52 protein-coding genes and 3 pseudogenes (2 of these 55 running past the window's edge) are annotated in these 55,418 nt (G+C 72.4%); 24 read left to right on the top strand and 31 right to left on the bottom strand.

Going from position 1 to position 55,418, the window contains the following annotated elements; genetic code table 11:
• On the bottom strand, positions 1-1,139 hold the 5' portion of the coding sequence (locus ACZ3ZD_RS27370; protein WP_467402529.1) for a BACON domain-containing protein. Its footprint begins 586 nt before the window's first position; 1,139 of the gene's 1,725 nt are visible here — the first part of the coding sequence; its start codon is at positions 1,137-1,139; its stop codon lies beyond the left edge, outside the window.
• Positions 1,140-1,357: 218 nt separating this feature from the next.
• Between ACZ3ZD_RS27370 and radA the strand changes: the two genes are divergently transcribed.
• Together radA and disA are read left to right on the top strand one after the other, a co-directional pair.
• Positions 1,358-2,767, top strand: a complete 1,410-nt coding sequence (radA, locus tag ACZ3ZD_RS27365; protein ID WP_467402524.1) for a DNA repair protein RadA — start codon at positions 1,358-1,360, stop codon at positions 2,765-2,767.
• An 80-nt stretch (positions 2,768-2,847) separates the two neighbouring features.
• Positions 2,848-3,972 carry a DNA integrity scanning diadenylate cyclase DisA gene (gene disA, locus ACZ3ZD_RS27360; RefSeq protein ID WP_467402522.1) on the top strand — a complete coding sequence of 375 codons (1,125 nt, stop codon included), beginning with the start codon at positions 2,848-2,850 and terminating at the stop codon, positions 3,970-3,972.
• 55 nt (positions 3,973-4,027) lie between these two features.
• On the opposite strand, the gene ACZ3ZD_RS27355 is transcribed toward disA, so the two are convergent.
• A complete protein-coding gene (locus ACZ3ZD_RS27355; protein ID WP_467402518.1) occupies positions 4,028-4,846 on the bottom strand; it encodes a hypothetical protein in 819 nt (272 codons plus the stop codon).
• Between the two features lie 180 nt (positions 4,847-5,026).
• On the opposite strand from ACZ3ZD_RS27355, the gene ACZ3ZD_RS27350 reads away from it, so the two are divergent.
• From ACZ3ZD_RS27350 to cseC, 5 genes are all read left to right on the top strand, one after another.
• Positions 5,027-5,902: an HhH-GPD family protein gene (locus ACZ3ZD_RS27350; protein ID WP_467402515.1), complete on the top strand. Its 876-nt coding sequence runs from the start codon at positions 5,027-5,029 to the stop codon at positions 5,900-5,902.
• 273 nt (positions 5,903-6,175) lie between these two features.
• Complete coding sequence (locus tag ACZ3ZD_RS27345; RefSeq protein ID WP_055703482.1) at positions 6,176-6,715, top strand: SigE family RNA polymerase sigma factor; 540 nt, start codon at positions 6,176-6,178, stop codon at positions 6,713-6,715.
• Positions 6,703-7,356, top strand: coding sequence for a hypothetical protein (locus tag ACZ3ZD_RS27340; RefSeq protein ID WP_467402510.1), 654 nt, complete (start codon positions 6,703-6,705; stop codon positions 7,354-7,356). The genes ACZ3ZD_RS27345 and ACZ3ZD_RS27340 overlap by 13 nt, the downstream gene beginning before the upstream one ends.
• A 53-nt stretch (positions 7,357-7,409) precedes the next feature.
• On the top strand, positions 7,410-8,111 hold the full coding sequence (gene cseB, locus ACZ3ZD_RS27335; RefSeq protein ID WP_467402508.1) for a two-component system response regulator CseB: 702 nt from the start codon (positions 7,410-7,412) through the stop codon (positions 8,109-8,111).
• Positions 8,112-8,124: 13 nt separating this feature from the next.
• Positions 8,125-9,465 (top strand): two-component system sensor histidine kinase CseC, encoded by a 1,341-nt coding sequence (cseC, locus tag ACZ3ZD_RS27330; protein ID WP_467402505.1) that lies wholly within the window; start codon positions 8,125-8,127, stop codon positions 9,463-9,465.
• Positions 9,466-9,580: 115 nt separating this feature from the next.
• Here the strand turns inward: cseC and ACZ3ZD_RS27325 are convergent.
• The 4 genes and pseudogenes from ACZ3ZD_RS27325 to ACZ3ZD_RS27310 form a co-directional block, all read right to left on the bottom strand.
• Positions 9,581-9,756 (bottom strand): annotated as a pseudogene (locus ACZ3ZD_RS27325) (SAM-dependent methyltransferase); the annotation flags it as partial.
• A 47-nt stretch (positions 9,757-9,803) separates the two neighbouring features.
• Positions 9,804-10,187: a VOC family protein gene (locus tag ACZ3ZD_RS27320; protein WP_467402503.1), complete on the bottom strand. Its 384-nt coding sequence runs from the start codon at positions 10,185-10,187 to the stop codon at positions 9,804-9,806.
• Positions 10,184-10,660, bottom strand: coding sequence for a helix-turn-helix transcriptional regulator (locus tag ACZ3ZD_RS27315; protein WP_467402499.1), 477 nt, complete (start codon positions 10,658-10,660; stop codon positions 10,184-10,186). Before ACZ3ZD_RS27315 ends, ACZ3ZD_RS27320 begins: the two co-directional genes overlap by 4 nt.
• A 148-nt stretch (positions 10,661-10,808) precedes the next feature.
• Positions 10,809-12,377: an MDR family MFS transporter gene (locus ACZ3ZD_RS27310; RefSeq protein ID WP_467402573.1), complete on the bottom strand. Its 1,569-nt coding sequence runs from the start codon at positions 12,375-12,377 to the stop codon at positions 10,809-10,811.
• A gap of 128 nt (positions 12,378-12,505) precedes the next feature.
• Here ACZ3ZD_RS27310 and ACZ3ZD_RS27305 point away from each other — a divergent pair, with 128 nt between their 5' ends.
• Complete coding sequence (locus tag ACZ3ZD_RS27305) at positions 12,506-13,105, top strand: TetR/AcrR family transcriptional regulator (RefSeq protein ID WP_467402494.1); 600 nt, start codon at positions 12,506-12,508, stop codon at positions 13,103-13,105.
• Position 13,106: 1 nt separating this feature from the next.
• Here the strand turns inward: ACZ3ZD_RS27305 and ACZ3ZD_RS27300 are convergent, their stop codons facing one another.
• Positions 13,107-13,655 (bottom strand): M23 family metallopeptidase, encoded by a 549-nt coding sequence (locus tag ACZ3ZD_RS27300; RefSeq protein ID WP_467402490.1) that lies wholly within the window; start codon positions 13,653-13,655, stop codon positions 13,107-13,109.
• A 454-nt stretch (positions 13,656-14,109) separates the two neighbouring features.
• On the opposite strand from ACZ3ZD_RS27300, the gene ACZ3ZD_RS27295 reads away from it, so the two are divergent.
• Positions 14,110-14,712, top strand: coding sequence for an HAD family acid phosphatase (locus ACZ3ZD_RS27295; RefSeq protein WP_467402485.1), 603 nt, complete (start codon positions 14,110-14,112; stop codon positions 14,710-14,712).
• Positions 14,713-14,805: 93 nt separating this feature from the next.
• Here the strand turns inward: ACZ3ZD_RS27295 and ACZ3ZD_RS27290 are convergent, their stop codons facing one another.
• On the bottom strand, positions 14,806-17,331 hold the full coding sequence (locus ACZ3ZD_RS27290; RefSeq protein WP_467402481.1) for an ATP-dependent Clp protease ATP-binding subunit: 2,526 nt from the start codon (positions 17,329-17,331) through the stop codon (positions 14,806-14,808).
• Positions 17,332-17,778: 447 nt separating this feature from the next.
• Here ACZ3ZD_RS27290 and ACZ3ZD_RS27285 point away from each other — a divergent pair, with 447 nt between their 5' ends.
• Positions 17,779-18,435, top strand: coding sequence for an SCO3374 family protein (locus ACZ3ZD_RS27285; protein ID WP_467402477.1), 657 nt, complete (start codon positions 17,779-17,781; stop codon positions 18,433-18,435).
• Here the strand turns inward: ACZ3ZD_RS27285 and ACZ3ZD_RS27280 are convergent.
• The 10 genes from ACZ3ZD_RS27280 to ACZ3ZD_RS27235 all read right to left on the bottom strand — a co-directional run bounded on the left by ACZ3ZD_RS27280 (position 18,414) and on the right by ACZ3ZD_RS27235 (position 26,658).
• Positions 18,414-18,749 carry a histone-like nucleoid-structuring protein Lsr2 gene (locus ACZ3ZD_RS27280; protein WP_467402475.1) on the bottom strand — a complete coding sequence of 112 codons (336 nt, stop codon included), beginning with the start codon at positions 18,747-18,749 and terminating at the stop codon, positions 18,414-18,416. The genes ACZ3ZD_RS27285 and ACZ3ZD_RS27280 overlap by 22 nt on opposite strands.
• Positions 18,750-18,954: 205 nt before the next feature.
• Complete coding sequence (locus ACZ3ZD_RS27275; protein ID WP_467402472.1) at positions 18,955-19,488, bottom strand: amino-acid N-acetyltransferase; 534 nt, start codon at positions 19,486-19,488, stop codon at positions 18,955-18,957.
• A gap of 9 nt (positions 19,489-19,497) precedes the next feature.
• The gene (locus ACZ3ZD_RS27270; RefSeq protein ID WP_467402571.1) at positions 19,498-19,920 is read right to left on the bottom strand and encodes a BlaI/MecI/CopY family transcriptional regulator; all 423 of its coding nucleotides are present in this window, start codon (positions 19,918-19,920) and stop codon (positions 19,498-19,500) included.
• Between the two features lie 151 nt (positions 19,921-20,071).
• Positions 20,072-20,251: a hypothetical protein gene (locus tag ACZ3ZD_RS27265; protein ID WP_467402470.1), complete on the bottom strand. Its 180-nt coding sequence runs from the start codon at positions 20,249-20,251 to the stop codon at positions 20,072-20,074.
• A gap of 60 nt (positions 20,252-20,311) precedes the next feature.
• Complete coding sequence (locus ACZ3ZD_RS27260; RefSeq protein ID WP_467402568.1) at positions 20,312-20,932, bottom strand: hypothetical protein; 621 nt, start codon at positions 20,930-20,932, stop codon at positions 20,312-20,314.
• Positions 20,933-21,086: 154 nt separating this feature from the next.
• Positions 21,087-21,884 carry a type III pantothenate kinase gene (locus ACZ3ZD_RS27255; protein ID WP_030342725.1) on the bottom strand — a complete coding sequence of 266 codons (798 nt, stop codon included), beginning with the start codon at positions 21,882-21,884 and terminating at the stop codon, positions 21,087-21,089.
• A gap of 5 nt (positions 21,885-21,889) precedes the next feature.
• A complete protein-coding gene (nadC, locus tag ACZ3ZD_RS27250) occupies positions 21,890-22,867 on the bottom strand; it encodes a carboxylating nicotinate-nucleotide diphosphorylase (RefSeq protein WP_467402466.1) in 978 nt (325 codons plus the stop codon).
• Between the two features lie 25 nt (positions 22,868-22,892).
• On the bottom strand, positions 22,893-24,590 hold the full coding sequence (locus ACZ3ZD_RS27245; RefSeq protein ID WP_467402462.1) for an L-aspartate oxidase: 1,698 nt from the start codon (positions 24,588-24,590) through the stop codon (positions 22,893-22,895).
• The gene (panC, locus tag ACZ3ZD_RS27240; RefSeq protein ID WP_467402460.1) at positions 24,587-25,579 is read right to left on the bottom strand and encodes a pantoate--beta-alanine ligase; all 993 of its coding nucleotides are present in this window, start codon (positions 25,577-25,579) and stop codon (positions 24,587-24,589) included. Before panC ends, ACZ3ZD_RS27245 begins: the two co-directional genes overlap by 4 nt.
• Positions 25,576-26,658, bottom strand: a complete 1,083-nt coding sequence (locus ACZ3ZD_RS27235; RefSeq protein WP_467402457.1) for a Rossmann-like and DUF2520 domain-containing protein — start codon at positions 26,656-26,658, stop codon at positions 25,576-25,578. Before ACZ3ZD_RS27235 ends, panC begins: the two co-directional genes overlap by 4 nt.
• A 233-nt stretch (positions 26,659-26,891) precedes the next feature.
• Here ACZ3ZD_RS27235 and ACZ3ZD_RS27230 point away from each other — a divergent pair, with 233 nt between their 5' ends.
• A complete protein-coding gene (locus ACZ3ZD_RS27230; RefSeq protein WP_467402455.1) occupies positions 26,892-28,112 on the top strand; it encodes a threonine aldolase family protein in 1,221 nt (406 codons plus the stop codon).
• Between the two features lie 32 nt (positions 28,113-28,144).
• Here ACZ3ZD_RS27230 and ACZ3ZD_RS27225 read toward each other — a convergent pair whose 3' ends face one another.
• Positions 28,145-28,354 (bottom strand): hypothetical protein, encoded by a 210-nt coding sequence (locus tag ACZ3ZD_RS27225; RefSeq protein ID WP_467402453.1) that lies wholly within the window; start codon positions 28,352-28,354, stop codon positions 28,145-28,147.
• A gap of 183 nt (positions 28,355-28,537) precedes the next feature.
• On the opposite strand from ACZ3ZD_RS27225, the gene ACZ3ZD_RS27220 reads away from it, so the two are divergent.
• Entirely contained in the window at positions 28,538-29,641 is a 1,104-nt protein-coding gene (locus ACZ3ZD_RS27220; protein ID WP_467402449.1) for a DUF5937 family protein, read from the top strand.
• A 53-nt stretch (positions 29,642-29,694) separates the two neighbouring features.
• Here ACZ3ZD_RS27220 and ACZ3ZD_RS27215 read toward each other — a convergent pair whose 3' ends face one another.
• Together ACZ3ZD_RS27215 and ACZ3ZD_RS27210 are read right to left on the bottom strand one after the other, a co-directional pair.
• A complete protein-coding gene (locus ACZ3ZD_RS27215) occupies positions 29,695-30,366 on the bottom strand; it encodes a response regulator (RefSeq protein WP_467402446.1) in 672 nt (223 codons plus the stop codon).
• 74 nt (positions 30,367-30,440) lie between these two features.
• Positions 30,441-31,646: a sensor histidine kinase gene (locus ACZ3ZD_RS27210; protein WP_467402444.1), complete on the bottom strand. Its 1,206-nt coding sequence runs from the start codon at positions 31,644-31,646 to the stop codon at positions 30,441-30,443.
• Positions 31,647-31,764: 118 nt separating this feature from the next.
• Here ACZ3ZD_RS27210 and ACZ3ZD_RS27205 point away from each other — a divergent pair.
• Both ACZ3ZD_RS27205 and ACZ3ZD_RS27200 read left to right on the top strand, forming a co-directional pair.
• A pseudogene (locus tag ACZ3ZD_RS27205) lies at positions 31,765-32,571 on the top strand (SAM-dependent methyltransferase); the annotation flags it as partial.
• A 435-nt stretch (positions 32,572-33,006) separates the two neighbouring features.
• A pseudogene (locus ACZ3ZD_RS27200) lies at positions 33,007-33,240 on the top strand (SAM-dependent methyltransferase); the annotation flags it as partial.
• A gap of 22 nt (positions 33,241-33,262) precedes the next feature.
• Here ACZ3ZD_RS27200 and ACZ3ZD_RS27195 read toward each other — a convergent pair.
• Positions 33,263-34,414, bottom strand: a complete 1,152-nt coding sequence (locus tag ACZ3ZD_RS27195) for an NADH-quinone oxidoreductase subunit D (RefSeq protein WP_467402440.1) — start codon at positions 34,412-34,414, stop codon at positions 33,263-33,265.
• Positions 34,415-34,445: 31 nt separating this feature from the next.
• Between ACZ3ZD_RS27195 and ACZ3ZD_RS27190 the strand changes: the two genes are divergently transcribed.
• Together ACZ3ZD_RS27190 and ACZ3ZD_RS27185 are read left to right on the top strand one after the other, a co-directional pair.
• Positions 34,446-34,949, top strand: a complete 504-nt coding sequence (locus ACZ3ZD_RS27190) for a PH domain-containing protein (RefSeq protein ID WP_467402437.1) — start codon at positions 34,446-34,448, stop codon at positions 34,947-34,949.
• A complete protein-coding gene (locus ACZ3ZD_RS27185; protein ID WP_467402434.1) occupies positions 34,946-36,295 on the top strand; it encodes a PH domain-containing protein in 1,350 nt (449 codons plus the stop codon). Before ACZ3ZD_RS27190 ends, ACZ3ZD_RS27185 begins: the two co-directional genes overlap by 4 nt.
• Before the next feature lie 7 nt (positions 36,296-36,302).
• Here ACZ3ZD_RS27185 and ACZ3ZD_RS27180 read toward each other — a convergent pair whose 3' ends face one another.
• Together ACZ3ZD_RS27180 and ACZ3ZD_RS27175 are read right to left on the bottom strand one after the other, a co-directional pair.
• Positions 36,303-37,547: a hypothetical protein gene (locus ACZ3ZD_RS27180; protein WP_467402431.1), complete on the bottom strand. Its 1,245-nt coding sequence runs from the start codon at positions 37,545-37,547 to the stop codon at positions 36,303-36,305.
• A gap of 96 nt (positions 37,548-37,643) precedes the next feature.
• Complete coding sequence (locus tag ACZ3ZD_RS27175) at positions 37,644-38,771, bottom strand: alpha/beta hydrolase (protein ID WP_467402428.1); 1,128 nt, start codon at positions 38,769-38,771, stop codon at positions 37,644-37,646.
• A 225-nt stretch (positions 38,772-38,996) separates the two neighbouring features.
• On the opposite strand from ACZ3ZD_RS27175, the gene ACZ3ZD_RS27170 reads away from it, so the two are divergent.
• The 6 genes from ACZ3ZD_RS27170 (at position 38,997) to ACZ3ZD_RS27145 (ending at position 44,201) form a co-directional block, all read left to right on the top strand.
• Positions 38,997-40,811: a phosphatidylglycerol lysyltransferase domain-containing protein gene (locus tag ACZ3ZD_RS27170; RefSeq protein WP_467402425.1), complete on the top strand. Its 1,815-nt coding sequence runs from the start codon at positions 38,997-38,999 to the stop codon at positions 40,809-40,811.
• Positions 40,812-40,938: 127 nt separating this feature from the next.
• Entirely contained in the window at positions 40,939-41,889 is a 951-nt protein-coding gene (gene folP / locus ACZ3ZD_RS27165; RefSeq protein ID WP_467402422.1) for a dihydropteroate synthase, read from the top strand.
• A complete protein-coding gene (locus ACZ3ZD_RS27160) occupies positions 41,886-42,416 on the top strand; it encodes a nuclear transport factor 2 family protein (protein ID WP_467402419.1) in 531 nt (176 codons plus the stop codon). The genes folP and ACZ3ZD_RS27160 overlap by 4 nt, the downstream gene beginning before the upstream one ends.
• A gap of 227 nt (positions 42,417-42,643) precedes the next feature.
• Entirely contained in the window at positions 42,644-43,003 is a 360-nt protein-coding gene (gene folB, locus ACZ3ZD_RS27155; protein WP_467402417.1) for a dihydroneopterin aldolase, read from the top strand.
• The gene (gene folK / locus ACZ3ZD_RS27150) at positions 43,000-43,611 is read left to right on the top strand and encodes a 2-amino-4-hydroxy-6-hydroxymethyldihydropteridine diphosphokinase (protein WP_467402412.1); all 612 of its coding nucleotides are present in this window, start codon (positions 43,000-43,002) and stop codon (positions 43,609-43,611) included. The genes folB and folK overlap by 4 nt, the downstream gene beginning before the upstream one ends.
• Before the next feature lie 101 nt (positions 43,612-43,712).
• Entirely contained in the window at positions 43,713-44,201 is a 489-nt protein-coding gene (locus ACZ3ZD_RS27145) for a DUF3180 domain-containing protein (protein WP_467402408.1), read from the top strand.
• 25 nt (positions 44,202-44,226) lie between these two features.
• On the opposite strand, the gene folE is transcribed toward ACZ3ZD_RS27145, so the two are convergent.
• The 6 genes from folE to dacB form a co-directional block, all read right to left on the bottom strand.
• Positions 44,227-44,832: a GTP cyclohydrolase I FolE gene (folE, locus tag ACZ3ZD_RS27140; RefSeq protein WP_467402406.1), complete on the bottom strand. Its 606-nt coding sequence runs from the start codon at positions 44,830-44,832 to the stop codon at positions 44,227-44,229.
• A gap of 143 nt (positions 44,833-44,975) precedes the next feature.
• The gene (ftsH, locus tag ACZ3ZD_RS27135) at positions 44,976-47,015 is read right to left on the bottom strand and encodes an ATP-dependent zinc metalloprotease FtsH (RefSeq protein ID WP_467402403.1); all 2,040 of its coding nucleotides are present in this window, start codon (positions 47,013-47,015) and stop codon (positions 44,976-44,978) included.
• A gap of 216 nt (positions 47,016-47,231) precedes the next feature.
• Positions 47,232-47,792, bottom strand: coding sequence for a hypoxanthine phosphoribosyltransferase (gene hpt / locus ACZ3ZD_RS27130; RefSeq protein WP_030342680.1), 561 nt, complete (start codon positions 47,790-47,792; stop codon positions 47,232-47,234).
• Positions 47,793-47,902: 110 nt separating this feature from the next.
• Positions 47,903-48,979, bottom strand: a complete 1,077-nt coding sequence (tilS, locus tag ACZ3ZD_RS27125; protein WP_467402399.1) for a tRNA lysidine(34) synthetase TilS — start codon at positions 48,977-48,979, stop codon at positions 47,903-47,905.
• A gap of 192 nt (positions 48,980-49,171) precedes the next feature.
• Positions 49,172-50,305 (bottom strand): zinc-dependent metalloprotease, encoded by a 1,134-nt coding sequence (locus tag ACZ3ZD_RS27120; RefSeq protein WP_467402397.1) that lies wholly within the window; start codon positions 50,303-50,305, stop codon positions 49,172-49,174.
• 147 nt (positions 50,306-50,452) lie between these two features.
• On the bottom strand, positions 50,453-52,051 hold the full coding sequence (gene dacB, locus ACZ3ZD_RS27115) for a D-alanyl-D-alanine carboxypeptidase/D-alanyl-D-alanine endopeptidase (protein ID WP_467402395.1): 1,599 nt from the start codon (positions 52,049-52,051) through the stop codon (positions 50,453-50,455).
• Between the two features lie 79 nt (positions 52,052-52,130).
• Here dacB and ACZ3ZD_RS27110 point away from each other — a divergent pair, with 79 nt between their 5' ends.
• A complete protein-coding gene (locus ACZ3ZD_RS27110) occupies positions 52,131-52,622 on the top strand; it encodes an inorganic diphosphatase (protein ID WP_029394330.1) in 492 nt (163 codons plus the stop codon).
• Positions 52,623-52,737: 115 nt separating this feature from the next.
• Positions 52,738-54,390 carry a threonine/serine exporter family protein gene (locus ACZ3ZD_RS27105; RefSeq protein ID WP_467402392.1) on the top strand — a complete coding sequence of 551 codons (1,653 nt, stop codon included), beginning with the start codon at positions 52,738-52,740 and terminating at the stop codon, positions 54,388-54,390.
• 26 nt (positions 54,391-54,416) lie between these two features.
• Here ACZ3ZD_RS27105 and ACZ3ZD_RS27100 read toward each other — a convergent pair whose 3' ends face one another.
• Positions 54,417-55,418: the 3' portion of a DedA family protein gene (locus tag ACZ3ZD_RS27100; protein WP_467402388.1), read on the bottom strand. It continues 24 nt past the right edge of the window; 1,002 of the gene's 1,026 nt are visible here — the last part of the coding sequence; the start codon falls outside the window, past its right edge; it ends in the stop codon at positions 54,417-54,419.

The raw sequence follows: 55,418 nt of genomic DNA, 5'->3' as shown, positions 1-55,418 counted from the left end.
GACGTGTCGCCGCCCAGCGCGTCGGGGCCCCGCGCCTCGCGCGCGGTCGCGGGGTGGCCGTCGTCGTCCCCGGCCGGGCCGCCCCGGTAGGCGGCCCACAGGGCGAGCACCGGCGCGGCGACCACCGTGGCGACGACCGTCGTGGTGACGGCCCGCGCGCGGAGCCGGTCGCGGCGGGCCGCGCGGTCCTTGGGGTCCATCGGGAAGCCGCGCCGGTCGAAGCGGGGTACGGCCGCGCCCCGCGCGCGCGTGTGGTGCGCGAGGGCCATGTGCAGGGCCGCGCGCGGGGCCTCCAGGACGGGCAGCTCGGCGGGGGTGACCGTGGCGCCGGGCCAGCGGCCGGAGACGGCGCGCTCGGCGGTGCGCCGGCAGCGCGGGCAGTCGTCGACGTGCCGGACCAGCTCGCGCCGCAGGGCCGTGCTGAGGACCAGCCGGCTGTCGCCGGTGAGGTGGGCCACGCTCGGACAGCCGCCCATGTGGATCACGGCGAGGGCCGCGCGGGTGCGTTCGACCTCGCAGGCGGCGGTGGCGAGCAGCTCGCGCGCGGCGGGGGGCTCCATGCCGAGGACGGCGGCGACCTCGTGGGCGCCGAGGTGGTGGCGTACGGCCAGCTCCAGGGCCTCGCGCTGCTCGGGGGTCGTACCGGCGGCCTCGGGCCAGGCCAGCAGGGCCAGTTCGCGGCGCCGCTCCTCCTGGACGTCCGGGGCGACGGGCGGGTCCGGGACGGCCTTCCCGGCCACGCCGCGGCCCGCCGCGTGCGTGGCCTGACGTTTCTGCTTGGCCTCGGCCAGCTTCCGCAGGCAGGCCCAGCGGGCCAGCGCGTACAGCCAGGCCCTGCGGTCGCCGGCGGACACCGGGACCCGGTGGCCGCGCCGCTCGGCCAGGGCGAGGACGTCACCGAGGGCGGCGGTGGCGGTGTCGTGGTCGCACAGGACCGACAGGCAGTAGGTGAACAGGCCGTCCAGGTAGGGCTCGTAACGCGCCGGCGTGCGCTGGGCGACGGTGCGCGCGGCGGCACGGTCGCGCGCCTCACGCTCCGCGCGCCGCGCTTCCCGCGCCTCACGTGTCTCACGGGCCTCGCGCTGCGCCCGGTGCGCGCCGGCCGTGCGGGTCGTGGTCTCCGGACTGCTGCTCATCACCCGTGCGACCGTAGGCGGCGGCGGAGTGCCCGATCTCCAACCTTGAGCACTTTTAATCCGTACGGGTGAAACGATCCCTCATAAGGGGACAGGAACCCTTCGTTCCGCGGCCGGATCCCGCCGGGCGGTGGCCGGTACGGGTTCCCTCGTCCGTGTTACCCGGCCCCGCGCCCCCGGCTCCCGGCCGCGTTGTCGGTGCCGCGGGCTACGGTTTGCGCATGGCTGCCCGTACCAAGACCACCAAGGACCGCCCGTCCTACCGCTGCACCGAGTGCGGCTGGCAGACGGCGAAGTGGCTCGGCCGCTGCCCGGAGTGCCAGGCCTGGGGCACGGTCGAGGAGTACGGCGCGCCCGCGGTCCGCACGACGGCTCCGGGCCGCGTCTCCGCCTCCGCGCTGCCCATCGGCCAGGTCGACGGCCGGCAGGCCACCGCCCGCCCGACCGGCGTGCCCGAGCTGGACCGGGTGCTCGGCGGCGGCCTCGTGCCGGGCGCGGTGGTCCTGCTCGCGGGCGAGCCGGGCGTCGGCAAGTCCACCCTGCTGCTGGACGTGGCCGCGAAGTCGGCGAGCGCCGAGCACCGCACCCTCTATGTGACCGGTGAGGAGTCGGCGAGCCAGGTGCGGCTGCGCGCCGACCGCATCGGCGCCCTCGACGACGACCTGTACCTGGCCGCGGAGACCGACCTGGCCGCGGTCCTGGGCCACCTGGACGAGGTGAAGCCGTCCCTGCTCATCCTGGACTCGGTGCAGACGGTCGCCTCCCCGGAGATCGAGGGCGCGCCCGGCGGCATGGCCCAGGTGCGGGAGGTGGCGGGCGCCTTGATCCGGGCCTCGAAGGAGCGTGGCATGTCCACCCTCCTGGTGGGCCACGTCACCAAGGACGGCGCGATCGCCGGCCCCCGCCTGCTGGAGCACCTGGTGGACGTCGTCCTGCACTTCGAGGGCGACCGGCACGCGCGCCTGCGCCTGGTGCGGGGCGTGAAGAACCGCTACGGGGCGACGGACGAGGTCGGCTGCTTCGAGCTGCACGACGAGGGCATCACGGGCCTCGCCGACCCCAGCGGCCTGTTCCTGACCCGCCGCGCCGAGCCGGTGCCGGGCACCTGCCTGACGGTCACCCTGGAGGGCCGCCGCCCGCTGGTGGCCGAGGTGCAGGCGCTGACGGTCGACTCCCAGATCCCCTCCCCGCGCCGCACGACGTCCGGCCTGGAGACCTCCCGCGTCTCGATGATGCTGGCCGTGCTGGAGCAGCGCGGCCGGATCAGCGCGCTCGGCAAGCGGGACATCTACTCGGCGACGGTCGGCGGTGTGAAGCTGTCGGAGCCGGCCGCCGACCTGGCCATCGCGCTCGCGCTCGCCTCCGCCGCGAGCGACACCCCGCTGCCGAAGAACCTGGTGGCGATCGGCGAGGTGGGGCTCGCGGGCGAGGTCAGACGGGTCACGGGCGTGCAGCGCAGGCTCGCCGAGGCGCACCGGCTGGGCTTCACGCACGCGCTCGTGCCGACCGATCCGGGGAAGGTGCCGTCCGGCATGAAGGTCCTGGAAGTCGCCGACATGGGGGACGCGCTCCGGGTTCTGCCGCGCGCCCGTCGCCGAGAGGCCCCACGGGAGGCGGAGGAGCGCCGGTAGACTTTGCCCTGGTCTCGCCCGTCCGTACGAACAGAGTGCGGGCAGGGAGGCGCGTCAGAACCTGCGACCGGAGGAGTGCAGTGGCAGCCAACGACCGGGCAGGAGCTCCCGGAAAGTCCGGTGGGAGTGCCGGTTCCGATGGCCTGATGCGCGCCTCGCTGAGCGCCGTGGCACCTGGTACGGCCCTGCGGGACGGCCTGGAGCGGGTGCTGCGCGGCAACACCGGCGGGCTGATCGTGCTCGGCTCCGACAAGACGGTCGAGGCGATGTGCACGGGCGGTTTCGTGCTGGACGTGGAGTTCACCGCCACCCGGCTGCGGGAGCTGTGCAAGCTGGACGGCGGCATCGTGCTGTCATCGGACCTGTCGAAGATCCTCCGGGCGGGCGTGCAGTTCGTGCCGGACGCGACCATTCCCACGGAGGAGACGGGCACCCGGCACCGCACGGCGGACCGTGTCTCGAAGCAGGTCGGCTTCCCGGTGGTCTCCGTCTCGCAGTCGATGCGGCTGATCGCCCTCTACGTCGACGGTCAGCGCCGGGTCCTGGAGGACTCGGCGGCGATCCTCTCCCGCGCGAACCAGGCGCTGGCCACCCTGGAGCGGTACAAGCTCCGGCTGGACGAGGTCGCGGGCACGCTGTCGGCGCTGGAGATCGAGGACCTGGTGACGGTGCGGGACGTCTCCGCCGTCGCGCAGCGCCTGGAGATGGTCCGGCGCATCGCCACCGAAATCGCCGAGTACGTGGTGGAACTGGGCACGGACGGACGTCTCCTCGCGCTCCAGCTGGAGGAGTTGATCGCCGGCGTCGAGCCCGACCGCGAGCTGGTCGTCCGGGACTACGTGCCGGAGCCGACGGCGAAGCGTTCCCGCACGGTCGAGGAGGCGCTGGCCGAGCTGGACGCGCTCAGCCACGCGGAGCTGCTCGAAATGGGCACGGTGGCGCGGGCGCTGGGTTACACGGGGTCTCCCGAGACGCTGGACTCGGCGGTGTCCCCGCGCGGGTTCCGGCTGCTGGCCAAGGTGCCCCGGCTGCCGGGGGCCATCATCGACCGGCTGGTGGAGCACTTCGGGGGCCTGCAGAAGCTGCTGGCCGCGAGCGTCGACGACCTGCAGACCGTGGACGGCGTCGGCGAGGCCCGCGCGCGGAGCGTGCGGGAGGGGCTGTCGCGCCTGGCGGAGTCGTCGATCCTGGAGCGGTACGTCTGATCCCCGGACCGGGACCGGGCACGGCCGGGCCGCGGCCCGGCCGCCCGGGGGGCCTTCAGTCGGCCGACAGCACGAACGAGGCCTGTGCCTTCGTGAAGCCCGGGGCCTTGGCCTCCAACAGGTACGTGCCCGGCTTCGCCGACCCCCCGGAGGGGGTCGCGCAGTGGGCCGCGCTCGGCGCGCGGTCCCACTTCACGGTGTACGTGATGCTCTGGCCGGCCGGCACCCGGAACATCAGGCTTCCCGCGCCCTCGGGGCAGTCGGAAGAGGTCCAGAACGGGTCGTCGCCGTCCGCCGGGGTGATGGTCAACACCGCGCTCTTCGGACCGAGATCGACCTTGCAGTCGGCCGACGAGCGGTTCTTCGCGGTGAGTTCGAAGGTCGGCGTCTGGTCCGGCGAGTAGGAGTTGTGCAGGCTCCGCAGGTCCAACGCGACTGCGGCGGACGTGCAGTTGGGCAGCGAGGAGGACGCCGGGAGCGCGTCGCCCGTACCGACGTCGCCGCCACCGGCCGCCGTACCCGAGCCGCCCGAGGAGCCGGCGGATCCGCCGGTCGAGCCGTCCGAGCCGCCGTCGCCGCCCGAGGCGGAGCCGGAACCGGAGCCGCCTCCGCCGTTGTCGCCGCCGCCCGACTCCTCGCGGCCGCCGGGGTGTTGGCTGATGGCGGAGCCGGACGGGGTCGGTCCGGGCGTGATGGTGTGGGTGGGGTTCTTGCCGTCGGACCCGTCGGCGTTCTTCCGGCCGCCCCCGCCGCCGGAGGCGACGATCCAGGTGACCACCAGCGCCAACAGGGCGACCACGGACAGCAGTACGACCCTCCGACGCCAGTAGATGGAGGAGGGAAGCGGCCCGACCGGATTGCGCAGAGATCCCACGGCGCAAACTGTACGAGAGATCGTCGTGCCGGCTTGCGCCACCCGCCGCGCCGCCGCGAACTTTTCCGGATCATCATCCCGGTAACTTCCGTGGGGGCCATGGTTCTTCCCATTTCGCCACGCTCGGTGATCACGTGGTCACCGCTTCCGCCCGCCGACCCGTGGCAGGATCGGAAGGCCATGACTGAGATGCTGCACGCCCCCGTGATCGCCTGGTTCGACGCCCATGCCCGCGACCTCCCCTGGCGCCGCCCGGAGGCGGGCCCGTGGGGTGTGATGGTCAGCGAGTTCATGCTCCAGCAGACCCCGGTGAACCGGGTGCTGCCTGTCTACGAGGAGTGGCTGGCCCGCTGGCCGCGCCCGGCCGACCTCGCGAAGGAGGCGCCGGGCGAGGCGGTGCGCGCCTGGGGCCGGCTCGGTTACCCGCGCCGCGCGCTGCGCCTGCACGGTGCCGCGGTCGCCATAGCGGAACGGCACGGCGGAGACGTACCGACGGATCACGCGCAGCTGCTGGCACTGCCCGGCATCGGCGAGTACACGGCGGCCGCGGTGGCCTCGTTCGCGTACGGCCAGCGGCACGCGGTGCTGGACACCAATGTCCGCCGGGTCCTGGCGCGGGCGGTGACGGGGGTGCGGTACCCGCCGAACGCGACCACGGCGGCCGAGCGGCGCCTGGCGCGGGAGCTGCTGCCCGAGGACGAGCGGACCGCCGCGCGGTGGGCCGCCGCCTCCATGGAGCTGGGCGCGCTGGTGTGCACGGCGAAGAACGAGGGGTGCGGGCGCTGCCCGATCGCCGCGCAGTGCGCCTGGCGGCTCGCGGGCAAGCCGGAGCACACGGGTCCGCCGCGCCGCGGGCAGACGTACGCCGGTACGGACCGGCAGGTGCGCGGCAAGCTGCTGGCCGTGCTGCGGGAGGCGCACGTGCCGGTGCCGCAGGCGGTGCTGGACCGGGTGTGGCACGAGCCGGTGCAGCGGGCCCGGGCGCTCGACGGGCTGGTCGCGGACGGTCTGGTGGAGCCGCTGCCGGGTGGTCTGTATCGGCTGCCGCTGGGCTGACGCACAGCCAGGTCACAACGCATGGGCCGCTGTTACCGAACCCGAAGGCCGACATAACCCCCATAAAGGGACATTACGGCTGCTCGCTTTACCCCGTTCGTACTTCCGTTACACAACCGACGGATAGCCGATTGCCAGCCGCAGGCTGGTCCGCACAGCCCCGTGACAACCACTCCGTAGTTTTCTCTGCGTGCCCGGCGGACCACCGGGCGCGGGGACAGCGGGACTTCGGGCACGAGCCGGAAGCACAGCGGGGAACGGAGGCGGTTGAACATGGCCCAGGGCGAGGTGCTCGAATTCGAGGAGTACGTCCGCACCCGGCAGGACGCGCTGCTGCGCAGCGCGCGCCGGCTGGTCCCGGACCCGGTCGACGCCCAGGACCTGCTGCAGACCGCGCTGGTACGGACGTACGGCCGCTGGGAGGGCATCGCCGACAAGCGGCTCGCCGACGCCTATCTGCGCCGGGTCATGATCAACACGCGGACCGAGTGGTGGCGGGCCCGCAAGCTGGAAGAGGTGCCCACCGAGCAGCTGCCGGACGCGTCCGTGGAGGACTCGACCGAGCAGCACGCCGACCGGGCCCTGCTGATGGATGTCATGAAGGTGCTCGCACCGAAGCAGCGCAGTGTCGTGGTGCTGCGACACTGGGAGCAGATGTCCACAGAGGAGACGGCCGCTGCCCTCGGCATGTCGGCCGGTACGGTCAAGAGCACGCTGCACCGGGCGCTCGCCCGGCTCCGTGAGGAGCTGGAGGCCCGCGATCTGGACGCACGCGCGCTGGAGCGTGAGGAGCGGGAGCGTTGCGCGGCCTGACCGGGGCCGGGCCCGACCGGGCCCTAGGCAGTACACAGGCGGTGATCGCGGTGGGGGCCGCGCTCGCCGCCCTCGCCCTTTTCGTCGCCGCGTGCGGCAGTGGGGGCACGGGCGCCCGGGACGAGGGCCCGGCACACGCCTCGGCGGTGGCCGGGGCCGTCGACTCCCCCTCCCCCAGCCCGGCGGAGCGATACCACCGGGTGGATCCCGTGGCGCTGATCAAGAGCGATCCGGAGGTGTCGAGCGCGGTCAAGCGGGAGCTGAAGCCGTGCAACGGCGACGAGTACCCGGTCGACGTGTCCTACGGCAATCTGACCGACGGACCCGTGGACGACGTCGTCGTCAACGTGCTGACCTGCGCCGACGCGGTCGGAATCGGCTCGTATGTGTACCGGGACCGCGACGGCTCGTTCCGGAACGTGTTCAAGAGCGAGGAGTCCCCGGTCTACGCCGAGATCGACCAGGGTGTCCTGTCGGTGACCCGGCAGTACTACGAGAGAGGGGACCCGATCTCCAGCCCGTCCGGTGAGATCGTGACCCCGTACCGGTGGACCGAGGGACGGTTCGCGCCGGGGAAGTCCACCCGCAACGAGTACAGCAAGTCGGCCGGCGGGGGCCCGACGCCCACGCCGGACAGCTGACGCCCCCGCCGGGCACCACCCCCCACGACACCACGAGGACTGAGAGCACCGGGATGGCAGACCAGACCCACGTCCTGTTCGTCGAGGACGACGACGTCATCCGCGAGGCCACCCAGCTCGCCCTGGAGCGGGACGGCTTCGCGGTCACCGCCATTCCCGACGGCCTGTCGGGACTGGAGGCGTTCCGGGCGAACCGACCCGACATCGCGCTGCTGGACGTCATGGTGCCGGGCCTGGACGGGGTCAGCCTGTGCCGCCGGATCCGGGACGAGTCGACCGTGCCGGTGATCATGCTGTCGGCGCGCGCCGACTCCATCGACGTCGTGCTGGGTCTGGAGGCGGGCGCCGACGACTATGTGACCAAGCCCTTCGACGGGGCCGTGCTGGTCGCCCGGATCCGCGCGGTGCTGCGGCGCTTCGGGCACGCCGGCGGGTCCGCGCAGGACGGGTCCGCCGCCGAGGTCGGCGGTGGCACGCTGGTCTTCGGCGACCTGGAGATCGACACCGATGGCATGGAGGTGCGCCGGGCCGGACGGCCGGTGGCCCTGACGCCGACCGAGATGCGGCTGCTGCTGGAGTTCTCCTCCGCGCCGGGGACCGTGCTCTCCCGCGACAAGCTGCTGGAACGCGTGTGGGACTACGGCTGGGGCGGTGACACCCGGGTCGTGGACGTGCATGTGCAGCGGCTGCGGCAGAAGATCGGCCAGGACCGGATCGAGACGGTCCGCGGCTTCGGTTACAAGCTGAAGGCCTGAGCGGAGCGGCGGCATGCGGGGGAATTGGCGGCACCCGGTCCGGCGCATGGAGCGCGTGGGCCTGCGGACCGGGCTCAGATGGAAGGTCAGCGCGGCGATCGCGCTGGTGGCCGGGCTGGTGGCGATCGTGCTGAGCCTGGTCGTGCACAACGCGGCCCGTGTCTCGATGCTCGACAACGCGCGCGAGCTGGCCAACGACCGGGTCCTGATGGCCCAGCGCAACTACGAGCTGAACCGGGGTCGGGTCTTTCCCTACATCAAGATCGACGACCCGGAGCTGCCGGCCGCGCTGCGCGAGAAGGTCGAGCGGGGGCGCCGGGCCAGCGACGTCTCCGAGCACGACGGGGCGGCGGACATCTGGGCGGCCGTACCGGTGAAGGACGGGCACGTACTGTCCCTGCACAGCCATCTGCCGGACCGCAGCACCGACATGCTCGCGGACCTGGACCAGGCCCTGGTCATCGGCTCGGTCGCGGTGGTGCTCGGCGGCAGCGCGCTGGGGGTGCTGATCGGCGGGCAGCTGTCCCGCCGGCTGCGCAAGGCGGCGGACGCGGCGACCCAGGCCGCCAACGGCGAGACCGACATCCGGGTGCAGGAGGCCATCGGCGGGGTCGTCCGGGACGAGACCGACGAGCTCGCGCGCGCCGTGGACGCCATGGCGGACGCGTTGCGCCAGCGCCTGGAGGCCGAGCGGCGGGTCACCGCCGACATCGCGCACGAGCTGCGCACCCCGGTGACGGGCCTGCTCACGGCCGCCGAGCTGCTGCCGCCGGGCCGGCCCACGGAACTGGTCCTGGACCGGGCCAAGGCCCTGCGCACCCTGGTCGAGGACGTCCTGGAGGTGGCCCGGCTGGACGGCGCCTCGGAGCGGGCGGAGCTGCAGGACATCATGCTCGGCGAGTTCGTCGCGCGCCGGGTCGCGGCCAAGGGTCCCGACGTGACCGTGCGGGTGGTGCACGAGTCGGAGGTCACCACCGATCCGCGACGGCTGGAGCGGGTGCTGTTCAACCTGCTCGCCAACGCCGCCCGGCACGGCCGGCCTCCCGTGGAGGTGACCGTGGAGGGCCGGGTCATCCGGGTACGCGACCACGGCCCCGGCTTCCCGGAGGAGCTGCTCGCCGAGGGTCCGAGCCGGTTCCGCACCGGCAGCGTGCACCGCGCCGGGCAGGGCCACGGGCTCGGGCTGACCATCGCGGCGGGGCAGGCCCGGGTGATGGGCGCCCGCCTGACGTTCCGCAACGTACGCCCCGCGGGCGCGCCCCCCGGCATCCCCGCGGAGGGCGCGGTAGCCGTCCTGTGGCTGCCGGAACACGCCCCCACCAACACGGGCAGCTACCCGATGCTGCCGGCGTAGGGCACGGGCTGCACCGACCAGTCCCCGGCCAGCAGCACCGACCAGTCCCCGGCAGCAGCACCGACCATGCCCGGGCGGGCCGCGCAGGCCAGCCCCGCGGGCCGCGCCGGGGCCGGGTCGCCCGCTCGTCCATGTCCGGCCGGGAAGGCCAGTCGTCGCCGGGGTCCGCCAGTCGCAGCCCGACCTCGTCCTCGATCACTGCGGCGGCGGATCGGCCCGCAGGTGCAGCGCCCGCCACAGCGCGGTCCGTACCGCCGTGTGGTCCGGCTCCGCGGCCGGCCGCGCGGTCACCCGAAGTCCTTGGAGAAGTCCAGCTCCTCGCTGCGCTGGGTCAGCGACTACCAGTTGCCGCTGTCGTCGCGGAAGATCGCCTCGATGCCGTACGGCCGCTCCTTCGGCTCCTGGACGAACTCCACCCCGCGTGCCGCGAACGTCGCGTAGTCCCCCCGGCAGTCGTCGGTGTGGAACGCCCCCGCGCCCAGGACCCCCTTGGCGACCAGCTTCTTCAGCGCCTCGGCGGACTCGGGGTCCAGGCCCGGCCCGTCCAGGCTCATCAGCGCCAGCTCCAGGCCGGGCTGGTCCTCGGCACCGACGGTGATCCAGCGCATGTCGCCCAGGGCGAGGTCGTTGCGCACCTCGAAGCCCAGCTTCTCGGTGAAGAAGGCCTTCGTCCGCTGCTGGTCGGTGGTCCACACGGTGCTGATGGCCAGGCCTTTGATCATGGCTGCGCTCTCCTGTCGCGGGGCTGCTGTTCCTGCTCGTCACCGTAGGCAGGACCGGGCGGAGTGCGCTTCTTCGATGTTGCGGAGTGGAAACCGCCGGCCCAGAGCATGGCGTAACAGCCCGGTATGAGGGCGGCGCCGCGGCCGGTGTGCCGCGTCCGGTACGCGCTCGGGCTGAGGCCGGTGCGGGCCTTGAAGCGGGCGGAGAACGTGCCGAGGCTGCTGAAGCCGACCAGGGTGCAGATCTCGGTCACCGTGAGATCGGCGCCGCGCAGCAGTTCCTCGGCGCGCTCGATCCGCCGGTGCGTCAGGTACTGGCCGGGTGTCTCGCCGTACGCCTCCTTGAAGGCGCGCAGGAAGTGGTACCGCGAGTACCCGGCGTGGGCCGCCGCCACCTCCAGGTCGAGGCTCGGGTCGGCCCAGTCCCGGTCCATGGCGTCCTTGGCCAGACGCAGACGGCGGATCCTGTCCATGTGCCGATGGTGACACGGGGGTCTGACAACGGGCCCGCACCGGCGCCGACCAGCGCGGACGCCGGGCACGCCGCAGTCGACGGGGCGGCGGGGAACGGCCGGGGGCCCCGGTGGCGGACACCCGCCGGGGCCCTCGGGTCCGGGTGGCTCAGAGGGCCTCGACCATGGCCTGCGGGGCCGGGTCGGCACCCTCGGCGGCGGCCTTCGGACCGCCCCGGAGCGGGACCTCCTTGACGAACAGGGCCGCGATCAGCACGATCACCGCGATCACGGCACCGAGCAGGAACGCCGAGTGCGTGCCCGAGGACACCGCGTGCTGGTAGGCCTCGCGGGCCGCGGCCGGCAGCTTCTGCAGGCTCTTGGCGTCCAGCTGCGCCGACTGCTCGGTGATGTTCCGGCCCAGCGCGCCGGCCCGCTCGGCCATGACGTCCTGCACCCGGTGGTTGAACAGGGCGCCCATGATGGCCACGCCGAAGGAGGAGCCGAGGGTACGGAACAGGGTGGCCGAGGAGGACGCCACGCCCATGTCCTTCATCTCCACGCTGTTCTGCGCGACCAGCATGGTGATCTGCATCAGACAGCCCATGCCCGCGCCGACGATCGCCATGTAGACGCCGGAGGTCAGCCGGGTCGTGCCGGTGTCCATGAGGGACAGCAGGTACAGGCCGACGATCATCAGGACACCGCCGACGATCGGGAAGATCTTGTACCGGCCGCTGCCGGTCGTGACCCGCCCGGCGACCATCGAGGTCACGAGCATCGCGCCGAGCATCGGCAGGAGCAGCAGACCGGAGTTGGTCGCGGAGGCGCCCTGCACGGCCTGCTGGTACAGCGGCAGGAACAGGGTGGCGCCGAACATCACGAAGCCGGTGATGAAGCCGATGACCGACATCAGGGTGAAGTTGCGGCTCCTGAAGATGTGCAGCGGCAGGACCGGCTCGGCGGCCCTGGTCTGCCAGAACACGAACCCGACCAGCGCGGCCACGCCGATGCCGATCAGCTCCATGATCCGCGCGGAGGTCCAGGCGTACTCGGTGCCGCCCCAGGTGGTGACCAGCACGATGGAGGTGATGCCGACGGTCAGCAGGACGACGCCCAGGTAGTCGATGCCGGCCTTGGACCGCTTGCGCGGCAGGTGCAGTACGGCGGTGACCAGCGCGAGGGCGACCGCGCCCAGCGGCAGGTTGATGTAGAAGGCCCAGCGCCAGCCCCAGTTGTCGGTGATGGTGCCGCCGACCAGCGGGCCGCCGATCATCGCCAGCGCCATGACGCCGGCCATCATGCCCTGGTACTTGCCCCGCTCCCGCGGCGGTATCAGGTCGCCGATGATCGCCATGACGCCCACCATCAGACCGCCGGCGCCGAGGCCCTGCACGGCCCGGAACCCGATGAGCTGGCCCATGTCCTGGGCCATGCCGCTCAGCGCCGAGCCGATGAGGAAGATCACGATCGAGCTGAGGAAGGCGCCCTTGCGGCCGTACATGTCGCCGATCTTGCCCCAGACCGGGGTGGAGGCCGCGGTGGCCAGGGTGTACCCGGTGACGACCCAGGAGAGGTGTTCCAGGCCGCCCAGTTCGCCCACGATCGTGGGCATCGCCGTCCCCACGATCATGTTGTCGAGCATCGCGAGCATCATCGCGATCATGAGCGCGAGCAGCACCACTCGCACGCTGCGGGGCGGTTTGCCCTCGGTGGTGGTTTCGACCGTGTCCGCCATCATCTTCCCGTTTCCCCCTGCGCCAAGCACTTACTTGCCGCCCGGCTAGTCCTCACTACACTGGGACGGTAGACGCGCTACTAGCCGGGCGTCAAGTAAGTTTCCGCGGGAGCGCGAGGAGTACGAGGATGGGCCTCACCATGGACGGCACCAAACAGCAGCGCCGCGGCAACACCCGCCAGCGCATCCAGGACGTGGCGCTCGAACTCTTCGCCGAGCAGGGCTACGAGAAGACCTCCCTGCGCGAGATCGCCGAGCGTCTGGACGTCACGAAAGCGGCCCTGTACTACCACTTCAAGACGAAGGAAGAGATCACCGTCAGCCTCTTCGAGGACCTGACGAAGCCGATCCTGGAACTGATCGACTGGGGCCGGGGCCAGCCGCACACGCTGGAGACGAAGCAGGAGATCATCCGCCGCTACAGCGAGGCGCTCCAGGGTGCGGAGCCGCTGTTCCGCTTCATGCAGGAGAACCAGGCGACGGTACGGGAACTGCGCATCGGCGACACGTTCAAGGACCGGATGCGCGGCCTGCGGGACATCCTCATCGACCCGGAGACGGACCTGGTCGACCAGGTCCGCTCCGTCAGCGCGATGTTCACGCTGCACGCCGGGATGTTCGTGATGCAGGACATCGAAGGCGACCCCGGGAAGAAGCGCGAAGCCGTTCTCGAGGTCGCCCTGGACCTGATCGCACAGGCGCACGAGCACGCCCGCGGGACGGTGTAGGTCAGACCGTCACGCCGTGGGCGCGCAGGAACGCGACCGGGTCGACGGCGGAGCCGTAGTTCGGGGTCGTACGTATCTCGAAGTGCAGGTGCGGACCGGTGGAGTTGCCGGTGGAGCCCGACAGGGCGATGTGCTGGCCGGTCTTCACGATCTGGCCGGGACGGACGTCGATCCGGGACAGGTGCGCGTACTGCGAGTAGGTGCCGTTGCCGTGCTTGATGACGATGGCGTTGCCGTACGCCGGGCCGTCGCCGGCGCCGTTGGGGCCGGCCTTGACGACGGTGCCGCCATGCGCGGCGACGACGTCGGTGCCGGTCGGCACGGCGAAGTCCTGACCGCTGTGCTTGGCGACCCAGTGGCTGCCGGCCTGCGCGAAGCCGGCCGAGAGCGAGTAGTTCTTCACCGGGTCGATCCAGGCGGCGGGCGCGGCGGCGGCGCTCGCGACCCCGGTACCCAGCACGGCCGCGGCGCCGATTCCGGCAGCCAGGGCGGTCACGCGGGCACGGAGCGAGGACGGGCGGGAAGAGCGGGACGTGAAGCGCTGGAACATCGGTACCTCGTGGACTCGGGAGCAGGTCGTCCACCCGGCGCACAGACGTCCGGGGGAGACGTCCGGCCTGGCGACCAATCCTTGGTAACCGACCACCCGATCCCGCCCAAAACGGCCCATCTACGGCGAGAGGCCGTAGATGACCGTGAAACCAATCGTTTTCTTGACAGCCTCCACCCTCCGGCCAACTGGCCCGCACGCTGGCCTTCTTGTGTGCGAGGCTCCGGGGTAAACATCCCTCTTTGTCCCGTTTTACCCGCCTATCACATCCCACTATCCCGTCTAGTACCGGACATTTCGCCTGTGCCCCTTATCACCGGTGACCCGGACCGACGATCACAGAAATGTGATGCGCACCTCTAGGCACCTACCGTCCAGTAACCCTACGGTTCCCCTCGCGCCATCCTCGCCTCAGATCATGCCCCTGACATTCAGAGCCGCGAGAGGACCACCGATGACCAGACGCCCCTGGGCGCGCCGCATGTCCGTGACCGCCGTCTGCGTGGCCGCCCTGACCGCGACGGCCGCCCCGGCCGAGGCGGCGACCGCGAGCACCTCCTCCGCGAAGGTCGACTACGCCACCTGGCAGAAGGACTGCCAGGCCGTCATGGACCAGGCCCTGCCGTACCTGAAGGACCGCATCGCCGCCGCCCGCCCCGGCGAGAGGCAGGCGATCGTCCTCGACATCGACAACACCACGCTGGAGACCGACTACGGCTTCAGCTACCCCCAGCCGGCCAACAGGCCCGTCCTGGACGTCGCCCGGTACGCCCAGGAGCACGGCGTCTCCCTCTTCTTCGTCACCGCCCGGCCCGGCGTCCTGTACTGGCCCACCGAGTACAACCTCGAACACGACGGCTACGACGTCTCCGGCCTCCACGTCCGCGGCCTGCTCGACCTCTTCAAGGACGTCGCCGCCTACAAGACCGCCCAGCGCGTCGACATCGAGAACGACTACACGATCATCGCCAACATCGGCAACAGCGCCACCGACCTGTCCGGCGGGCACGCCGAGAAGACCTTCAAACTGCCCGACTACGACGGACAGTTGTCGTAGGACCGGACCCCGGCGCGGAACCGCCCCGGGAACGCCGAAGGGGCCGGTGCCCGAAGGCACCGGCCCCTCACGCTCGGCCGCCGAGCAGGAGGCTTACGCGTCCTTGCTCAGGTTGGGCCCTGCCCCACCCGCGGCCTGCTCGATCGGCGGGACGTCCGGCAGCGCCGACTTCTCCTCACCCCGGAAGGTGAAGGTGGCGGTGTCGCCCTCGCCCTCGGTGTCCACGACCACGATGTGACCGGGACGCAGCTCGCCGAAGAGGATCTTCTCCGACAGCGAGTCCTCGACCTCGCGCTGGATCGTGCGGCGCAGCGGACGCGCGCCCAGCACCGGGTCGTAACCCTTCTTCGCCAGCAGCTCCTTGGCGGACTGGGACAGCTCGATGCCCATGTCCCGGTCCTTCAGGCGCTCGTCCACCTTGCCGATCATCAGATCGACGATCCGGAGGATGTCGGCCTGCGTCAGCTGCGGGAAGACGACCACGTCGTCGACGCGGTTGAGGAACTCGGGGCGGAAGTGCTGCTTCAGCTCGTCCGACACCTTGTTCTTCATGCGCTCGTAGTTGGTCTTCGTGTCACCCGAGGCCGCGAAGCCCAGGTTGAAGCCCTTGGAGATGTCCCGGGTGCCGAGGTTGGTCGTCATGATGATGACCGTGTTCTTGAAGTCCACGACCCGGCCCTGGGAGTCGGTCAGCCGACCGTCCTCCAGGATCTGCAGCAGCGAGTTGAAGATGTCCGGGTGGGCCTTCTCCACCTCGTCGAAGAGGACGACGGAGAACGGCTTGCGGCGCACCTTCTCGGTCAGCTGGCCGCCCTCCTCGTAGCCCACGTATCCGGGGGGCGAACCGAAGAGACGCGACACCGTGTGCTTCTCGCTGAACTCCGACATGTCGAGGGAGATCAGCGCGTCCTCGTCACCGAAGAGGAACTCGGCGAGCGCCTTGGACAGCTCGGTCTTACCGACACCGGACGGGCCGGCGAAGATGAACGAACCACCCGGACGCTTGGGGTCCTTCAGACCCGCGCGCGTACGGCGGATCGCCTTCGACAGCGCCTTGACGGCGTCGTTCTGGCCGATGACCCGCTTGTGCAGCTCCTCCTCCATGCGGAGCAGGCGGCTGGACTCCTCCTCGGTCAGCTTGAAGACCGGGATGCCGGTGGCCGTGGCGAGGACCTCGGCGATCAGCTCGCCGTCGACCTCGGCGACGACGTCCATGTCGCCGGCCTTCCACTCCTTCTCCCGCTTGGCCTTGGCGGCCAGGAGCTGCTTCTCCTTGTCGCGCAGGGAGGCGGCCTTCTCGAAGTCCTGCGAGTCGATCGCGGACTCCTTGTCCCGGCGGACGGCGGCGATCTTCTCGTCGAACTCGCGCAGGTCCGGCGGAGCGGTCATCCGGCGGATGCGCATCCGGGAACCGGCCTCGTCGATCAGGTCGATCGCCTTGTCCGGCAGGAAGCGGTCCGAGATGTACCGGTCGGCCAGGGTGGCCGCCTGGACCAGAGCCTCGTCCGTGATGGAGACGCGGTGGTGCGCCTCGTACCGGTCGCGCAGGCCCTTGAGGATCTCGATCGTGTGCGGCAGGGACGGCTCGGCGACCTGGATCGGCTGGAAGCGGCGCTCCAGGGCCGCGTCCTTCTCCAGGTGCTTGCGGTACTCGTCCAGCGTGGTCGCGCCGATGGTCTGCAGCTCACCACGGGCCAGCATCGGCTTCAGGATGGAGGCCGCGTCGATGGCGCCCTCGGCGGCACCCGCACCGACCAGCGTGTGCAGCTCGTCGATGAACAGGATGATGTCGCCGCGGGTGCGGATCTCCTTGAGGACCTTCTTCAGGCGCTCCTCGAAGTCACCCCGGTAGCGGGAGCCGGCGACCAGGGCGCCGAGGTCCAGCGTGTAGAGGTGCTTGTCCTTGAGGGTCTCGGGCACCTCGCCCTTGACGATGGCCTGGGCGAGGCCCTCGACGACGGCGGTCTTGCCGACGCCGGGCTCACCGATCAGCACCGGGTTGTTCTTCGTACGGCGGGACAGCACCTGCATGACCCGCTCGATCTCCTTCTCGCGCCCGATCACCGGGTCGAGCTTGGACTCGCGAGCGGCCTGGGTGAGGTTCCGGCCGAACTGGTCCAGGACGAGGGAGGTCGAAGGCGTGCCCTCGGCCGGCCCGCCCGCGGCGGCGGTCTCCTTGCCCTGGTAACCGGAGAGCAGCTGGATGACCTGCTGCCGCACCCGGTTGAGGTCTGCACCCAGCTTGACCAGGACCTGGGCGGCGACGCCCTCGCCCTCGCGGATCAGGCCGAGCAGGATGTGCTCCGTGCCGATGTAGTTGTGGCCCAGCTGAAGGGCCTCGCGGAGCGACAGCTCCAGGACCTTCTTGGCACGGGGGGTGAAGGGGATGTGGCCGGACGGGGCCTGCTGGCCCTGGCCGATGATCTCCTCCACCTGCTGGCGGACCGCCTCAAGCGAAATGCCGAGGCTCTCCAGGGCCTTAGCGGCGACACCTTCGCCCTCGTGGATGAGACCCAGGAGGATGTGCTCGGTGCCGATGTAGTTGTGGTTGAGCATCCGGGCTTCTTCCTGAGCCAGGACGACAACCCGCCGCGCGCGGTCGGTGAACCTCTCGAACATCGTTAATCGCTCCTCAGAGCGGTCAGGCAGTGGGGGGAACTTCCCCTCCCTGTCCTTCCGCAGCTTAGTCCCGCAAGCGGGGACCGCTCATTCCAACTGCCGACACCGTCGATGGCCTCCTGACCGTGTGCGCCGACATCTGCTCCAACCCGATGGTGCGAGACGATGTTCCCGCAGGCCAGACAGTTACCCCAGTCGCCAGTACGCCGATGGCGAACGTGAGACGGCCCGTCCTGCGTGTCGCCCCCTCCCACTAGGCATGTCTTACCCGCTGGGACGGACACTCCATGCGGCGCGCCCCGGATCCCTCCGCTATGGGCGAACAACCTTGCGTCTCCCCGAGCCCCCTCGCGCCCCGGATTCCGGCACGCAGCGCAGCCGACGGGCCACCCAGCGTAACCCGGTGGGTGATCCCGCGTTGCACTGGGCATGGTTGGCTCGGTCTCCATGACCTCCACGGTCCCCCTTCCTCGCCGGCCCCTCGACCCGGACGCACCGGTCGCCGGTGATCCCCACGCCGGCCCGGACGCCCGGACCCGGCACTGGTACGAGAACGAACTGGGCTGGCCGACCGTGCCCGGACGGCCGTTGCGGCTGCTCACGGGGGTGCTCTTCGACGTGCTGGACGTGCCGGCCGAGGCGGGCGCGCGGGCGCTGCGGCATCTCGCGCCGGGGTCCCCGGTGGCCCTGCGGGGCGACCGGATGGAGCTGCTGGTGGCCGCGGGCGGCGCGGAGGAGCTGCCCGGGCTGCTGGACTGGCTGGAATGGGGCGCCGTACGCCTGGACCTGCGGGTCCTCGGGGCGGGCGACACCCTGGAGGCACCGCTCGTCTTACGGCCCGTACGGGCCCGTTCCGTCCCGTGTGACGCCGTGCAGGGGGCCGCCGTGTGGCTGCGACCCCCTGAGCCTGGACGCGAGGTCGAGGCCTCGCTGCCGGTCATGCCGGCCATGCCGGCCGTATCCCCCGTGGGGCGCGAGGGGAGCGCCCCCGATCTCGTGCGACTGGTGGACACGGTGGCAGCGCACTGTCACCGGGTCCGGCTGCGGCGCGCGTGCGCCGGACACCCCGCCGACCGGCGGGATCAGCCGTTGGCCTTCTCGTAGGCCTCGCGGATGGACGCGGGAACCCGGCCGCGGTCGTTGACCTCGTAACCGTTCTCCTTGGCCCACGCGCGGATCGCCGCGGTGTCCTGATTGCCGCCGGAAGCGGCACGCGCCTTTCCGCGCCCGCCGGAGGAGCGGCCACCGGTACGGCGCCCACCCTTCACATAGGGATCAAGAACGCTGCGCAGCTTGTCCGCATTGGCAGTCGTGAGGTCGATCTCGTACGTCTTGCCGTCCAGCGCGAACGTCACGGTCTCGTCCGCCTCGCCGCCGTCGAGGTCGTCGACAAGAAGGACCTGAACCTTCTGTGCCACCGCATTTCCTTTCATCGAAAACGTTGAGGACCCAGGGGGTGTGCGGCGTCCGCCGTTTCGCCGCCCCTGTTATATGCAGTACTGCAGTACGTCGGAAAGCAAACCGCTTTTGCCGGAAAAACACAAACCCTCGGGAGTGACCCGGCGGACCGCGCGCGCCCGGAAACATACGCGTTTCGGACATAGGGCACCGGGGCAATGACGATCACAGATGCAGAAGCATCCGACTGTTGCCCAAGGTGTTCGGCTTCACTCGTTCGAGACCCAGGAACTCCGCGACGCCCTCGTCATAGGAACGCAACAGCTCGGCGTACACATCGGTGTCGACCGGTGTCTCGCCGATCTCCACGAAGCCGTGCTTCCCGAAGAAGTCGACTTCGAAGGTCAGGCAGAAAACCCGGCGAACGCCGAGCCAGCGCGCGGTCTCCAGCAACTTCTCCAGCAACCGGTGGCCGACGCCGGCGCCCTTGAGGCCGGGCTTCACCGCCAGAGTGCGGACTTCCGCGAGGTCCTCCCACATGACGTGCAGCGCGCCGCAGCCGACCACCTCGGCGTTGTCGTCGCGTTCCGCGACCCAGAACTCCTGGATGTCCTCGTAAAGGGTGACCATGGCTTTGTCGAGCAGGATGCGGTCACGGACGTAGGCGTCGAGGAGACGGCGCACGACCGGGACATCGCCGGTCCGGGCCCGCCGGACGGTGATGGCTTTTGCGGAGACTTCGGGACGCTCTGCTGACATGAGCGGACGCTATCGCCCGGCCGCGTCCTCTGCCGAGCCGGGGTTCTCCTCTTGCCGGGCCGCGGGGGCTTCGCGGGTTTCTTCCGGGCCCTGGACGATGCGTACGGCGTCCCTGAGGGCCTGGCGCTGTTCCTCGCTCATCATGCCGAAGAAGGCGACGAGAGCGGCGGCGGGGTTGTCGCTCTGCGACCAGGCGTCGTTCATCAGGGCGGCGGCGTACGCGGCGCGTGTCGACACGGCCTCATATCGATAGGCCCGGCCTTCCGCCTCACGACGGACCCAGCCCTTCTGATGGAGATTGTCCAAAACCGTCATCACGGTGGTGTACGCGATGGAGCGTTCCTGCTGCAGGTCTTCCAGGACTTCCCGAACGGTCACCGGGCGGTTCCACTTCCACACCCGCGTCATGACCGCGTCTTCGAGTTCTCCCAATGGGCGAGGCACACCTCAGAACAATAGTGGGAGATCCCGGCAATGGCGTGCCGGACGTGCGCTAGAGCTACAAACACGAACAAAAAGGGCGCACGACGGGCACAGCCGGCCGGGATGCCGGCCGGGGTGTGCGGGAGCCCCGCGGGCCGCGTCAGGCGTCGCCGGTGGCGGAGGCCTTGGGCGCACCCTCCACGCGCGCGAGAGCGGCGTCGACGGCGGCGTCCTCCTTGGCCTTGGCCGCCCCGCCCTGGGTCTTCACGATCACCCTGACCACACCGATGAAGAACACGGCCATGACGACCGGGGGCACGAGCGCGGAGACGTAGTCCATGCCCCCAGAGTAGCCACGGCACCCCGGGCGAACGCCCCGGGGGCACACGAATCACCCGTGTCAGCCCGCGGCCAGCCGGCGGGGCGGCGGGGGCGTGGGCCTGCGGCGCGGGAAGACCTCGCCCGGCGTCGGGATGGGCCGCTCCGGCGCCGTCGGCTCCGCGGGGGCCGGTGCCGGCTTCTCCGCGGGCTCCTGCGGGGCCTCCGACGGCTCCTCGGGCTCTCCGTCGCCGGGGGCGCCCGCGCCGCCCGCGAGGGCCAGCAGGCGCGTCCGCGCGGGCGGCACCGCGGGCGCCGGCACCTTCCGCGCGCCCTGCGCGAAGCGGGCCCGCACGTCCTGTTCGGCCAGCACCCGGCAGCGGTCCAGCAGCGCCGCCGCCCCGGGGTTCCCGCGCAGCGCCCGCAGCGCGGCGAGGTCGTCCGGTGCCGGCCGGTACCCGGCCCCGAGCGCCTCCTCCAGGAGGGTCAGGTACCCGACGACGGTGCCCGGCAGGGCGGCCCGGTAGCGGTCCAGGTCGGCCACCAGGAAGGCGCGCAGCCTGGCCCCCTCGCACATCGCCTCGTCGAGCGACTCGGCGAGCCGGAAACAGTCCTGCACGTCCTCGGCGGAGACGTGGCCGGGGTGGAGGGCGAGGGCGAGGGCACGGCGGAGCACACGCAGCTCCTCCGCGCCGAACGCCATGCCGCCGCGGGATCCGTATGGCGTGGGCATGCGGCGACGCTACCGACTAATCGGACAAAAGCGAGTAATCCGGATGTTGATTCGCCGCGTGTCGTTCCGGGTTTCCCTCGTCCGGTGCCACCGGCACGGGCCCGCGCCCGCGCCGGTGCGGCCCTCACAGCCGCGAGACGTTCCGCTCGTACACCAGGCGCAGCCCGATCAGCGTCAGCCAGGGCTGGTGCTCGTCGATCACCGAGGACTCCCCCAGCACCATCGGCGCGAGCCCGCCGGTGGCGATCACCGTGACGTCGTCGGGGTCGTCGGCCAGCTCCCGCGCCATCCGGCCGACCACGCCGTCGACCTGCCCGGCGAAGCCGTACACGATGCCCGACTGCATGGCCTCGACGGTGTTCTTGCCGATCACGTTCCTGGGCCTGGCCACCTCGATCTTCCGCAGCTGGGCGGCCTTGACCCCCAGCGCCTCCACCGAGATCTCGATGCCCGGGGCGATGACCCCGCCGACGTACTCCCCGCGCGCGGAGACCGCGTCGAACGTGGTCGCCGTGCCGAAGTCGACGACGATCGCCGGGCCGCCGTACAGCTCGTTCGCCGCGACCGCGTTGATGATGCGGTCGGCGCCGACCTCCTTGGGGTTGTCGAACTGGATCGGCACGCCGGTCTTCACCCCCGGCTCGACCAGCACCGCGGGCACGTCGCCGTAGTACCGCCGGGTGACCTCGCGCAGTTCGTGCAGCACCGACGGCACGGTCGCGCAGATCGCGATGCCGTCGATGCCGTCGCCCAGTTCCTCGCCGAGCAGCGGGTGCATGCCCATCAGGCCCTTGAGCAGCACCGCCAGCTCGTCCGCCGTGCGGCGCGCGTCCGTGGAGATGCGCCAGTGCTCGACGATGTCCTCGCCGTCGAACAGGCCGAGGACGGTGTGCGTGTTGCCGACGTCGATCGTGAGCAGCATGGCCGTTACTCCGCCTCGCGCAGGTCCAGGCCGATGTCCAGGATCGGCGAGGAGTGCGTGAGCGCGCCGACGGCCAGGAAGTCCACGCCGGTCTCGGCGTACGCGCGCGCGTTCGCGAGCGTCAGCCGGCCGGAGGCCTCCAGCAGCGCCCGTCCGCCGACGATGCCGACGGCCTCCTCGCACTCGCCGGGCGTGAAGTTGTCCAGCAGGATCAGGTCGGCGCCCGCGTCCACGACCTCGCGCAGCTGGTGGAGGGTGTCGACCTCGACCTCGATCGGCACCTCGGGGAAGGCCTCCCGTACGGCCTTGAAGGCCTGCGCGACGCCGCCGGCGGCGACCACGTGGTTGTCCTTCACCAGGGCCGCGTCCGAGAGCGACATACGGTGGTTGACGCCCCCGCCGCAGCGGACGGCGAACTTCTCCAGCGACCGCAGGCCCGGGGTGGTCTTGCGGGTGTCCCGCACGCGCGCCCCGGTGCCCTCCAGCGCGACCGCCCACGCGCGCGTGGCGGTCGCGATGCCGGACAGCCGGCACAGGATGTTCAGGGCGCTGCGTTCGGCGGTGAGCAGGTCACGCGTGCGCGTGGTGACCGACAGCAGCTTCTGCCCGGCCTCGATCCGGTCGCCGTCCTCCACGTGCCGCTCGACCTCGAACTCGTCGGTGCAGACCACGGAGAGCACGGCCTCGGCGACCCGCAGGCCGGCCACGACGCCCGCCTCGCGCGCGGTGAAGTCGGCGGTGGCCACCGCGTCCTCGGGGATGGTCGACACGGTCGTCACGTCGACGCCGCCGTCCAGGTCCTCCTGGATGGCGACGTTGGCGATGTCCTCGACCTCGACCGGGTCGAGGCCGGCAGCGGCCAGCAGCTCGGCGAGCGCGGGGTCGAGCCCGCACTCCAGGTACTCCTCGTCACTCTCCGCGCCGCAGGCGCAGCCGTCGCCGCAGCCGGCGGTCGGGACGAGGGGAAGGTCGTCGGTGCTCACGTCTGTCACTGCTCCTGGGGCGCTGTTACCGGATAGGGGGGAAGTCTGCGGTGTCGGTGGTGCGTACGGCCAGCGACCGGTCCGCGTTGAGCCGTACGACGATGTGGCGCCGCCAGTCGGTGTCGTCGCGGTCGGCGTGGTCCTCGCGCCAGTGGCAGCCGCGGGTCTCCTCGCGCAGCCGGGCGGCGGTGACCAGGACGCGGGCCACGCACAGGAGGTTCGTCGCCTCCCAGGTGTCCACGCCGGGCTCGGCGGTCTTGCCGTTCTCCTCCAGCGCGTCCCGGGCCTCCGCGTGCAGCTTGTGCAGCTGGTCCGCGGCCCTGGCGAGGGAGTCCTCGGAGCGCAGCACGCCGGCGCCCTCGGTCATGATCCGCTGGATGGCGAACCGGGTCTCCGGGGCGAGCAGCGGGTGCGCGGGCCTGTCGGGCTCCGGGACCGGCGCGGGCACGCGCGCGCGGAGGTCGCTCGCGGCGTGGGCGGCGGCGATGTCGGCGGCGATCCGCTCGGCGTAGACGAGCCCCTCCAGGAGGGAGTTGGAGGCGAGCCGGTTGGCGCCGTGCACACCGGTGCACGCGACCTCGCCGCACGCGTACAGGCCGGGCACGGTGGTCCGGCCGTGGGCGTCGGTGCGGACGCCCCCTGAGGCGTAGTGGGCGGCCGGGGCGATCGGGACGGGCTCGGTGACCGGGTCGATGCCGTGGGCCCGGCAGGCGGCCAGGATGGTGGGGAAACGGTGCTCCCACATGGCGGCGCCGAAGTGCCGGGCGTCCAGGAACATGTGCTCGGCGTCGTGCTCCTGCATCCGCCGCGTGATGCCCTTGGCGACGATGTCCCGCGGTGCCAGCTCGGCCAGCTCGTGCTGCCCGACCATGAAGCGCACGCCGTCCGCATCGACCAGGTGGGCACCCTCGCCGCGCACCGCCTCCGAGACCAGCGGCTGCTGCCCTTCCGCGTCCGCGCCGAGGAACAGCACGGTCGGGTGGAACTGCACGAACTCCAGGTCGCTGACCTCCGCGCCCGCGCGCAGCGCCAGCGCCACGCCGTCGCCGGTCGACACGGACGGGTTGGTGGTCGCGGAGAACACCTGGCCCATGCCGCCGGTGGCGAGGACCACTGCGGGCGCGTGCACGGCGCCCACGCCGTCGTGCTGGCCCTCGCCCATCACGTGCAGGGTGACGCCGGCCGTCCGGCCCTCGGCGTCCGTCAGCAGGTCCAGCACCAGCGCGTTCTCGATGGTGCGCAGCCCACGCGCGCGGACGGCCTCGACGAGGGCCCGGGAGATCTCGGCGCCGGTGGCGTCGCCGCCGGCGTGCGCGATCCGGCGGCGGTGGTGGCCGCCCTCGCGGGTGAGTTCCAGTTCCCCTTCGGCGGACTCGTCGAAGTGCGCGCCGGTGTCGATGAGCCGCCGTACCGCGTCGGGGCCCTCCGTGACCAGGATCCGTACGGCCTCCTCGTCGCACAGGCCCGCGCCCGCCACCAGGGTGTCGGTCAGGTGCTCCTCGGGGGTGTCGCCCTCGCCGAGGGCGGCGGCGATGCCGCCCTGCGCCCAGCGCGTGGAGCCGTCGTCCAGGCGGGCCTTGGTGACGACGACCGTGGTCAGCCCGGCGGCCTCGCAGCGCAGGGCCGCCGTCAGGCCGGCCACTCCGGAGCCGACGACGACCACGTCCGCGGAGATGGCCCAGCCGGGTGCGGGCGCGTGCAGTCGTATGCCTGTGCTGGTCACGAGGCGGCTCCGAAGGTCAGGGGGATGTTGTCGATCAGCCGGGTCGAGCCGACCCGGGCGGCGACGGCGAGGACGGCCTCGCCGGTGAAGTCGTCGCCGATCTCCGTGAAGTCGGCGGGGTCGACCAGTGCGAGGTAGTCCAGGCTCAGCGGCGGTTCGAGGCGGGCGGCCTCGTCCAGGACCTGGCGGGCGGCGGCGCGGACGGCCGCGGGGCCGCCGGGCGCGGCGGTGGCCACAGCATGCGCGTCGGCCGCCGCGCGGGACTCGCCTATGGCGCTCAGCGCCTCGGCGCGCGCGTGCGTGGAGGGCACTTCCCGGGCCCGCGCGCGCAGCGCCTCCTGCGCCGCGTGCCGGTCCCGGCCGGCGAACAGCGCGCGGGACAGCGCGAGCGCGGTACGCCGCTCGTCCGGTCCGAGGTAGCGGTTGCGGCTGGACAGGGCGAGCCCGTCCTCCTCGCGCACCGTCGGTACGGCGACGATCTCGACGCCGAAGTTCAGGTCCCGCACCATGCGCCGGATCAGGGCCAGCTGCTGGGCGTCCTTCTGCCCGAACAGGGCGACATCGGGGCGGGTGAGGTGAAGCAGCTTGGCGACGACGGTGAGCATGCCGTCGAAGTGCCCGGGCCGCGAGGAGCCCTCCAAGCGCTCGCCCATGGGGCCCGCGGTGATGCGCACCTGGGGTTCGCCGCCCGGGTAGACCTCGTCCACGGAGGGCGCGAACACGGCGTCGGCGCCGGCCTGCTCGGCCAGCTTCAGGTCGGCGTCCAGGGTGCGCGGGTAGCGGTCGAGGTCCTCCCCGGCGCCGAACTGCAGCGGGTTCACGAAGACGGTGACGACGACCTCGCCGTCCGGGCCGGCGATCTCCCGCGCGGTGCGCACCAGGGTCGCGTGACCCTCGTGCAGGGCGCCCATGGTCATCACGACGGCACGGCGGCCGCTGCGCACGCGCGCGTGCAGTTCTCCGGCGGTGCTCAGCAGGGCGGTGGTCATCGGTCGCTCCCCTCGGGGCCGGGCGTGCCGTCGGTGCCGTCGTCTTCCGGGCCGTCGGCTCCCGGGTCCTCGTCTCCCGGGCCGTCGTCTCCCGGGCTGGCGGGGCCGCGGAGGCCGCCCGCGCGTGGGCGGCCGCCGGGGCCGGGGTGGCTGTCGGAGCCCGCGTGGCCCGCGTGGCCCGCGTCGGCGAGTACCCCGAGGAGGTCCTCGGCCAGTTCCGGCTTCAGCAGGCCGTGCGCGAGCGCGCGGTCCGCGGTCGCGCGGGCCATCGCCAGATAGCCGGCCACGGCCTGCGGGGCGTGCCGGCGCAGCTCGTCGACGTGCGCCGCGACCGTACCGGCGTCCCCGCGCGCGACCGGCCCGGTCAGGGCGGCGTCACCGGAGCGCAGGGCGTTGTCCAGGGCGGCGCCGAGCAGCGGGCCGAGCATCCGGTCCGGGGCCGTCACACCGGCCGTGCGCAGCAGCTCCATGGACTGGGCCACCAGGGTGACCAGGTGGTTGGCGCCGAGCGCGAGGGCCGCGTGGTACAGCGGGCGGTTCTGCTCGCTGATCCACTCCGGCTCGCCGCCCATCTCGATGACCAGGGCCTCGGCGGCCAGCCGCAGTTCCTCGGGCGCGGTGACGCCGAAGGAGCAGCCCGCGAGGCGCTGCACGTCCACCGGGGTGCCGGTGAACGTCATCGCCGGGTGCAGGGCGAGTGGGAGCGCGCCCGCGCGCAGGGCCGGATCGAGGACCTTCGCGCCGTACCGGCCGGAGGTGTGCACGAGCAGCTGTCCGGGCCGTACCGCGCCGGTCTCGGCGAGCCCCGCGACCAGGCCGGGCAGGGTGTCGTCGGGGACCGTGAGCAGCACCAGGTCGGCACGCTGGAGGACCTCGGCGGGCGGCACCAGCGGGACGTCCGGGAGCATCGCCTCGGCGCGCCTGCGGGAGGCGTCGGAAACGCCGGAGACGGCCACCGGGCGGTGTCCGGCGAGCTGGAGGGACGCGGCCAGCGCGGGGCCCACGCGGCCGGCGCCGACGACGCCGACGGTGAGCCGCGCGGGGCGGTCCTTGAGGTCTGGCTGGTGGACTGTACTCACGCGACGGCGGCCTTCCCGTTCCAGTCCGCTCTGGGTACCGGACGATTTCTCGTCATGTTAACGCTATCGGGTGCGGCGGCGGCCGGCTGTCCACAGGCTGTGGGTTTCGCCACGCGCGCTCCCGGCGCCCGCGCGCGTCCCGTGCCCGTCCCGGCAGCCCACGCCGAAAACTCCCCGCCCGCGCGCGGGAAACCCCCGTGCCCTCCGTGCACCGGCGCGGCATGATCCACGGCATGACCGACACGGCTGGGCAGGACGGCGGGCAGGGCACGGGGCGCGACACCGGGCGGGGCGCCGCGCAGGACGCGCAACAGCGGACGCGGGAGGGGTTGCGGGAGCGGCGCGCGACGGCCCGGCGACAGGCCCGGCGGGTCCTGTCCCACGCCGGCTGGGGAGGCTCGATCCGCGACCGTCTCACGCACCTGATGGACGCGGGGGCCGAGGTGTACGACCTGGACGAGCCGGCCGACGTCTACGGCAACCGGATCGTGGCGGCCCTGGAGGAGCGGATCGCCGCGCTGCTGGGCACGGAGGCCGCCGCGTTCTTCCCGACGGGCACCATGGCCCAGCAGGTGGCCCTGCGCTGCTGGGCGGCCCGCACCGGCGACACCGCGGTGGCCCTGCACCCCATGTCCCACCCCGAGGTGCACGAGCGGCACGCCTTCAGCCAGGTCAGCGGCCTGCGTCCGGTCCGGGTGGGCGACGGGCGCCGGCTGCCCACGGCGGCGGAGATACTCGACGTCGAGGAGCCCTTCGGGGCGCTGATTCTGGAACTGCCCCTCAGGGACGCCGGTTTCGTGCTGCCCACGTGGGAGGAGCTGACCGAGGTCGTCGAGGCGGCCCGGGAGCGTGACGCGGTGGTGCACTTCGACGGCGCGCGCCTGTGGGAGTGCACCGAGCACTTCGGGCGCCCCCTGCGGGACATCGCGGGCCTCGCCGACAGCGTCTACGTGTCGCTCTACAAGTCCGTCGGCGGCTTCGGGGGCGCCGCGCTCGCCGGTCCGAGGACGCTGGTGGAGGAGGCGAGGACCTGGCGGCACCGGTACGGCGGCATGGTCTTCCAGCAGTTCCCGACGGCCCTGTCCGCGCTGGTCGGCCTGGAGCGCGAGCTGCCCAGGCTGCCGGAGTACGTCCGGCACGCGCGCGTGGTGGCCGCCGCGCTGCGCGAGGGCTTCGCGGCGGCCGGGGTGCCCTGGGCCCGCGTCCACCCGGAGGTGCCGCACACCCACGAGTTCCAGGTCTGGCTGCCCTACGAGCCGGGTGTGCCGGCCGAGGCGGCCGTGCGGCAGGCCGAGGAGACGTCGGTGATGCTCTTCGGGGACGCCTGGGAGGAGGGCGGTCCCGGCCTCGCGGTCACGGAGGTCGTCGTCCGTTCCGCCGGCCTGGAGTGGACGGCCGACGATGTCCGCGCTGCCGTACGGGACTTCGTGGACCGCCTGCCGGACCCGGCGTGACCCGCGCGCGGGTCCCGGGTCCGGCTCCGGGGTCAGCCGAACGCGCGGAGGCGCAGGCGGCGGGCCAGCGCCCGCCGGAGCCGGCCGCGCGCCGGGCGTTCGGCGACGATCGCCCGCAAGCGCCGGTAGTCGCGCAACTCGCGGGCGAGACCGAGGTCGTGACGGCCCGGCGCGGGCGGTTCGGGCTCGCCGTGCAGACGGGCGCGGTAGCTGTCGAGGAGGTACTGCTGGGTGGCGTTCATGACGGTTCGCCTCTCGGGACGGTGAGTGATCACGTGCTGTCACCGACCGCTCGGTGACGGAGCGGGCTCCGCGGCTGCCCCGGTGTCCTCAGCCTGCCCTCGGCCTGCGTCGATGTCCCGTGGATTGACGGTTGCCGTCAATCCACGGGGTCACTGTCAGTGGGCGGGTGCACGATGGGGGGCATGAGCGTGACGATCGACATCACCGGGCTGTCCCCGGAGCGGGTCTGCGTCGTGCCCTCTCCGCTGGCGGAGCTGGGGATGGCGTTGCACGCGCTGAGCGAGCCCGGCCACCACCCCGAGCTGCGCGGCTGGGCGACCGGCGTCTCCTCCCGTCTCGACCCCTGCCTGGCCGACCGGCTGTGCGAGGCCGACTTCCTGTGGCGCACGACGTTCTCGGACGTCTTCGCCCCGTTCGCCGGCATCCCGGGCGGACGCGCGGTGCCCGGGGCCACGCTCCCGGAAGAGCTGGACCAGCTGGACATGCTGACGGACCAGCAGTTCGTCAACGCGGCCCTGGAGTTCACCTGCCAGCTGCGCTACGACGTCCGGGAGCCCGGCCCGCTCGACGATCCGGAAGTGCGTCGGCGCTCCCTGGAGCTGGCCGCCGCGCGCGGGGCCGTACAGGAGCGGTTCACGCGCCGCCTGCTGACGGACCCGCCGGCCGTCCGCGCCTGGTTCCGGCAGCTGATGCTCGACTGCGACGACGCCTTCTTCGCCGACACCTGGGCCCGCGTCCAGCCCCAACTGGCGGCGGACGCCCGGCACAAGACCGAACTGCTGCGCCGCAAGGGCCTCGGCGAGGCCCTCGCGTCCCTGTCCGGGGCGGTTTCGCTGGACGAGAGGGCCGGGCTCGTCACGGTCGACAAGCTGCTGGTGGGCAGCGCCGCCACCGGTGACGGCGGCCTGGTGCTGGTGCCGACCAGCCTGGGCTGGCCGCACGTGATGGTCCTGCACCGGTACGGCTGGCAGCCCGCCATCACCTACCCGGCGAGCGCACCGCGGCCGCAGGCCCCCTCCGTGGAGCAGCTCACGCGCCGGCTGGAGGCGCTGGCGCACCCGGTGCGGATGCGGCTGTGCCGGCACCTCGCGCGCGCCCCCCACACCACGAGCGAACTGGCCGACGCGCACGGCATGTCGGCGCCCGAGATATCCCGGCACCTGACGGTGCTGAAGAAGGCGGGCCTGGTCACCGACTGCCGGCGCGGCCGGTACGTCCAGCACCAGCTGGACCTGCCCTCGGTGGCCCGGCTGGGCAGCGACTTCATCGAGGGCGTCCTGCGCTGAGGCACACCGGACCGGGGGCCGCCCTCACACCCCCGGACCGGGGCCGTCGGCCGTCAGCCGTGGCCGCCGGCCCGCACCAGCCCCGTCTCGTAGGCCAGCACGACCACCTGCACCCGGTCGCGCAGGCCGAGCTTGGTCAGGATGCGGCCCACATGGGTCTTCACGGTCGCCTCGCTCAGCACCAGCCGGGCCGCGATCTCGCCGTTGGACAGGCCCTGCGCGACCAGCACCATGACCTCGCGCTCGCGCTCGGTGAGCCGTTCCAGCTCCTTGTGCCGGGGCTCCTTGCCGGCGGCCGGCAGCAGCGGCGCGAAGCGGTCCAGCAGGCGCCGGGTGGTGGAGGGCGCCACGACCGCGTCACCGCTGTGCACGGCGCGGATGGCGGCCAGCAGGTCGCCGGGCGGCACGTCCTTGAGCATGAAGCCGGAGGCGCCCGCCTTCAGCCCGGAGAAGGCGTACTCGTCCAGGTCGAACGTGGTCAGGATGAGCACCTTCGGCGGGTCCGGCTCCGAGCAGATCCGCCGGGTGGCCTCCACACCGTCCAGCTTCGGCATCCGCACGTCCATCAGGACGACGTCGACGGGGGTGGACCGCAGCACCTGGAGGGCCTCCACGCCGTCGCCCGCCTCCGCGACGACCTCCATGTCCGGCTGCGCGGCGAGCACCATCCGGAATCCGGTGCGCAGCAGCACCTGGTCGTCGACGAGCATCACGCGGATCGTCATCGGGCCTCTTTCGTCGTGCGGTGGTGTGGCGTCGGGGCGGTGTTACAGGTGTCAACAGGGGGCGTGCGGCTGCGTCAGTGCGCCGGTTTGAGCGGCAGCAGGGCGCTGATGCGGAATCCTCCGCCCGGGCGCGGGCCGGCGTCCAGGGTGCCACCGACCATGCCGACCCGCTCGCGCATGCCGATCAGGCCGTGGCCCTGCCCGTCGGCTCCGCCCTCCTCGTACAGCTCGTGCGGGGCGCCCGCGCCGTCGTCCTCGACCAGCAGGCCGAGACCGTCGTCGAAGTAGACCAGGCGTACGCTCGCGCCCGCGTGGGGCCCGCCGTGCTTGCGGGTGTTGGTGAGCGCCTCCTGCACGATCCGGTACGCGGTCAGCTCCACGCCGCTGGGCAGCGGGCGCGGGGTGCCCTCGACCTTGAAGTCGACCGGCAGGCCGGAGCTGCGGCACTGCTCGACGAGGTCGTCGATCTGCTCGACGTCGGGCTGCGGGACGTACTCCCCGCTCTCCTGGTGCTCACCGGTGCGCAGCACGCCCAGCAGGCGGCGCATCTCGGCCAGGGCCTGGCGGCCGGTGGAGGAGATCGTCTCCAGGGCCTTGCGCGCCTGGTCGGGCGCGGCGTCCATGACGTAGGCGGCGCCGTCGGCCTGCACCACCATCACCGACACGTTGTGCGCGACGACGTCGTGCAGCTCGCGCGCGATGCGGGCGCGCTCGGCGGCCACCGCGACCTTCGACTGCGCCTCGCGCTCCTTCTCCAGCCGGGCCGCGCGCTCCTCCAGCTGGGCGAAGTAGGCGCGCCGGGTCCGCATGGAGTCGCCGAGCACCCAGGCGAGGGCGAAGGGCACCGTCTGGAAGACGGCGATGGCGATCTGCCCGAGGAAGCCGGAGTGCTCGGCCGGCCAGCGGATCTGCGCCACGGCCGCCGCGCAGAGGCTGACGGCGAGGGCGAGCCGGGAGGCCCAGCGCGCGCCGACCGCCGCGACCGTGTAGGTGATCACCAGCATGGCGAAGTCGGCCACGGTCGTCTCGATATCCAGGACCAGCTGGGCCAGTCCGACCACGACGGCGACGAGCAGCATCGGCTCCGGGAAGCGGCGGCGCAGCGCCACGACGGCACCCAGGACGGCGGACACGGCCATCCCCTCGGCGATGGTTCCGTGGTGGCCGGGCACCCCGTCGAGATTGACCACACTCACCGCGGACACCGCGAGCAGGGCGACGGCCCAGAAGCTGTCGACCCAGGTCGGGTGGCGGCGGAGGAAGTCATAGAGGCGCTGCACGTAACCCAGCGTAGGGAAACCAGATGCGTGCAGGGGTCAACCGGAGGGCCGATCCGCGCCCGGCGCGCGTACTCCGCAAGGTGGATGTCGTGATCATCTGTGTGCCTAGTCTGGTGGGGTGACGGACGAGACGACGGAGGCGGGCTCGCGCGCGCGTCCCGGCCCGCGCGGCTGGCGTGCCGCGGCCGAGACGGCCCTGTACGGCCCCGGCGGCTTCTACCGGCGCCCGGAGGGGCCGGCCGGTCACTTCCGTACGTCCGTGCACGCCTCGGCCCTGTTCGCGGGGGCGGTGGCGGGGCTGCTGTGCCGGGTCGACGCGGCGCTCGGCCGGCCCGCCGTGGTCGACTTCGTGGACATGGGCGCCGGGCGGGGTGAGCTGGCGAGCGGGGTACTGGCCGCGCTGCCGGCCGATGTGGCGGCACGCGCGCGCGTGTACGCAGTGGAGGTCGCCGACCGCCCGGCCTGCCTGGACGAGCGGATCACCTGGCTGCACGAGCTGCCGGACGCGGTCACCGGGCTGCTGTTCGCCAACGAGTGGCTGGACAACGTGCCCGTGGACGTCGTGGAGGTGGACTCCGCGGGCGTGCCCCGGCTGGTCCTCGTGGCGCGGGACGGCTCCGAGCGGCTCGGGGAGCCCGTGGCGGGCGCGGCGGCCGACTGGCTCGCGCGCTGGTGGCCGCTGCGGGCCGAGGAGGGCCTCCGGGCGGAGATCGGGCTGCCCCGGGACCGGGCCTGGGCGGCGGCCGTGGACCGGGTGGTGCGGGGTCTGGCGGTGGCCGTGGACTACGCCCACACCCTGGACACGCGCCCCCCGTTCGGCACGCTCACCGGCTTCCGGGCGGGCCGCGAAACGGCGCCGGTGCCGGACGGCTCGTGCGACATCACGGCCCACGTCGCCCTGGACGCGTGCGCTGCGGCACCCGGTGCGTACACGCCCCCCACCACGGCGCCCGGCCTGACACCCACGCCCCCCGCTACGGCTCCCACGCCCTCCGACACAGTGCGCGGCCCCGCCGATACGCCCACCAGCGCGCCCCTCACCCCGGCGCGTATTCCGCCTCGCACGCCCCCTGGCGCAGCGCAAGCGCCCCCAAGCCCGGCACGCCAGACCAGCGAGACAGCCTGCGAGCCCGTCGATTCGCGCACCGACACGCCTCCCACCCCGGCGCACTCCTCGCCCCACACGCCCCCTGACACGGCACAAGCGCCCCCGAACACGGCGCACAGGCCCAGCGGCACAGCGCGCGAGCCCATCGGTACGACCGCCGACGCGCCCCTCACCCCCGCGCACATCACCCCTCGCACGCCCCCCGGCTCGGCGCAGCCGCCCCCGAGCGCGGCGCACGGGCCCAGCGGGGCAGCGCGCGAGCTTCCCCCCGCGCGCCTGCTCACGCAACGCGCTGCTCTGCGCGCTCTGCATCTCACCGGCGCACGCCCCCCGCTGGCGCTCGCCTCCACGGACCCCGCCGGCTATGTGCGCGCGCTGGCGGGCGCGGGTGAGGCCGCCGAGCTGACGGCCCCGGGCGGGCTCGGCGACTTCGGCTGGCTGGTCCAGCCGGTCGGCATCCCGGACCCCCTGGAGCCGGACCGGTGAAAACGGACCCCCGCCGGCCCGCCTACTTGTCGATGTCGCCGACCACGAAGAACAGCGACCCCAGGATCGCCACCATGTCCGCCACCAGCGTCCCCGGCAGCAGCTCGGTCAGTGCCTGGATGTTGTTGTACGAGGCCGAGCGCAGCTTCAGCCGGTACGGGGTCTTCTCGCCCTTGCTGACCAGGTAGTAGCCGTTGATCCCGAGCGGGTTCTCGGTCCACGCGTAGGTGTGCCCCTCGGGCGCCTTCAGCACCTTCGGCAGCCGCTGGTTGATCGGCCCGGGCGGCAGCTCGGCGAGCCGGTCCAGACAGGCGTCGGCGAGGGCCAGCGCGTTGTGGGTCTGCGCCAGCAGCACCTCGAAGCGGGCGAGGCAGTCGCCCTCGCTCCGGGTCACCACCTCCAGGGTGTCCTGGAGCTCGCCGTAGGCCAGGTACGGCTCGTCGCGGCGCAGGTCGAAGTCGACACCCGAGCCACGCGCGATGGGCCCGCTCACCCCGTAGGCGTGCACCGTCTCGGGCGCGAGCCTGCCCACGCCCCGCGTGCGCCCCCGGAAGATCTCGTTGCCGAGTACCAGATCGTCGAAGACGTCCATGCGGGAGCGCACGTCGGCGACGGCAGCACGCGCGCGTGCGGTCCACCCGGCCGGCAGGTCCTCCTTGAGGCCGCCGACACGGTTGAACATGTAGTGCATCCGCCCGCCGGAGACCTCCTCCATGACGTTCTGGAGTACCTCGCGCTCCCGGAACGCGTAGAACACCGGCGTGATCCCGCCCAGCTCCAGCGGATACGAGCCGAGGAACATCAGGTGGTTCAGCACCCGGTTCAGCTCGGCGAGCAGGGTGCGCGTCCACACCGCGCGCTCGGGCACCTCCATGCCGAGCATCCGCTCCACGGCGAGGACCACGCCCAGCTCGTTCGAGAACGCCGACAGCCAGTCGTGGCGGTTGGCGAGCACGATGATCTGCCGGTAGTCGCGCGCCTCGAAGAGCTTCTCGGCGCCGCGGTGCATGTAGCCGATGACCGGCTCCGCGCGCACGATGCGCTCCCCGTCCAGCACGAGGCGGAGCCGCAGCACACCGTGCGTGGACGGGTGCTGGGGCCCGATGTTGAGCACCATGTCGGTGCTCTCCGCCGCGCCGCCGATGCCGACCGTGGTCTCCGTCGTAGGAGTCATGGCCCCAGTTTCCCCTACGTACGCTTGCCTCATGGAAACGGGGAGTCCCGACGGGACCGGAACGCCGGCGGACCAGCCGGTGTGGCGCGGGCTGCGGCCCGGGCTGCTGAGGGTGCGCCGGCTGCTGCTGGCGGTGTGGACGGGGGTGCTCGCGGTCGCCGCGGGACTGCTGCCCGGGCTCCTCGCGGGGCCCGCGTGGGCGGCCTGCGCGCTGCTGCCGCTCGCGTGCGCCGCCTGGTGCTGGCGGCTGCTGGGCCGCAACTGGCGCTCCTGGCGGTACGCCGAGCGCGCCGACGACCTGCTGATCAGCCGCGGTGTGCTGTGGCGTGAGGAGACGGTGGTGCCGTACGGGCGGATGCAACTCGTGGAGGTGACCTCCGGGCCCGTGGAACGGCGCTTCGGGCTGGCCACCGTACAGCTGCACACGGCGGCCGCCGCGACCGACGCGACCATCCCCGGCCTGGACCCGGCCGAGGCGGAGCGGTTGCGCGACCGGCTGACCGCGCTGGGCGAGGCACGATCGGCGGGCCTGTGACCTCCCCGGGCCCCGCCGACGCCATACCGGAGAAGCCACCCGTCACCGAGCGCCGACTGCACCCGGTGACGCCCTTCCGCCGCGCCTGGGCGCCGCTCGCCGTGCTGACCGGGTGGGCGGTGCACGACCCGAACGGCGCCCAGGAGCAGCTCGCGCGGCTGACCGACACCATGCTGGTGCTGGGCCTGGCGGTGCTGGTGCCGGCGGCCGGTCTCTACGGCTTCCTGTCCTGGTGGTTCACGCACTACGCCGTCACCGACACCGAGCTGCGCATACGGACCGGGCTGCTGTTCCGGCGCACCGCGCACATCCGGCTGGAGCGCATCCAGGCCGTGGACGTCTCCCGTCCGCTCCTCGCGCGCGTGGCGGGCGTCGCCAAGCTGCGGATCGACGTCGTCGGCGCCGACGACAAGGACGAGCTGGCCTTCCTGGGCGAGCGCGAGGCCGGTGCCCTGCGCGCGGAGCTGCTGGCGCGAGCGGCCGGTTTCGCGCCCGAGACGGCGCAGGAGGTCGGGGAGGCGCCGGCGCAGGTGCTGCTGCACGTGCCCCCGCGCGAGATGGCGCGCTCCCTGCTGCTGACGGGCGCCACCTGGGGTTCGCTGGTCGCCGCCCTCGTCGTACCGACCGTGCTGTGGCTCGTCACCGGAAACCTGTGGACTGTGCTCGCCACCGCCCTGCCGCTGTTCGGCGCGGCCGGCGCGCGCGGTGTGGGCCGGTTCGCCACCGAGTTCGACTGGACGGTGAGCGAGTCCCCGGACGGGCTGCGCATCGACCACGGACTGCTCGACCGTGCGCACGAGACGGTGCCGCCCGGCCGGGTGCAGACCGTACGGATCGTGGAGCCGCTGCTGTGGCGGCGGTGGGGCCGGGTGCGGGTGGAGCTGGACGTGGCCGGCTCCGAGAACTCGGTGCTGATCCCGGTCGCCCCGCGCGCGGTCGCCGAATCGGTCATCGCGCGCGTGCTGCCCGGCGTGACGGTGCCCCCGGAGCTGTCGCGGGTGCCGCGGCGGGCCCGGTGGTGCGTGCCGGTGTGGTGGCGCGGGCACCGGTTCGCGGTCACCGGCGCGGTGTTCGCCGCCCGGAGCGGTCTGCTGCGCCGCCGGCTCTCCCTCGTCCCGCACGCCAAGGTGCAGAGCGTACGGCTCACCCAGGGGCCCTGGAGGCGCCGTTGGGGGCTCGCGGACGTCCACGTGGACACGGGGGCCGACAAGACCGTGACGGCCCGGCTGCGCGACGCACAGGAGGCCGGGCGCCTCCTCCACGAGCAGGCGGACCGCTCCCGCACGGGCCGCCGCACCGCCCGCCCCGACCGCTGGATGACCGGCGGCCCCGGCGGGAGCGGCTGACGGAGCCTCAGGAAGCCGCGCTGCGCAGCCGCTGTACGTCGATCTGCTCGGTCTCGTCGTGCGCCGTCAGGTCGATGATCCGACCGGCCTCCAGGGTCCGCTCGTCGGCGGCCTTGAAGCCGGCCTCGGCCTCGGCCTTGTGCACGGCGAGCGCCTCCGGCCCGACGACGTCGGCCAGGTCCTCGTTGTGCACGGAGTCCAGCGCGGCCTTCGGCGCGTCCTTCCCGGTGCCGAAGAAGTCGAACCCGCCCTCGACCACCGGCCGCCGCGCGGGCGCCGCCGGCACGACGGCCACCGCGGTCGGCACCGTGAAGTGGCCGGCGGGCTTGGCGGTGGCGGCCGGGGCCGCCGGAGAGGCACCCGCGCCGGCCGCCGCCTCCACGTCGCCCACGTCGCCCCTGGCGTCCGTGGCGTCCGTCACGGCCTCCGGGGAGTCTTCTCCTTTGGCGACGGGCCCGGCATCGGACTCGCGGTCCGCGGAAGCCTCCAGCGCCCCGGCGTCCGGGGCATCGGCGTCCGCACGCGCATCCGCGTGTGCGCCGGCCTCCGCCTCGTCCCCCTCGGCCGCTCCGTCGGACTCGGGCTCGGGCTCGGGCTCGTCCGAAGCCTTCCGGCCGAACCGGGCCAGGGCCGTCAACGCCCGCCGGTAGAGCTCCGCGCCCTCGGGCGAGAACACCGCCTGCGCCGTCGTCCCGCCCCCGGAGAGCCCGGAGACCCCGGAGCTCTCGGAGCCGGCCGACTGAGGCTCGGCGCTCCGCGCGGGCGGCAGCGCGGGCGGTGACGAGGGCTCGGGCTCCCCCGCCTCCAGCTCCAGCAGCCGCCGTCCCTCCAGGGCGCTGGCGCGCTCGGTCTCCGCCGTGGCGTACCGGCGCAGCAGGGCCGCGTGCTCGTTGCGCAGGCCGGCCAGCTCGGCCCGCTTGGCGCGCAGCCGCTGCTCCAGCTTGGCGCGCAGTTCGCGGGACTCCTCCAGGTCGGTCTCCAGTTCGGCGACCCGTTCCTCGTACCGCCACTCGTCGCCCGCACGCGCGCGCGTGAGTTCGGCGACCTGCCTGCCCGCCTGCGCGTCCCAGCGGCGCATCACGACCGCGCCGACGACCGCCGTCGCGGCGGCCGCGGCGGCCAGTGCGCGCACCACGGCGGCCTCGGAGAACACCCAGGGACCCAGCGCGCAGACGACGGAGACGCCGGCGATCGCCGACGGGGGCAACAGCCGGTGCAGAGGCGGGGAATGACGGTGGCGTCCACGTGGCATGGCCAGAAACTTACCGCGCGTAAGCGAAGTATGGGCCCCCGCCCCGTAAAAACCCGGCCGCGTATGGCCTTCACAACGGGTCGGGGGCCCGTCCGCTCAGCGGTCGGTGAGCCGTCCGCTGAGCCACTGGAGGGCCGGTGGGATCTCGCGCCGCCAGGTGTTGAAGTTGTGGCCGCCGCTGTCGAGGATGATCGAGGAGATCCGGGTCAGGTTCGTGGCCTGCACCTGCTGTATGAACTTCGTCGTGGCCGTGTAGTTGTGCTCGCCGACCTTGCTGCTGGTGACGAGCAGCGAGGTGTCCGGCGCCTCCTCGTGCCGGAGCAGCCAGAACAGGTCGGCACGGTTCTGCAGCTTCTTGTCGCCGTGGAAGAGGTCACCGGTCGTGGGGTCGATCGGCGCCTTGTAGTACGGCGAGAGGCCCGCACCGGCCGCGTAGACGTACGGGTGGTGCATGGCGAGCTTGAGGGCGCAGTAGCCGCCGGTGGAGTCGCCGATGAGGCCCCAGTTGCCCGGCCGCCTGCCGGCCCGGTAGTGGCTGAGGACGGCGTCCGGCAAGTCCTTCGCAAAAAACGTTTCCGCCTGTGGACCGCCCGGCACGTTCACGCATTCCGTGTCCCGCGGCGGCGCCACGGTCGGCCGCATCATCACCAGGATCATCGGCTGCATCCGCCCGTCCTTGGTGAGCCGCTGCGAGGTGCTCGGGTAGTTCAGCTTGTCCACCAGGGACCGCGCGGTGCCCGGGTAGCCGGTCAGCACGACCGCCGTCGGGAACGTACGCGTGCGGTACTGCGGCTGGAAGTACTCCGGCGGCAGGTACACGTACGCGGGCGTGGCGATGTGGGTCGTACGGCCGATGATGTCGACCTTCTGCACCTGTCCGCCTATCTCCGGGCGCGAGCCACGCACGCCCGGCACGTCGGAGGTGGAGACCACCTGGAGCGGGCCGCCGGAGCTGCCGTGGGCCGAGTGGTCGATGACCACGCCCTGCTCGGTCTCCTTGCCGAACAGGTCGGCCCAGCTGGCGTAGAAGCCGAACGCCTGGTTGGCGGCGAGCCCCACCGAGGCGAAGAGCGCCAGCTGGGTACCGAGCAGCAGGCCGACCCGCCCGCCGACGGCACGCCAGTTCTGCCGCGCCAGCCGCGGCCACAGCCACACCGTGCCGACGAACAGCACGACGGCGATCAGACTCGCCAGCACCAGCACTTTGTTGCTCGTGAGACCCATGGCTGTTTCCTGCCTGCGCTTTCCGCCCGTTCCCGGCCACACGTCGTCGCGTGGACTTGCCCGGGGCTTTCCTTGGCCTTTGACCCGACTTTCCGGTGGAGAGTGAACCTCTCTCCCCGAGACACCGTCCTAGAGGGCGCAATGTCGCCGGATGCCCGACCGGGCCCGGGTCCAAGGTCTCTCGCAGAACTACGGGATGCGATGTCTGTCAGGATAGATGGGGAAATGTCGGGCGGGGTTCCGGGCCGATCAAGCCGGGCGCGGCGCATACTGCGCGGCCCGCGCCCCGAGGCCGTCCCCGCTCTGGTCGGCCGGGCCGCCGCGCTCGTGGGCGTCCTGGACATCGCGGCGGGCGTCTTCCCCCGCTTCCGGCACAGCCGTATGCACGCTATCGCGGAAGTGCTGCCGGGTTCCTTCGGCCCCTTCGCCGCGGCGCTCTCGCTCAGCTCGGGCGTACTGCTGCTGCTGCTCGCGCACGGCCTCAAGCGGCGCAAGCGGCGGGCCTGGCGGGCCGCGGTCGCGCTGCTCCCGGCGGGTGCCGTGGCGCAGTTCGCGTACCGGCACTCGCTCGTCGGCGTGCTCATCGCGGTCGCGCTGCTGGTGCCGCTGTTGCGCCACCGGCAGCAGTTCGAGGCGCTGCCGGACCCGCGCAGCAGGTGGCGCGCGCTCACCAACTTCGTGCTCATGAGCGCCGGTTCCGTCGCCCTCGGCCTGGTCATCGTCAGCGTCCACCCGGACCGGACGATCGGCGACCCGAGCCTGGCCGACCGGCTGACGCACGTCATCTACGGCCTCTTCGGCTTCGAGGGCCCGGTCGACTACCAGGGCAGCACCTCCTGGACGGTCGCGTTCTCCCTCGGCGCGCTCGGCTGGATCACCGCGGCCACCACCATCTACCTGGCCTTCCGCCCGGAGCACCCGGCCGCGCGCCTCACCGAGGAGGACGAGTCCCGGCTGCGCGCGCTGCTGGACAAGCACGGCCGGCGCGACTCGCTCGGCCACTTCGCGCTGCGCCGCGACAAAGCGGTCGTGTTCTCGCCGAGCGGCAAGGCCGCGGTCACCTACCGGGTCGTCTCCGGTGTGATGCTCGCCAGCGGCGACCCCATCGGGGACGTCGAGGCCTGGCCGGGTGCCATCGAGCGCTTCATGGACGAGGCCAAGGCCCACTCCTGGACGCCCGCGGTGATGGGCTGCTCGGAGACGGGCGGCGAGGTGTGGACCCGCGAGACCGGCCTGGACGCCCTGGAACTGGGTGACGAGGCGGTGGTGGACGTGGCGGATTTCTCGCTCGCCGGACGCGCGATGCGCAACGTGCGCCAGATGGTCAAGCGCATCGAGCGGGCCGGCTACGAAACCCGGGTCCGGCGCATCCGTGACCTCGGCGAGGCCGAGCTGGAGCGGATCCGCCTGGCGGCCGAGGACTGGCGCGGCACGGACACCGAGCGCGGCTTCTCCATGGCACTCGGCCGCATCGGTGACCCCACCGACGGCGACTGCCTGATCGCCACCGCCCACAAGCAGGACGAGGAGCCGGGCGAGTTCGGCGACCTGAAGGCGATCCTCCACTTCGTGCCCTGGGGCACGGACGGCGCCTCGCTCGACCTGATGCGCCGTGACCGCAGCGCCGACCCCGGCATGAACGAACTGCTCATCGTCGCCGCCCTGCAGGCCGCCCCGAAGTTCGGCATCACCCGGGTCTCGCTGAACTTCGCGATGTTCCGCTCGGCCCTCGCGCGCGGGGAGAAGATCGGCGCCGGTCCGGTGCTGCGCGCCTGGCGCGGGCTGCTGGTGTTCCTCTCGCGCTGGTTCCAGATCGAGTCGCTGTACAAGTTCAACGCCAAGTTCCAGCCCCGCTGGGAGCCGCGGTTCGTGGTCTACCGGGCCTCCGCCGACCTGCCCCGCATCGGCTTCGCCGCCATGCAGGCGGAGGGCTTCGTCAACGTCGCGCTGCCGATGCCGCGCTTCCTGCGCCGGCGCAGGGCCGCCGCCGGGCGCCCGTGCGCGCACGCCGTGACCGAACGGGACGTCCGAGCGGCCTGAGCCGCGGACACGCCGGATGACACGGCCAGGGGACCGGCCCGGGCGGAAGCCCCTCCCCCTCCGGCCCGGGGGCTTCCGCCCGGGCCACCGCGCGTTCCCGGCATCGGCCTGGGCCTACGCTGAACGTATGAACAACCTCAGCGGGCGCGGCCGAGTGGCCGGCCTTCCGGCATGGGACCGGTGCGCGGTCATGGGGGTCGTGAACGTGACCCCCGACTCCTTCTCCGACGGCGGCCGCTGGTTCGACACGACCGTGGCCGTCAAACACGGCCTGGACCTCGCCGCCGAGGGCGCGGACCTGGTCGACGTCGGCGGGGAGTCCACCCGGCCCGGCGCCCCGCGCGTGGACGAGGCCGAGGAGCTGCGGCGGGTCATCCCCGTGGTGCGCGGCCTCGCCTCGGAGGGGGTCGTGGTCTCCGTCGACACCATGCGCGCCCGCGTCGCCGCACAGGCCCTCGCGGCCGGTGCCGTCCTCGTCAACGACGTCAGCGGCGGTCTCGCGGACCCCGAGATGGTCCCGGTGGTCGCCGAGGCGGGCGCCCCCTTCGTCGTCATGCACTGGCGCGGTTTCCTCCAGGGCGGCAACGTCAAGGGCGTCTACGACGACGTCGTCGGCGAGGTCCTGGACGAGCTGCACGCGCGCGTGGAGGCCGTTCTGGCCGGCGGCATCGCCCCGGACCGGGTCGTCGTCGACCCCGGCCTCGGCTTCTCCAAGCAGGCCGAGCACGATCTCGCGCTCCTCGCCCACCTGGACCGGCTGCGTGCCCTCGGCCACCCCCTGCTGGTCGCCGCCTCCCGCAAGCGGTTCCTCGGCCGGGTCCTCGCCGGACCGGAGGGCGCGCCCCCGCCGGCCCGGGAGCGCGACGCGGCCACGGCCGCCGTCTCCGCGCTCGCGGCGCACGCCGGCGCCTGGGCGGTACGCGTCCACGAGGTGCGCGCCACGGCGGACGCCGTCCGCGTCGCACGAGCCGTGGAACAGGCGCGCACGACGCCGCCCACGCGCGGGGCGGACAACGCGCGCCGGGCGGAAGACGAGCCCGGGACCGACAACGCGCGCCGGGCGGAAGGAGAGCGGTGAGCGCCCCTCATACCGACGTCGAGCACGTGGAGGCCGCGAACACCGCCTTCTACGAGGCGCTCGAACGCGGCGACTTCGAGGAGGTCTCCTCCCTCTGGCTGACCCCCGCCGACCTGGGCGTGGACGAGACCTACCACGACCCCGCGGACAGCGGTGTGATCTCCTGCGTGCACCCGGGCTGGCCGGTGCTCACCGGCCGCGGCGAGGTCCTGCGGTCGTACGCCCTGATCATGGCCAACACGGACTACATCCAGTTCTTCCTCACCGACGTGCACGTCTCGGTGACCGGCGACACCGCGCTGGTGACCTGCACGGAGAACATCCTGAGCGGCGGCCCCGCCCAGGAGGGCGCGGAACTGGGCCCGCTGGTCGGCCAGCTCGTCGTCGCCACGAACGTGTTCCGGCGCACGCCCTCCGGCTGGAAGCTGTGGTCCCACCACGCCTCCCCGGTGCTGGCCGAGACCGACGACGGCGACGACGAGAACCACGTGAACGGCGTGGCCCCGGACGACGACCCGCTGGCCTGACACGGGAAGTGGTTGGAATCACCTACCCCGGGGTAGTAGCGGCTACCAGCCCATGACAGGGCCGGGTTCCTCAGGGGTACACCCGGTGAACGCTGCGGGGAGCCGCCCGCGTCGCCGCCCCTGCGGCCCGGCTCCGTCCGTGCCCGCGGGTAGATTCGTCTGAGGCCGGTGTGCCGCCCGCACGCGGTACGGACCGGTCCTTTCCGACGATTGCAGGAGTGATTCGCGTGGATCGTGTCGCGCTGCGCGGCCTCAAGGCCCGCGGGCACCACGGTGTGTTCCCCAAGGAGCGCGAGGAGGGCCAGACCTTCATCGTGGACCTCGTCCTCGGCCTGGACACCCGGCCGGCCGCGGCCGACGACGACCTGGCGAAGACCGTGCACTACGGCATCGTGGCCGAGGAGGTCGTGGCCGTGGTCGAGGGCGAGCCGGTGGACCTCGTCGAGACCCTCGCCGAGCGGATCGCCCGGACCTGCCTGAAGCACGAACGGGTCGAGGAGGTCGAGGTCTGCGTGCACAAGCCGGACGCCCCGATCACCGTCCCTTTCGACGACGTGACCGTCACCATCACCCGGAGCCGAGCATGACCCGACCGTTCCGCCAGGGTCACAGCGACCCGACCGTCCAGCCGGTGCCCGCCTCGGTCGTCGAGCAGGTGGACGCCGCCGACACGACGCTGAGCAACCCCAAATGGGCCGTGATCTCCATCGGCTCCAACCTCGGCAACCGCCTGGAGACCCTCCAGGGCGCCGTCGACGCCCTGGAGGACACCCCGGGCGTCCGGGTGAAGGCCGTCTCCCCGGTGTACGAGACCGACCCGTGGGGGGTGGCGCCCGGCAGCCAGCCGTCGTACTTCAACGCGGTCGTGGTCCTCAAGACGACCCTGCCCCCGGCGTCCCTCCTGGAGCGGGCGCACGCCGTCGAGGAGGCCTTCCACCGCGTCCGCGACGAGCGCTGGGGCCCGCGCACGCTCGACGTCGACATCGTCGCCTACGCCGACGTCACCTCGGACGACCCGCACCTCACCCTGCCCCACCCGCGCGCCCACGAGCGCGCGTTCGTGCTCGCGCCCTGGCACGACGTGGACCCGCAGGCGCAGCTCCCCGGCCGCGGCACGGTGGCCGATCTGCTGTCCGGCGTCACCCGTGAGGGTGTGGCGCCGCGCGCCGACCTGGAACTCCGGCTGCCCGAGTAGTCGTTAAGGTCGAGACGGATCAAGACCACGACGACCACCGTCCGTCCGGGACGGTCCGGGTGAAGCGGCCCGGGATGGTCCGGGGGAACCGAAGGGACACCGTGAGAGAGCTGCGCATCAGGGTGCTGGTAGGCGTGTTCGTCGTCGCCGGCGTCCTGTCCTGGGCGGGCGCCCGCCTCTGGAACTCGATCGGGACCCTCCCCAGCGTCCCCCTGGCCGCTCCCGTCGTTCTCGCGCTGATCGCGGTGGTCCTGTTGTCCACGGCGCTCTCGCTGCGCGCCCGGCTGAGGGCCCAGCGCGAGCGCCGGCCCGGCGCCAAGGGCGTCGACCCGCTGATGGCCGCCCGCGCGGTCGTCTTCGGTCAGGCCAGCGCCCTGGTCGCCGCCCTGGTCTCCGGGATGTACGGCGGCACCGGCGCTTTCCTGCTGGAGCAGCTGGACATCCCGGCCCGCCGGGACCAGGCGATCTACGCCGGTCTGTCGGTCCTGGCCGGCCTCGGCGTGATAGCGGCCGCCCTGTTCCTGGAGCGGGTCTGCAAGCTCCCGGAGGACGACGACCAGAACCATCCGGGCGCGGAGCCGGTGGCCTGAGCCCCGGCCCCGTCCGGCGGCGCGGTCAGCGCGCCATGATGAGGCTCATCGCCTCGTTCCGCGTGGCGGCGGCCCGCAGCTGACCGCGCACGGCGGACGTTATGGTCTTCGCGCCCGGCTTGCGGATGCCGCGCATGGACATGCACATGTGCTCGCACTCGACCACCACGATGACGCCCCGCGGCTCCAGGATGTCCATCAGGGAGTCCGCGATCTGCGTGGTGAGGCGCTCCTGCACCTGCGGCCGGCGGGCGTAGACGTCGACCAGGCGGGCGAGCTTGGACAGGCCGGTGATCTTGCCGGTCTCGGACGGGATGTAGCCGACGTGGGCGACGCCCCGGAACGGCACCAGGTGGTGCTCGCAGGTCGAGTACACCTCGATGTCCTTCACCAGGACCATCTCGTCGTGCCCCAGGTCGAACGTCGTCGTCAGGACGTCCTCCGGCTGCTGCCACAGGCCCGCGAAGATCTCCTTGTACGCGCGCGCGACCCGGGCCGGCGTCTCCCGCAGCCCCTCACGGTCCGGGTCCTCACCGACCGCGATCAGCAGCTCCCGTACGGCGTTCTCGGCGCGCTTCTCGTCGAACTCGCCGATGCGGCCCTCGCCGTCCAGCGTCACCGGGTCGGTCATCTGGTTCCTCGTTCCTCTGCCGTGCACGCGCGTCTGCCTCGCGTTCCGTCTGCGGACATGCGAAATGCCGCGCCCTCCAGGCTAGAACCTGGAGGGCGCGGCATTCATTCCGGCCCGTTGGCCGGAACACGATCTACTCGCCGTCAGCTCTCCGGGCGGTCCTCCGGGGACTGCTCGGTCACCGGGGCGGAGTCCGCGGGCGTCGACTTGACCGTGCTGATCGCCGCCGTCGCGCCGTTCGCACCGTTGGTCAGTGCCAGCTCCTTCGGGGAGAGCACCGGCGGGCGGGTGGACGGGGTACGGCGGGAGGAGCCGGTCCAGGCGGGTCGCGGCGGGCGCTTGACGATGGGGGCGAAGATCTCGGCGATCTCCTCCTTGCCCAGCGTCTCCTTCTCCAGCAGCTGGAGGACGAGGTTGTCGAGCACGTCGCGGTTCTCGACCAGGATCTCCCAGGCCTCGTTGTGCGCCGTCTCGATCAGCTTCTTGACCTCCTCGTCCACCAGCGCGGCGACCTCTTCCGAGTAGTCGCGCTGGTGAGCCATCTCACGGCCGAGGAAGGGCTCGCTGTTGTCGCCGCCGAACTTGATCGCCCCGAGGCGCTCGGTCATGCCGTACTGCGTGACCATCGCGCGGGCCAGGTTGGTGGCCTTCTCGATGTCGTTCGCGGCACCGGTGGTCGGGTCGTGGAAGACCAGTTCCTCGGCCGCCCGGCCGCCCAGCATGTAGGCGAGCTGGTCGAGCATCTCGTTGCGGGTGGTCGAGTACTTGTCCTCGTCCGGCAGGACCATCGTGTACCCGAGGGCACGGCCACGGGACAGGATCGTGATCTTGTGAACCGGGTCGGAGTTCGGTGAGGCCGCCGCGACCAGGGCGTGACCGCCCTCGTGGTACGCGGTGATCTTCTTCTCCTTGTCCGACATGATCCGGGTCCGCTTCTGCGGGCCCGCGACCACGCGGTCGATCGCCTCGTCCAGCGCCTTGTTGTCGACCAGCTTCTGGTCACCGCGGGCGGTGAGCAGCGCGGCCTCGTTCAGCACGTTGGCCAGGTCGGCGCCCGTCATACCGGGGGTGCGGCGGGCGACGGCGGCGAGGTCGACGTCGGGCGCGACCGGCTTGCCCTTCTGGTGGACCTTGAGGATCTCCAGGCGGCCCTGCAGGTCCGGCGGGTCGACCGCGATCTGCCGGTCGAAGCGGCCGGGACGCAGCAGCGCCGGGTCGAGGATGTCCGGGCGGTTCGTGGCGGCGATCAGGATGACGCCGCCCTTCACGTCGAAGCCGTCCATCTCGACCAGCAGCTGGTTCAGGGTCTGCTCGCGCTCGTCGTGACCACCGCCGAGGCCGGCGCCGCGGTGGCGGCCGACCGCGTCGATCTCGTCGACGAAGACGATCGCCGGGGCGTTCGCCTTGGCCTGCTCGAACAGGTCACGGACCCGGGAGGCACCGACACCGACGAACATCTCGACGAAGTCGGAACCGGAGATCGAGTAGAAGGGGACGCCCGCCTCGCCGGCGACGGCGCGCGCGAGCAGGGTCTTGCCGGTACCCGGGCGGCCGTAGAGCAGCACGCCCTTGGGGATCTTGGCGCCGACGGCCTGGAACTTGGCCGGCTCCTGGAGGAACTCCTTGATCTCCTGGAGCTCCTCGACGGCCTCGTCGCAGCCCGCGACGTCGGAGAAGGTCGTCTTCGGGGTGTCCTTGGTGATGAGCTTGGCCTTGGACTTCCCGAAGTTCATGACCCGGGAGCCGCCGCCCTGCATCTGGTTCATCAGGAACAGGAAGACGACCACGATCAGGACGAAGGGCAGCAGGGAGAGCAGGACGCCGAGGAACGGGTTCTGCTTGGACGGCGAGACCGTGTAGCCGTCCGGAATCTGCTTGTCCTGGTACTTGGTCTGCAGCGAGCCGGCGATCTGCACGCCCTGGTCGCCGATGTAGCTCGCCTGGATCTTGGAGCTGCCGTCGACCTTCTGGCCGTCCTTGAGGGTGACCTTGACGGTCTGCTCGTCACCTGTGGTCAGTTTGGCCGACTGGACCCTGTTGTCATTGATCGCCGCAACGACCTGGCCGGTGTCCACCGTCTTGTAGCCGCCGGACGAGCCGACGACCTGCATCAACACGACCACGGCAAGGACGGCCAGCACGATCCACATGACCGGCCCACGGAAGTATCGCTTCACGTCCATCCATACGGAGCGGTGCCGCCCCGTCCCTCCTGCCATAGTGAGTTTGATAAGACAGTTCTTCTGACGGTACCCCAGCAATGTTGCCCGAAGCCGCACGGAGCCGTTTCGACGGCTGGGAATCCCGTCTCTGCATGCTTCAACGGAACGGACCCCGCTGGGGTTCCCGATCGTCCTACCGGGCTTGGGCCGAGTGGCCCAGCCGCGGGCCCGGGCGGCTCAGCCGCCGTAGACGTGGGGCGCGAGCGTACCGACGAACGGCAGGTTGCGGTACTTCTCGGCGTAGTCGAGGCCGTAGCCGACGACGAACTCGTTCGGGATGTCGAAGCCGACCCACTCCACGTCGATCGCGACCTTGGCGGCGTCCGGCTTGCGCAGCAGCGTGCACACCTTCAGGGAGGCGGGCTCGCGCGAGCCGAGGTTGTTGATCAGCCAGGACAGGGTCAGGCCGGAGTCGATGATGTCCTCGACGATCAGGACGTGCCTGCCCTTGATGTCGGTGTCGAGGTCCTTGAGGATCCGCACGACCCCGGAGGACTGGGTGCCCGCGCCGTAGGAGGACACGGCCATCCAGTCCATGGTGACGGGGGTGGACAGCGCCCGGGCGAGGTCGGCCATGACCATCACGGCGCCCTTGAGGACACCGACGATCAGCAGGTCCTTGCCCGCGTACTCCGCGTCGATCTTCGCGGCCAGCTCGGCCAGCTTCGCGTCGATCTCTTCCTTGGTGATGAGCACCTGCTGGAGGTCGGCACCCATGTCTTTCGCGTCCACCCGCATCACTTTCGGTCGTCCCGCACTTAGGGCCGCGTCCGCGGCCACCGGCTCCGGCCGCACACGCGGCCTGCGGCTGCCCGCCCACCGGAGGGTCGCTCCGGGAGGGGCGGGATTCAGCCTTGCCGAATCACCAGTCTGCCACCCTGCCGCTGGGCGACGACTCTGCCCGGGAGATTGATGGCTCCCTGGCCGCGCCAGCCGGTGATCAGGCGGTCGACTTCCTCGATGTGGCGGGCGAACAGCGCACCGGCCGGGGCCCCGGCCTCGATGGCGGCCCGGCGCAGGATCCGGCGGCGCACGGCGGGCGGCAGGGCGTACAGCTTGGCGCACTCCAGCAGGCCGGCCGCGTCCCGTACCGAGGCCTCGGCCTGGCGGGCCCAGGCGTCCAGGGCGTCGGCGTCGTCGCGGGAGAGCTGGGCGGTGCGGGCGAGTGCCTCCACGACCCCCTTGCCGAGGGCCTTCTCCAGCGCGGGCAGGCCCTCGTGCCGGAGCCGGGAGCGGGTGTAGGAGGGGTCGGCGTTGTGCGGGTCGTCCCAGACGGGCAGCGACTGGACCATGCAGGCCTTGCGGGCGGTCTGCCGGTCCAGCTGGAGGAAGGGCCGCCGGTAACGGCCGCCGGCCCCCGAGACCGCGGCCATGCCGGACAGGGAGCGGATGCCGGAGCCGCGGGCGAGGCCGAGCAGGACGGTCTCGGCCTGGTCGTCGCGGGTGTGGCCGAGCAGGATCGCGGCGGCGCCGTGGCGTTCGGCGGCGGCGTCGAGGGCGGCGTAGCGGGCGTCCCGGGCGGCGGCCTCGGGGCCGCCCACGCGGCCGACGGTCACGGCGACGGACTCGACGGGATCGAGTCCCAGTCCGCGCAGCCGCAGGGCGACCTCGTCGGCGCGGAGGTCGGAGCCGGGCTGGAGGCCGTGGTCGACGGTGATCCCGCCGGCCCGGATGCCGAGCCTCGGGGCCTCGAAGGCGAGGGCGGAGGCGAGGGCCATGGAGTCGGCGCCGCCGGAGCACGCGACGAGGACGAGCGGGGAGGAGGGCCGCTCGGCCGTCCGGTCCGGTGTGCGGTCCGTCCGGTCCGGGTGCGCGCCGGCGGGCTGCGGGCCCGGGTGCACGCGGGAGGTCTGGTCGTTCAGGATGTCGTGGAGGACGCGGCGGACCGCCAGGCGTATCGCCGCGACCGCAGGATGGGGACCCATGTCCGGTTCCCTTCATGAAGTTTTCCGGGGGGTGAGCCCGCGAGGGTCACTCAGAGTGTGTAGATGGTGACAGAAGCGGGCCGTTCCCCGAGCATTGCACGCCTACGCATGGCTCACGGTCCCTCGGACGGGTGATTGGAGGGGCGTTCGCCTGCCGTCGGCCGGATTCGCGTCACGACGTCTCCGCGGCGTTCACGCCTCGGGCCGGCGGTGCACCCGTGCGACCCAGTCCGCCGGTTTGGCGATCTCCGCCTTGGTGGGCAGGGTGTTGGGCGAGGTCCACACGCGGTTGAAGCCGTCGACGCCGACCTCGTCGACCACGGCCCGTACGAACCGTTCGCCGTCGCGGTACTGCCGGAGTTTGGCGTCCAGGCCGAGCAGCTTGCGCAGGGCCATGTCCAGGCGGGAGGCGCCCTTGGCGCGGCGCTGCTGGAACTTCTCGCGGATCTCCGCGACGGTCGGTACGACGCTCGGTCCGACACCGTCCATGACGTAGTCGGCGTGGCCCTCCAGCAGGGACATCACGGCCGTCAGGCGGCCGAGGATCTCCCGCTGGGCGGGGGTCTGCACCAGCTCGACGAAGGAGCGTCCGCCGTCCTCCTCCTCGCCCTCGGGCCGGCCGCCGGCGAGGGACTGGGCGGCCTCCCGGATGCGCTCCAGGAAGGTCATCGGATCGACGTCGGTCTCCGCCAGGAACGACTGGATTTCACCCTCGAGGTGGTCCCGGAGCCACGGCACGGCGGTGAACTGGGTGCGGTGGGTCTCCTCGTGCAGGCACACCCACAGGCGGAAGTCGTGCGGCTCGACGTCGAGTTCGCGCTCGACGTGGACGATGTTGGGTGCGACGAGCAGCAGCCGGCCGCCGCCGTTCTCGCCGGCCGGGAGGTCGCGGGCGGCGGGGGCGAAGGTCTCGTACTGGCCGAGGACGCGGGAGGACAGGAACGACAGGAGCATGCCGAGTTCGACGCCGGTGACCTTGCCGCCGACGGCGCCGAGGACCGCGCTGCCCGGGTTGTTGCCGCGCCGTTCCTGCATCTTCTCCAGGAGCGGCTTGAGGATCTCCCGGAAGCCGGCGACGTTGGCGCGAACCCAGCCGGGCCGGTCGACGACGAGGACCGGGGTGTCGTGGGTGTCCTCGGTGCCCATACGAGTGAAGCCCCGGACGTGTTCCTCCGAGGCCTTCGCGTGCCGGCGCAGCTCCGCGACGACGGACCTGGCCTCGTCGCGGCTGACGTCGGGACCTGGGCGTACGAGTCGTGTCGCGGTCGCCACCGCGAGGTTCCAGTCGACCATCCCGGGAGAAGCGGTGCCGCCGAAGCCAGTCATGCTGTCAACCGTACGTGAGCCCTCCCCCTTCGGGCAGACCATGTGAGCCGACGATCCGGCCCGCACCGGCACACCGGAGAGCTGCCGGCTGCCCCGGTACGACGTCCCCGCCCCCGGGTCCCGGCCGCCCGCCGGCGGCCCCGCGCGTCAGTTCGCCAGGGCCGTTGCCGCCTTGTCCAGGGCCGACTGGGCGTCCAGGGCGTTCGTCGTGTCCGAGGTGAGGAAGGCGAAGGCCAGGAGGCGGCCGTTGTGGTCGACGACCGTGCCGGCGAGGGTGTTCACACCGGTCAGGGTGCCGGTCTTGGCGCGGACGACACCGGCGGCGCCGTCGGTGTACCGGGTGCTCAGCGTGCCGGTGAAGCCGGCCACGGGCAGGCCGGTGAGGACCGGGCGCAGGCCGGGGTGGCGCGGGTCGGCCGCCTTGACCAGCAGGGCGGTCAGGAGGTCGGCGGTGAGGCGGTCGTCGCGGTCGAGGCCGCTGCCGTCGTGGAAGGCGGCGCCCGCCAGGGGCAGGCCCAGCTTGCGCAGCTGCGTGGCGATGGCCGCGGCGCCGCCGTCGAAGCTCGCCGGCTGCCCGCCCGCCAGGGCCGTGTGCCGGGCCAGGGCCTCCGCGATGTCGTTGTCGCTGTTCGTCAGCATCCGCTCGACCAGGGCGGACAGCGGGGGCGAGGAGACCGTGGCGAGGGTCTCCGCGCGCGTGCTGGCCTTGGAGGGGCCCGGGGACGTCGTGGTGATGCCGGCGTCCTTCAGGAGGCCCGCGAACCTGGCCGCCGCGTCCGCCGCCGGATCGCCCACGCGGGTGACCGGACCGCTGGCGGAGCCGTCGGTGCGGCCCTCGTCGGCGGTGAGGGCGCTGACCGGGGCGAGGTTGTCGTTGACGCCGATGGGGTGCAGGGCGGGGCCGGTGAACAGGGTGGTGTCGTAGGAGAGCGTAATCCGGTGGATGCCGCGCCGCTGAAGCGCCCTGGCCGTGTCCGCCGCCAGCGCCCGCAGGCTCGCCCAGCCGTCGGCCCGGGGGTGCGCGGTGAGGGTGGGGTCGCCGCCGCCGACCAGCACCAGCTCCCGGGTGTCGGGTTCGAGCGCGGCACGGGTGACGAGGCGGTGGTCGGGCCCGAGCGCCGACAGCGCGGCGACGGCGGTGGCGATCTTGGTGGTGGAGGCGGGGGTGAGGGCCCTGCCGGCGTCGGCGTCGTACAGCCGGGCGCCGGTGGCGACGTCGACGACGGCCGCGGCATGGGGGCCGCCGAGCGCGGGAGCGTCCAGGAGGGGGCCCAGGAGGCCGGAGAGGCCCTTGGGCTCGGGGGCGGCCTTCTTCGTGTCGACGGCGCTCGTGGTGCCGCCCAGGGCCGCCAGGACGGGCGCGGCGCTCGGCGCGGGCCGGACGTACCCGGCGGCCGTACCGGAGCGGCCGTGATCTGCGCCACCTGACCGCTCCAGGGCGGCGGCCCGGTCCCGCTCGGCCGTACGCTGACCGTTGGCGTCCCAGGGACCGGCGACGGTCACCACGCCGACGGCCAGCGCCAGGCCGGCGGTGGCGGCGCCCGCGGTGTACTGCCAGGGCCTGTCGGTCCGCGGACGGGGGCGACGGGGGAGGTGCACAGGTCCGACACGCACGGCCCTCGCCAGCCGCGCGAGGCGTGGCCCGGTGGCCGTCACGGCGTCCGCCAGCCGCGGTCGTACGGCGCCCGCGATCCGCGCCAACCGCGGTCCCGCGCCCTGCCAAGGCCTCAGCTCTGGCACGACCACCAGCCCCTTTCGCGATCACACACCTGCGTGAGGGACACTTAACCACCAGAACTATGTGCTGATCATGGAGGAGCCACCGGTGGAGTTCGACGTCACGATCGAGATCCCGAAGGGTTCGCGGAACAAGTACGAGGTGGACCACGAGACCGGTCGGATCCGCCTGGACCGTCGCCTCTTCACCTCGACCGCCTACCCGACCGACTACGGCTTCGTCGAGAACACCCTCGGCGAGGACGGCGACCCGCTGGACGCGCTGGTCATCCTGGACGAGCCGACCTTCCCGGGCTGCCTCATCCGCTGCCGCGCGATCGGTATGTTCCGGATGACGGACGAGGCCGGCGGCGACGACAAGCTGCTGTGCGTCCCGTCCACCGACCCGCGTGTGGAGCACCTGCGTGACATCCACCACGTGTCGGAGTTCGACCGCCTGGAGATCCAGCACTTCTTCGAGGTCTACAAGGACCTGGAGCCCGGCAAGTCGGTCGAGGGCGCCAACTGGGTCGGCCGCACGGACGCCGAGGCGGAGATCGAGCGGTCGTACAAGCGCTTCAAGGAGCAGGGCGGCCACTGACCGGCCGGTTTGTCTTCCGCGGGCCGCGGCACCCTGCGAGGGGTGGCGCGGCCCGTTTGCGTACCCATGCGCATACTGAGGCCTACGGAAGGTGTCGTTCAGGGAGCGGTGCGAGGTGACGGAGGCGGAGGACCGCAAACCCCGGTCCGACGAGGCGCGGTACGACCCGGAGATCACGTCCGAGTTCGCCATTCCGCGGGGCCTGGACGTCCCGAAGGGCGGCGACGACCCGGAGACGACCTCCGAGTTCGCCGTGCCGGAGGGGCTGCAGACGCTGCAGCCGAGTGCCGAACCGGAGGGTTCGGCGTTCAGTACGCCGAGCACCTACAGCGCCGACCACTCCCCGGCCGCGTTCACGCCGGCCACCGGGGTGCCGCTGGTCAGCCTGGTCAAGGACGCGCCCTGGCAGGACCGGATGCGCACGATGCTGCGCATGCCGGTGACCGAGCGGCCCGCGCCGGAGCCGGTGCAGCGGCTGGAGGAGGGCGGCCCGGCCGTCCCGCGTGTGCTGGACCTGACCCTGCGTATCGGGGAGCTGCTGCTGGCCGGCGGCGAGGGCGCGGAGGACGTGGAGGCCGCGATGTTCGCGGTGTGCCGGTCCTACGGCCTGGACCGGTGCGAGCCGAACGTCACCTTCACGCTGCTGTCGATCTCCCATCAGCCGTCCCTGGTGGAGGACCCGGTGACGGCGTCCCGGACGGTGCGGCGGCGGGGCACCGACTACACGCGGCTGTCGGCCGTGTTCCGGCTCGTGGACGATCTGAGCGACCCGGAGACCCATGTCTCGCTGGAGGAGGCCTACCGGCGGCTGGCGGAGATCCGCCGCAACCGGCACCCGTACCCCGGCTGGGCGCTGACCCTGGCGAGCGGGCTGCTGGCCGGTGCGGCCTCCGTGCTGGTCGGCGGTGACGTCGTCGTGTTCGTGGCGGCGGCGGTGGGCGCGATGCTCGGCGACCGGCTGGCCTGGCTGTGCGCGGGGCGCGGACTGCCGGAGTTCTACCAGTTCACGGTGGCCGCGATGCCGCCCGCGGCGATCGGGGTGGCGCTGACGCTGGCGCACGTGAACGTGAACGGCTCCGCGGTGATCACCGGTGGGCTGTTCGCCCTGCTGCCCGGACGGGCGCTGGTGGCGGGCGTGCAGGACGGGCTGACCGGGTTCTACATCACCGCCTCGGCCCGGCTGCTGGAGGTCATGTACTTCTTCGTCGGGATCGTCGTCGGCGTGCTGATCGTCCTGTACTTCGGGGTGAAGATCGGCGGCGAGCTCAATCCGGACGCGGCGCCGGTCATCTCCAATCGGCCGCTGATCCAGATCGCGGCCTCGATGCTGCTCTCGCTGACCTTCGCGATCCTGCTCCAGCAGGAGCGGTCCACCGTGCTCTGGGTGACTCTCAACGGGGGTGTCGCCTGGTCGGTGTACGGCGCGATGCGCTATGTGGGCGACATCTCGCCGGTGGCCTCCACGGCGGTGGCGGCGGGCCTGGTGGGGCTGTTCGGGCAGCTGCTGTCCCGGTACCGGTTCGCGTCCGCGCTGCCCTACACGACGGCGGCGATCGGGCCCCTGCTGCCCGGTTCCGCGACCTACTTCGGGCTGCTGTCCATGGCGCAGAACGAGGTGGACAAGGGGCTGGTTTCGCTGGCCAAGGCCGCGTCGCTGGCGATGGCCATCGCCATCGGGGTCCACCTCGGGTCGGAGATCTCCCGGCTGTTCCTGCGGATCGGCTCCGCCGGGAAGCGCCGGGCCGCCAAGCGGACCAGGGGCTTCTAGGCTCCGCCCGGCCGCCCCGCGCGCCCCTACTGCCGGCGGTGGTCGTACGGGTACTGGTTCGGGTCGTACTGGTTCCGGTCCTGCTGATTCCGGTCGTACTGGTTCCAGTCGGGCTGCTGCTGCGGGTGCTGCTCCTGCGCGTACGGCTGGTGCTGCGGGTACTGCTGCTGGGGGTACTGCTGGTGCTGGGGGTACTGCTGCTGCGGGTACTGCTGCTGCGGGTACTGCTGCTGGTCGTAGTACTGGCCGTGGTCCTGCTGCCGGTCCCAGCCCTGCTGCTGCGGCTGCTGGTACGGCGGCTGCTCCGGCTCGATGCGACGCAGGCGGGTCGTGGCGTCGTCCATGACCGGCTGCTGCTGGTACTGCGGCTGCTGGTAGGCAGGCTGCTGCGGGGACTCGGGCCGGGGCTCGGGCCCGGCCTGCTCGGCCTTCCTGCTCTTGCCGCGGGCGCGGAGGAACTCGATGGCGATCGGCACCACGGAGACGAGGACGATCAGGATGAGGATCGCCTCGATGTTGTCCTTGACGAAGCCGATGTTGCCGAGCCAGGAGCCGAGCAGGGTGACGCCCGCGCCCCACAGGACGCCACCGATGACGTTGAACGTCACGAACGAGCGGTACCGCATGCCGCTGACGCCCGCGATGATCGGTGTGAACGTGCGCACGATCGGCACGAAGCGGGCCAGGACCAGGGACTTCGGGCCGTACTTCTCGAAGAACTCGTGCGCCTTGGTGACGTTCTCCTGCTTGAACAGGCGCGAGTCCGGGCGGTTGAACAGGGACGGTCCGACCTTCTTGCCGAACATGTAGCCCGCCTGGTCGCCGAGGATCGCGGCGAGGCAGATCAGGGCGATCGCGCCCCACAGCGGGAAGTCCAGCTTGTTCGACGTGATCAGCAGGCCGCAGGTGAACAGCAGCGAGTCGCCCGGCAGGAAGAAGCCGATGAGCAGGCCGGACTCGGCGAAGACGATGAGCAGCAGACCCCAGATGCTGTAGGTGCTCAGGAGGTAGTTGGGATCCAGCCAGCT

Source organism: Streptomyces sp. NPDC023481 (assembly GCF_055560195.1).
This window is presented reverse-complemented; position numbering and strand designations above follow the sequence as displayed.

Excerpts from the sequence above, each read along its gene's own strand:
- radA (WP_467402524.1), top strand. The coding sequence starts at position 1,358 with ATGGCTGCCCGTACCAAGACCACCAAGGACCGCCCGTCCTACCGCTGC.
- ACZ3ZD_RS27350 (WP_467402515.1), top strand. The coding sequence starts at position 5,027 with ATGACTGAGATGCTGCACGCCCCCGTGATCGCCTGGTTCGACGCCCAT.
- ACZ3ZD_RS27345 (WP_055703482.1), top strand. The coding sequence starts at position 6,176 with ATGGCCCAGGGCGAGGTGCTCGAATTCGAGGAGTACGTCCGCACCCGG.
- cseB (WP_467402508.1), top strand. The coding sequence starts at position 7,410 with ATGGCAGACCAGACCCACGTCCTGTTCGTCGAGGACGACGACGTCATC.
- cseC (WP_467402505.1), top strand. The coding sequence starts at position 8,125 with ATGCGGGGGAATTGGCGGCACCCGGTCCGGCGCATGGAGCGCGTGGGC.
- ACZ3ZD_RS27320 (WP_467402503.1), bottom strand. The coding sequence starts at position 10,187 with ATGATCAAAGGCCTGGCCATCAGCACCGTGTGGACCACCGACCAGCAG.
- ACZ3ZD_RS27315 (WP_467402499.1), bottom strand. The coding sequence starts at position 10,660 with ATGGACAGGATCCGCCGTCTGCGTCTGGCCAAGGACGCCATGGACCGG.
- ACZ3ZD_RS27310 (WP_467402573.1), bottom strand. The coding sequence starts at position 12,377 with ATGGCGGACACGGTCGAAACCACCACCGAGGGCAAACCGCCCCGCAGC.
- ACZ3ZD_RS27305 (WP_467402494.1), top strand. The coding sequence starts at position 12,506 with ATGGGCCTCACCATGGACGGCACCAAACAGCAGCGCCGCGGCAACACC.
- ACZ3ZD_RS27300 (WP_467402490.1), bottom strand. The coding sequence starts at position 13,655 with ATGTTCCAGCGCTTCACGTCCCGCTCTTCCCGCCCGTCCTCGCTCCGT.
- ACZ3ZD_RS27295 (WP_467402485.1), top strand. The coding sequence starts at position 14,110 with ATGACCAGACGCCCCTGGGCGCGCCGCATGTCCGTGACCGCCGTCTGC.
- ACZ3ZD_RS27290 (WP_467402481.1), bottom strand. The coding sequence starts at position 17,331 with ATGTTCGAGAGGTTCACCGACCGCGCGCGGCGGGTTGTCGTCCTGGCT.
- ACZ3ZD_RS27285 (WP_467402477.1), top strand. The coding sequence starts at position 17,779 with ATGACCTCCACGGTCCCCCTTCCTCGCCGGCCCCTCGACCCGGACGCA.
- ACZ3ZD_RS27275 (WP_467402472.1), bottom strand. The coding sequence starts at position 19,488 with ATGTCAGCAGAGCGTCCCGAAGTCTCCGCAAAAGCCATCACCGTCCGG.
- ACZ3ZD_RS27265 (WP_467402470.1), bottom strand. The coding sequence starts at position 20,251 with ATGGACTACGTCTCCGCGCTCGTGCCCCCGGTCGTCATGGCCGTGTTC.
- ACZ3ZD_RS27260 (WP_467402568.1), bottom strand. The coding sequence starts at position 20,932 with ATGGCGTTCGGCGCGGAGGAGCTGCGTGTGCTCCGCCGTGCCCTCGCC.
- ACZ3ZD_RS27255 (WP_030342725.1), bottom strand. The coding sequence starts at position 21,884 with ATGCTGCTCACGATCGACGTCGGCAACACGCACACCGTCCTCGGCCTG.
- panC (WP_467402460.1), bottom strand. The coding sequence starts at position 25,579 with ATGACCACCGCCCTGCTGAGCACCGCCGGAGAACTGCACGCGCGCGTG.
- ACZ3ZD_RS27230 (WP_467402455.1), top strand. The coding sequence starts at position 26,892 with ATGACCGACACGGCTGGGCAGGACGGCGGGCAGGGCACGGGGCGCGAC.
- ACZ3ZD_RS27225 (WP_467402453.1), bottom strand. The coding sequence starts at position 28,354 with ATGAACGCCACCCAGCAGTACCTCCTCGACAGCTACCGCGCCCGTCTG.
- ACZ3ZD_RS27220 (WP_467402449.1), top strand. The coding sequence starts at position 28,538 with ATGAGCGTGACGATCGACATCACCGGGCTGTCCCCGGAGCGGGTCTGC.
- ACZ3ZD_RS27215 (WP_467402446.1), bottom strand. The coding sequence starts at position 30,366 with ATGACGATCCGCGTGATGCTCGTCGACGACCAGGTGCTGCTGCGCACC.
- ACZ3ZD_RS27195 (WP_467402440.1), bottom strand. The coding sequence starts at position 34,414 with ATGACTCCTACGACGGAGACCACGGTCGGCATCGGCGGCGCGGCGGAG.
- ACZ3ZD_RS27190 (WP_467402437.1), top strand. The coding sequence starts at position 34,446 with ATGGAAACGGGGAGTCCCGACGGGACCGGAACGCCGGCGGACCAGCCG.
- ACZ3ZD_RS27180 (WP_467402431.1), bottom strand. The coding sequence starts at position 37,547 with ATGCCACGTGGACGCCACCGTCATTCCCCGCCTCTGCACCGGCTGTTG.
- ACZ3ZD_RS27175 (WP_467402428.1), bottom strand. The coding sequence starts at position 38,771 with ATGGGTCTCACGAGCAACAAAGTGCTGGTGCTGGCGAGTCTGATCGCC.
- ACZ3ZD_RS27170 (WP_467402425.1), top strand. The coding sequence starts at position 38,997 with ATGTCGGGCGGGGTTCCGGGCCGATCAAGCCGGGCGCGGCGCATACTG.
- folP (WP_467402422.1), top strand. The coding sequence starts at position 40,939 with ATGAACAACCTCAGCGGGCGCGGCCGAGTGGCCGGCCTTCCGGCATGG.
- folK (WP_467402412.1), top strand. The coding sequence starts at position 43,000 with ATGACCCGACCGTTCCGCCAGGGTCACAGCGACCCGACCGTCCAGCCG.
- folE (WP_467402406.1), bottom strand. The coding sequence starts at position 44,832 with ATGACCGACCCGGTGACGCTGGACGGCGAGGGCCGCATCGGCGAGTTC.
- ftsH (WP_467402403.1), bottom strand. The coding sequence starts at position 47,015 with ATGGACGTGAAGCGATACTTCCGTGGGCCGGTCATGTGGATCGTGCTG.
- hpt (WP_030342680.1), bottom strand. The coding sequence starts at position 47,792 with ATGCGGGTGGACGCGAAAGACATGGGTGCCGACCTCCAGCAGGTGCTC.
- tilS (WP_467402399.1), bottom strand. The coding sequence starts at position 48,979 with ATGGGTCCCCATCCTGCGGTCGCGGCGATACGCCTGGCGGTCCGCCGC.
- ACZ3ZD_RS27120 (WP_467402397.1), bottom strand. The coding sequence starts at position 50,305 with ATGACTGGCTTCGGCGGCACCGCTTCTCCCGGGATGGTCGACTGGAAC.